Below are 57,092 nucleotides of genomic sequence, written 5' to 3'. Positions count from 1 at the left end.
GAGCGGTTGTTCCTCGCCGCCGCCGAGACCAGCAGGGCGGCCTACACCGAACTGCTCGGCGCTCTCGACGAGAAGCTGTCGCACGTTCCCGCGGGCCCGCTGCGCGCGAAGCGGGTGCGCGAGGCCGCCCGCTCCGTGCTGCCCAATGCCACCGAGACGCGCGTGGTCGTCACCGGCAACTACCGGGCGTGGCGGCACTTCATCGCGATGCGTGCCACCGAACACGCCGACGTCGAAATCCGTCGTCTCGCGGTCGAGTGCCTGCGTCGCCTGCAGGAGGTCGCACCGAACGTCTTCGGTGACTTCGCCGTCACCACACTGCCCGACGGGACCGAGGTCGCGGCCAGCCAGTTCACGACGGAGGGCTGAACAGCGCGACGGGGTGGGCGGGCGTGTGTCGCAGCGCCTTCTGCACGCGGTAGCCTTCTGACCATGACCAACGGTGATTCCGCTTCTGCTGTCGAGCTTCCGTTCGGCACCATCGCCACGGCGATGGTGACCCCGTTCACTGCCGACGGCAAGCTCGACGTCGATGCGGGAGTGCGTCTGGCGACCTACCTGGTCGACGGCGGCTGCGACGCACTGGTTCTCGCCGGTACCACCGGCGAGTCGCCCACCACGACCGAGAACGAGAAGCTCGAACTGATGCGCGCGGTCCTCGCCGCGGTCGGCGACCGGGCGAAGATCATCGCCGGTGCCGGCAGCAACGACACCGCGCACAGCGTCGAGCTCGCGCGCGACGCGGCTCGTGCGGGCGCACACGGCCTGCTCGTGGTCACCCCGTACTACTCGCGGCCCCCGCAGGCGGGCCTCTACGCGCACTTCACGGCCGTCGCCGATGCGACCGACCTGCCCGTGATGCTCTACGACATTCCGCCCCGCTCGGTGGTGCCGATCGAAACCGAGACGCTGCGCCGCCTCGCCGAGCATCCGCGGATCGTCGCGGTCAAGGACGCCAAGGGCGACCTGAACGCCGGTGCCGAGCTCATCGGAACCACCGACCTGAAGTTCTACTCGGGCGACGATCCGCTGAACCTGCCGTGGCTCGCGGTCGGCGCCGTCGGCTTCGTCAGCGTCATCGGCCACCTCGTTCCCGGCCGCCTGCGCGAGCTGCACACCGCGTTCATGAACGGCGACATCGCCCGCGCTCGCGCGATCAACCTCGAACTCGTGCCGATCCTGCGGGCCGTCGCCCGCCTCGGCGGTGTCAGCGCGTCCAAGGCCGGGCTGCGTCTGATGGGCATCGACGTCGGTGAGCCCCGCCTGCCGCAGGTCGCGCCGACCTCCGCGCAGATCGATGCGCTCGCCGCCGACCTCCACGCCGCCGGGGTGCTCTCGTGAGCGGCCCGTCCCGCGGCCGCGGGCGAGCCACCCGGAGCGCAGGCCCGCCCGCCACCCGCCCGCGCCGCACCCCGCAGACCTCTGCGGCGACCCAGCGACCCGACCTGCGTCAGCCGGTCGATCCGACTATGCGTCTGGGCGCACCGCCCAAGGCGCCCGCGAAGGGCCTGAGGGTCGTCGCGCTCGGCGGTATCGGCGAGATCGGCCGCAACATGACGGTCTTCGAGCACCAGGGCAAGATCCTGATCGTCGACTGCGGCGTGCTGTTCCCCGAGGATCAGCAGCCCGGCGTCGACCTGATCCTGCCCGACTTCCGGTACATCGAGAACCGGATGGACGACGTCGAAGCGATCGTGCTGACGCACGGTCACGAAGATCACATCGGCGCGGTGCCGTTCCTGCTGCGTCTGCGCCCCGACATTCCGGTGGTCGGCTCCAAGTTCACGTTGGCGCTGGTCGCGGCGAAATGCCGCGAGCACCGGCAGCGGCCCGTGCTCGTCGAGGTCACCGAGGGCGAGAGCACCACGCACGGCCCCTTCGAGTGCGAGTACTTCGCGGTCAACCACTCGATCCCCGACGCGATCGCCGTCGCGATCCGCACCGACGCCGGTCTCGTCCTGCACACCGGCGACATCAAGCTCGACCAGTTGCCCCTGGACAACCGGCTCACCGACCTGGCCGGGTTCTCGCGACTCGGCGACGAAGGCGTCGACCTGTTCCTCGTCGACTCCACCAATGCCGAGGTGCCGGGTTTCGTCACCCCCGAACGCGAGATCGGCGGCGTGCTCGACGGCGTCATCGGCAAGGCCACCAACCGCGTCATCGTCGCCTCGTTCGCCAGCCACGTCCATCGCATCCAGCAGGTCGTCGACGTCGCCGCCCGGTACAACCGGCGGATCGCGTTCGTCGGCCGCTCGATGGTCCGCAACATGCAGATCGCCCAGGACCTCGGGTACCTGCAGGTGCCCGACGGCCTCGTCGTCGACCTGGACACCGCGGCGAGCCTGCCGGGCAACCGCCTCGTCCTGGTCTCGACGGGATCCCAGGGCGAACCGCTCTCGGCCCTCTCGCGCATGGCCCGCGGCGAGCACCGGCAGATCAACATCCGCGCCGACGACCTCGTCGTGCTGGCGTCGTCGCTGATCCCCGGCAACGAGAACTCGGTGTTCGCGGTCGTCAACGGACTCGCCAAGCGCGGCGCGACCGTCGTCACCCAGCAGAACGCGAAGGTCCACGTCTCCGGCCACGCGTCGGCCGGTGAGCTGCTGTACCTGTACAACGCGGTGCGCCCGACCAACGCGATGCCCGTCCACGGCGAATGGCGGCACCTGCGCGCCAACGCGAAGCTCGCCGAGGCCACCGGTGTGCCGCCCGAGCGGATCGTCCTCGCGGAGGACGGTGTCGTCGTCGACATGGTCGACGGTCTCGCAGAGATCGTCGGGCAGATCCCCGTGGGCCACGTGTACGTCGACGGTCTGTCCGTCGGCGACGTCGGCGAATCGACCCTGTCGGACCGGCTCATCCTCGGCGAGGGCGGCTTCATCTCGATCTCGGTCGCCGTCGACTCGGCCACCGGCCGTGCGGTCAGTTCCCCCGAGGTGTCGGGACGCGGATTCTCCGACGACCCCACGGCCCTGTCCGAGGCCGCCCGGCTCGTCGACAAGACGCTCGACGAACTCGCCGCGGAAGGCATCAACGAGACCCACCGCATCGCGCAGGCCATCCGGCGTGTGGTCGGGCGCTGGGTGTCCGAGACCTACCGCCGCCGGCCGATGATCGTGCCGACCGTCATCGCGGTGACAGCGCCGGAGTGATCTTCGGGCGGCCCGCGTCCACCGACCGCGGGTCGCCCGCCAGGAGCGATGACGGTGTCGGGCGCGCCGTGTACCGTCGGCGCCGTGAGCCTGGCCAAACGCGAACGAGCAGCCCTGGTCCGCACGATGTCGGAGGTCGGTCCCGACGCGGCCACCCTCTGCGGGGACTGGACGACACGGGATCTCGCCGCGCACCTGCTGGTGCGCGAGCGCCGGATCGACTCGATGCCCGGCATCCTTCTGCCGCAGCTCGCGGACTACACCGAGAAGGTGCGCAAGTCGGCCACCGACCGGCCGTGGGCGTACCTGCTCGCGGACATCGAGTCCGGGCCGCCGGTGTGGTCCCCGTTGTTCCTGGTCGACGCGGTCGCGAACGCGGGGGAGATGTTCGTCCACCACGAGGACGTCCGGCGCGCCGTCGACGGCTGGGAGCCGCGGGTGCTGCCCGCCGACGATCAAGAGCACCTGTGGCGGCTGGCCCGGCAGATCGGCCGGCGCAGCTACCGCGGCAGCGATGTCAGCGTCGTCTTCGAACGCCCCGACGGCACCCGCGCCACCGTGCGGAAACGAGGCCCGCGCACCGTCATGCTGCGCGGAGAACCGGCGGAACTGCTGCTGCACGCGTTCGGTCGCGACCAGGTGCGGCTGGAGACGGACGGCGAGCCCCGCGACCTCGACGAGATCACGGCCTCGGCTCGCGGCGTGTGACGGTGAATACCCAGGTCACGGCGTGTCCTGTGACATGAACCGCGACGTGGTGCCGGTGTTGCGGATGGTTCGGATGGGGACCGAGCGGCTAACCTGACGGGTATGGCAGGAAAGTCGAGCAGTCGCGGATCGTCCACGACCTCCCGGTCGAAGGCGACAGCGCGCGGCTCGGCCGGGACCTCGAGCCGCTCCGGCAGCGCCGGTGCGAGCCGGTCCGGCGGTTCCTCGAAGAGCGGATCGTCGCGCAGCGGCGCGGCCAAGAGTGGAACCGCGAAGGCGGGCACCGCGAAGACCGGCGCCACCAAGCGCCGGTCCTCGGCGTCGTCCACCCGGACCCCGGCACGGCGTTCGGCCGCATCCACGCGTCCGGCCCGCGTCGCCGCGCCCTCTCGAACCTCGGCGTCCGGACGTCGGGGCCCCGGCGTGCTCGACTCCCTCGGGCGCGGCATCAGCGCCGGCTGGTTCATGATCGCTCGCGGCGTCGGCGCCACCATCCGCACGATGGGCAAGGCCGGCGACATCGAACACGGTCACCGCCGCGACGGCATCGCGCTCGGACTGATCGCACTCGGCCTGGTCGTGGCGGGCAGCGTGTGGTTCGGGGTCGGCGGCCCGGTCGGCGGCTGGGTCGAATCCGGGGTGCGCGCGGTCACCGGTGGTGCCAGCGCAGTGCTGCCGCTCGTCGCGATCGGTATCGCCGTGGTGCTCATGCGCACCGAGCCGCGACCCGAGATCCGCCCCCGCCTGATCCTCGGCGGGCTGCTGGTCGGGCTCCCCGCACTCGGGCTGTGGCACATCGCATCCGGATCGCCGACCACTCCCGAAGGCCGATCGCAGGGCGCCGGGTTCGTCGGCGGCGCGGTCGGCGGGCCGCTCACCTCGGGCCTGACCGTCTGGCTCTCGGTGCCGCTGATGGTGCTGGCCGCCGGGTTCGGGATCCTGCTCATCACCGGCACCACCGTGCGTGAACTGCCTGGTCTCTTCCGCGACTACTTCGGGTTGTCCTATCGCGCCGACGACGAATACGGCGACTACGACGAGTACGACCCCCACGACGACTTCGGCCGTGACGAACCGCCGTACGACGACCACGACCCGACGCTGTTCGACGCCGACGGCTATCCCACCGAACGCCGCCCGCGACGGCGCCGCACCCCGGCCGAGAACTACCCGACCGACGAATTCGACGGCAACGCCCGCACCGAGGTGCTGCCGCTGTGGGACGCGCCCGCGACGAAGCCGTTCGAGGCGCCGCCCGCTCCCGAACCCGAACCGGAACCGGAACCGACGCCGGAACCGCCCAAACAGCGGACCAGGCCCAAGCCGACCCCGAAGCCCACCCCGCCGCCGACGCCGGCCGTCGACGAGGCCGACGAACTCGACGCGATGGTGCCGGAGCGGGTCGTCGAAGGCGACTACACGCTGCCGTCGATCGGGCTGCTCATCCAGGGCGACCCGCCGAAGACGCGCTCGTCCGCGAACGACCAGATGATCGACTCGATCACCGAGGTCCTCGAACAGTTCAAGATCGACGCGGCGGTCACCGGGTTCACCCGCGGTCCGACCGTCACCCGCTACGAGGTCGAACTGGGTCCCGGCGTCAAGGTCGAGAAGATCACCGCGCTGGCGCGCAACATCGCGTACGCCGTCGCGACCGACAACGTGCGGTTGCTCGCCCCGATCCCGGGCAAGTCCGCGGTGGGCATCGAGGTGCCCAACTCGGACCGCGAACTGGTCCGGCTGGCCGACGTGCTCGCCGCCCCGAGCACCCGCAAGGATCGGCATCCGCTGGTGATCGGCCTCGGCAAGGACATCGAGGGCGACTTCGTGCACGCCAACCTGGCGAAGATGCCGCACCTGCTGGTGGCCGGTTCCACCGGTTCCGGTAAGTCCAGCTTCGTCAACTCGATGCTGGTGTCGCTGTTGATCCGGGCGACCCCGGAGGACGTGCGGATGATCCTCATCGACCCCAAGATGGTCGAGTTGACGCCGTACGAGGGCATCCCGCACCTCATCACGCCCATCATCACGCAGCCGAAGAAGGCGGCGGCCGCGCTGGCGTGGCTCGTCGAGGAGATGGAGCAGCGCTACCAGGACATGCAGGCCAACCGGGTGCGGCACATCGACGACTTCAACGCCAAGGTGCGCTCCGGGGAGATCACCGCGCCGCTCGGCAGTGAACGCGTGTACCGCCCGTATCCGTACATCCTGGCGATCGTCGACGAGCTCGCCGACCTGATGATGACCGCGCCGCGTGAGGTCGAGGAGTCGATCGTGCGGATCACGCAGAAGGCCCGCGCCGCCGGTATCCACCTCGTGCTGGCCACGCAGCGACCGTCCGTGGACGTCGTCACGGGCCTGATCAAGACGAACGTGCCGTCCCGGCTGGCGTTCGCGACCTCGTCGCTCACGGACTCGCGCGTCATCCTCGACCAGCCCGGCGCCGAGAAGCTCATCGGTATGGGCGACGGTCTGTTCCTGCCGATGGGGGCGGGCAAACCGCAACGCCTGCAGGGTGCGTTCATCACCGACGAAGAGATCGCCGCGGTCGTCGACTTCACCAAGAACCAGGCCGAACCCGAGTACACCGAGGGCGTCACCACGCAGAAGGCGGGGGAGAAGAAGGACGTCGACCCCGACATCGGCGACGACCTCGACGTGTTCCTCCAGGCCGTGGAACTGGTGGTGTCCAGCCAGTTCGGCTCGACGTCGATGCTGCAGCGCAAGCTGCGCGTCGGTTTCGCGAAGGCCGGCCGGCTCATGGACCTGATGGAGACCCGCGGTGTGGTCGGCCCGAGCGAAGGGTCGAAGGCCCGCGAGGTGCTGGTCAAGCCGGACGAACTCGAGGGCCTGCTGTACTCCATCCGTGGGGGCGGTGGAGACGGGGAGAACGGCTCCGACCAGGACTGATACGGCCCCGGGCTGCGAGTGTGGTTGAATGGACCACGTTGTGGAGGGGAGTATCCCCGTGATCCGCGACAGTTCCGTCAACACGTACGGCAGCGTTGCCGCTCCGGGACTGTCGGTCTGCACCTGTGCAGGCGGGAGAGACCTCCGGTGCCCTTCCAGGTCTACCGGAGGAATTCAGCCCCATGCATGTGACACCCCTGGTGTGGCTCGTCACGATCGCGGTCATCGCCGCGCTCTTCGTGTTCGACTTCGTCTCCCACGTCCGTACCCCGCACGCCCCCTCGCTGCGTGAATCCGGATTCTGGTCCGCCGTCTTCATCGGCATCGCGATCCTGTTCGGCGTCGTGGTCTTCGCGCTGTGGGGACCGCAGTACGGCGGCGAGTACTTCGCCGGCTACGTCACCGAGAAGGCGCTGTCGGTCGACAACCTGTTCGTGTTCGTGGTGATCATGGCGACCTTCGCGATCCCCCGCGAATATCAGCAGAAGGTGCTCACCATCGGCATCGTCCTGGCCCTGGCGATGCGCGGCGCGTTCATCGCGGTCGGTGCCGCGGCGATCAACGCCTACAGCTGGGTGTTCTACCTGTTCGGCGTCTTCCTGCTGTACACCGCGGTCAAGCTGATCATCGACCACAACAAGGACGAGGACACCAAGCCCGACGAGGGCCGCATCGTGAAGCTGGTGCGCAAGGTCGTTCCCACCACCGAGCACTACGACGGCGACCGTCTGGTCACCCGGATCGACGGCAAGCGCATGGTCACGCCGCTCATGCTCGCGCTGCTCGCCATCGGCTTCGCCGACGTGCTGTTCGCCCTCGACTCCATCCCGGCGATCTACGGCCTCACCCAGGAGCCGTACCTGGTGTTCACGGCGAACGCGTTCGCCCTGATGGGCCTGCGTCAGCTGTTCTTCCTCATCGGCGGCCTGCTGGACCGCCTCGTGTACCTGTCGTACGGCCTGTCGATCATCTTGGCGTTCATCGGCCTCAAGCTTGTGCTGCACGCGCTGCACGAGAACACGCTGCCGTTCGTCAACGGCGGGGAGCACGTCGCGGTCCCGGAGATCTCCACGAGCCTGTCGTTGGCGGTGATCATCGGGGTGCTCGTCGTGACGACCGTCCTGAGCCTGCTCAAGAACCGCAGCGACGCCCGGAAGGCCGAGGCCGTGGAGAGCTCCGAAACCGAGAACGTGCGGTGACCGTCAGGCGTTGAACACGCCCATCACCGGCTGCCAACCGGTGATGCGGACGGCGTCGACGAGGTTGCGCTGCGCGAACGGGTCCTGTGCCATCAGTTCGTGCGCGGCAGCCTCGTCGGCGACGTCGATGAGGATCAGGGCGCCCGAACCGTCCACCCACGGGCCCGTCGCCACGACCGTGCCCGCGTCGACGAGGTCGCTCAGCCAGCTGCGGTGCGTCGGGCGGTGCTCGTCGCGTGCGGCGACGGTGGCGTCGGAGTAGGTGTATTCGACGGCGAACAGGGGCATGGGTTCCTCGCTTCGGGTTCGGGGTGTGCTCCGGAGCCGCTCAGAGCGTGAGCAGCATCCGCGTGTTGCCGAGTGTGTTGGGTTTGACGTAGCTCAGATCCAGGAACTCGGCGACGCCGGTATCGTACGACCGGCACATTTCGGCGTAGACCTCGGCGGTGACGGGGGTGCCCTCGATCTCGGCGAATCCGTGCCGGCCGAAGAACTCCACCTCGAACGTGAGCACGAAGAGCCGGTCGAGCTCGAGTTCCCGCGCGACCTCGATGAGTTTGGCCACCACGAGATGTCCGGCGCCGCGCCCCTTGACCCGCGGATCCACCGCGACCGTGCGCACCTCGCCGAGATCCGCCCACAGCACGTGCAGCGCGCCGCAGCCGATGACCTCGCCACCCGATTCGGCCACCCAGAACTCCTGCACCGACTCGTACAGGGTCACGAGGTTCTTCTCGAGCAGGATGCGACCTGCATAGATGTCGATGAGACGCTTGATCTCCGGAACGTCCGACGTTCGAGCACGGCGCACGATGATCCGGTCGGCGTGTTCGTGATCGGGCGTCGGAGAAGTCATGCGGTGAACAGTAGCGGGTGCTCGGAACGATATTGTGGGTCACGTGCCGGTCGGATCGTCGAGTTCATCCCAGATTCCGGGGGAACTACGTCCACCGGCCCGACCTGTGCCGACTTCCGGTACTTCACGACGTTGCACCCGGAGGTCCGCATGAGCACGCCCCGTCCCCATGTCGCCGGGGCCGGTAGCGGCGCCGCGCCGGGACCGCACGCCGGCACCGCCCACGAGCCGGTGCCGCTGTGGAACATCGCGAACATCCTCACCATGCTGCGGATCGCGCTGGTGCCGGTGTTCCTCGTGCTGCTGTTCGTCGGCGACGGTCACGAGACCCGTTGGCGCATCGCGGCCACGGCGGTGTTCGCGATCGCCGCGATCACCGATCGCGTCGACGGTCAGCTCGCCCGTCGTCGAGGTCTGGTCACGGATTTCGGCAAGCTCGCCGACCCGATCGCGGACAAGGCGCTGATCGGTGCCGCACTCGTCGGCCTGTCGGTCCTCGGCGACCTGTCCTGGTGGGTGACCGGAATCATCGCCGCCCGCGAACTCGGTATCACGGCACTGCGATTCGCGGTGCTCCGGCACGCGGTGATCCCCGCCAGCCGCGGCGGCAAGGCCAAGACTCTCGTGCAGACCCTCGCGATCGGGGTGTACCTGCTGCCTTTGCCGGACGCCGTGATGCCGTTCGCGGTCGCGCTGATGGCGCTGGCAGTGCTGTTGACCGTCGGTACCGGCATCGACTATGTGGTCCAGGCGGCACGGTTGCGCGCGGGCGTCCGCACGGAGGCCCAGCATCACCGCGACGACCAGCATCACCGCGACGACCTGGGCGGAGCCGAAGCGTAGATGGCCGCCGCGCCGGATCCTCTCGTCGCCGCCACCCGGGCCGCAGACCTCGTTGCCGCCCTCGTCGAGCGAGGGCAGACCGTCGCGACCGCCGAATCGCTCACTGCGGGCCTGCTCTCGGCCACGATCGCCGGTGTGCCCGGAGCCAGCGCGGTGTTGCGCGGTGGTCTCGTCGTGTACGCGACCGATCTGAAGTCATCGCTTGCCGGCGTCGACACCGAGCGCCTCGGGCGGGACGGTCCGGTCGCCGAGTCGACCGCTGCAGCACTCGCCGAGGGCGCTGCGGAACGCTGCGGTGCGACGTGGGGTGTCGGACTGACCGGGGTCGCCGGCCCCGACGATCAGGACGGGCACCCGCCGGGCACCCTTTTTCTGGGGATCTGCGGCCCCGACGGCACCACCGTGACATGCCCTGCGGTGCACGGCGACCGATGGTCCATCCGGCTCGGTGCGGTGGACGCCGCCGTGTCGGGGCTACTCGGGCGCCTGACATCGGACTCGGCGTTGTAGTGTCTGCTCACCGCGGTTTCGGTGCACGGTGTCGCGACCGCGGGAACCCGGCGGCGCGGTTACGCGTTGTCCGGGATAAGGCACGACGGACGAGGAGGACGCGATGGCTCTGTTGTTGCGTGAGGCAATCGGTGACAGCCTTCGGCGCACCCGTGTGTCGCAGAGTCGCACTCTGCGCGAGGTGTCGAGCAGTGCGCGGGTCAGCCTCGGCTACCTCTCGGAGATCGAACGCGGACGCAAGGAAGCGTCGAGCGAACTCCTCGCGGCAATCTGCGACGCGCTCGAGGTGCCGCTGTCCGACGTGCTGTTCGACGTCAGCGAGTCGCTGGCGGATGCGGCACCGCATCGCGATCGGAAGGATGCCGCTGCGGCGGCACCCCTCGATTCCGGGGTGGCCGTCCACGGTCCTGCCGGGGATCCGGCCGCGCGAATTGCGCAGGACACCCGCGTGGTGATTCCGCCACCTGCGACGCGGGCGCTGGCTGCCGCCTAACATGGATCACGACCGCGCCGGCTTGCCGGATGCGGACGAAAGCGACAGACTTTTTCGGGTCACCACCGGGGGGTGGCCCGGGACACGACAGGTGGGACCGCCCGATGAACGGTGAAGGTGCGGCGGTCCGAATCGGTGCGCGAGGGCCGCGCACCGGGTCGCGTTCGGCGCGGCGTACCAGATGGAGGCAGGATCACACCCATGGCTAATCCGTTCGTCAAGGGTTGGAAGTACCTCATGGCGCTTTTCAACTCCAAGATCGATGAGAAGGCCGATCCGAAGGTCCAGATTCAGCAGGCGATCGAGGATGCCCAGCGTCAGCACCAGGCCCTGTCCCAGCAGGCTGCGTCCGTCATCGGCAACCAGCGGCAGCTCGAGATGAAGCTCAACCGTCAGCTGGACGAGGTCGAGAAGCTCAACGCCAGTGCCCGTCAGGCCGTGCTCATGGCCGACCAGGCCACCGCCGCCGGCGACACCGAGAAGGCCATCCAGTACACGAACGCCGCCGAGGCGTTTGCGGCCCAGCTCGTGACCGCCGAGCAGTCCGTCGAGGACCTCAAGGTGCTGCACGACCAGTCGCTGCAGGCCGCGGCGCAGGCGAAGAAGGCCGTCGAGCAGAACGCGATGGCCCTGCAGCAGAAGGTCGCCGAGCGCACCAAGCTGCTCAGCCAGCTCGAGCAGGCGAAGATGCAGGAACGGGTCAGCGAGTCGCTGCGCTCGATGGACTCGACCCTGTCGGCTCCCGGCACCACCCCGAGCCTCGACGCCGTGCGCGAGAAGATCGAGCGGCGTTACGCCGACGCCTTGGGCTCGGCCGAGCTCGCCCAGAATTCGGTGCAGGGCCGCATGCTCGAGGTCCAGCAGGCGACGATCCAGATGGCCGGGCACAGCCGGCTCGAGCAGATCCGCGCATCGATGAAGGGCGAGGCGCTCCCCGGTGGTGCCGCCGGTACCTCCACGCCGGCCGTGAACACCGCGAAGGAACCGCCGGCCGCCGGTGCAGCGGGAACGCAGTAGTCGACAGTCGGATGTGATCCAGACATGAGCACTCCGGGCAACGGCCGGGTCGGGAACGTTCCCGCCCCGGCCGTTGCCGCGCTCAGGGAAGCCGCCGACGGTGTCGTCGAAGCGGCGCGCCGCTGGCGTGATCCGTCCGCCCGGCTGCGGCGGAAGAAGCGGCGGGCCCGCCGCAGAGCCCGAATCTTCGGGGCCGCCACCGGCATGTGGGGCGTCGGCACCGCCACGCTGGTCGCCGCGTCCGCCCCGGACTGGACGATCGTCGCGACCGGCGGCACCACCGCGGCGCTCGCGGTTCCCGCGGTTCTGGCGGTACGGAAGGTGCGACGCCTCGATGCGGTGCCCATCCCGCCGGCTCCTCCGCGTCGGCGCGCGTTGCCGCCGGACGGTTCCGTCGCACGCGCACCCATGGCGCGACTGGCCAGCAACGAGCGGAGCCTGGCGCATCTGCTCGGGGTCCTCGCCCGGTCCCAGGCGGTCGTCGCCGAGGATCTCGACGAGATCGGCGAGGCCGCTCGGGCCGCGTCGTCCGCGCTCGAGGCCGTCGCGGTCGACGTCGTCGCGCTCGAATCCGCAGCACGTGGGAGCGCCGCGGCCGCGGCGCAGCTCGGACCGGCGCTCGCCGCGGCCGGTCACCGTCTCGAGACCGGTGTCGATCAGTTCGAGGAACTCGTGGCGGCCGCCGCGCGGCTCGCCGGGGCGCCCGAGGGCAGCCGGCCCATGGCCGTGCTCGAGCAGCAGCGCGCCGAATTGATCTCCGCGTCCGATCGCCTCGAGGGCTGGGCCCAGTCGTGGCAGGACGTCGACCGGATCCAGCAGCGGTTCCGGCCCTAGGAACTACGCCTAGTCGTCCACGCCCCGCGCGGAGAGTGCTTCGCCCATCGCATCCGCGGACCGCAGGGCGCCCACGACGACCGGAACCACCAGGGCGCGCAACGAGAAGCCCAGGCCGCGGGCCTTGCGCGCGTCGCTCACCTGTGTCACCAGCTCACCGAGCAGGGGGATGCAGCGGATGGTCATGACCAGCACGAGGCCGATCCGCTCCGGATTCACACCGACCCGGCGCAACGGCCCCAGGCCCGCAACGATCGCGTCCAGCATGTCCGTCACGCGGGTCGTGAGCGTCACCAGCGCCGCGAGCGCGACCGCGAGCAGCAGCGAACCGCACACCACCACCGCGCGTTCCCAGCCCGCGACCACGACCTGGAACACACCGATGAACGCGAGCATCCACAGCAACGGACGCAACTGGACGACGGCGAGCCGGACCGGAATCCGCGCCATGGCGTAGAGCCCGGCCACGGCGGCGGCGACGGGCAGCACCTGCCACGGCCGGTCGATCCACAACGTCAGCGCGACGATGGCCGCCGCGGTGACGACGAGCTTCGGTCCGGCCGGGAGGCGGTGCAGCGGCGTGGTCGCCGGGTGGTAGAGGCCCAGCGTCGTCATGATGCGACCAGGGTCCGGTAGAAGTCGACGGCCGGGCCGGGCGCGTCGTCGGCGACGATCCGGCCGCCGTCGACGACGAGCACCCGATCGAAGTCGGCGAGCAGGTCCAGTTGGTGGGTCACGACGATCAACTGCTGTTCGAGGTTCGCGAACGTCTGCGAGATCAGCCTCGTATTGCGGAGATCGAGCAGGGTGGTCGGCTCGTCCGCGACGAGGACCTGCGGGTCGGTGACCATGATCGCGGCCAGCGCCAGCATCTGCTTCTGGCCTCCCGACAGCAGGTGGCTGGGGTGGTCGTGGTGCCCGCCGAGGCCGAAGTCGCCGAGGACCCGCCGGACCCGTTCGGCGCGTTCGGCTTTGCCGAGTCCGCTGCGCCGCAACGAGAAGTCCACGTCCTCGGCGACGGTCGGCATGACGATCTGGTGGTCGGGATCGGTGAACACGAATCCGACGCGTCGCCGCACCTCGCGGCCCTTGCGTGCGGTGTCCAGACCGTCGACGGTGACCGTGCCGGAGGTGGGAACGACGAGACCGTTGATCATGCGGGCCAGCGTCGATTTGCCGCTGCCGTTGGCCCCGACGATCCCGATCCGCCTTTCGGTGAGGATCACGTCGATGCCGTCGAGCACGACCCGTTCGCCGTAGGCGTGCCGGACCGAATCGAAGCGGATCTCGCTCATCGACGGACGGTCAGTGGGCGAGGTCGCCGGCGGGCTTCGCCGCCACACGCGACGCGATCAGGCCGGGGTAGGCGCGGTGCACCTGCGCCGCAACGGCGGCTGCGACGACGGCCTTGAGCAGGTCGCCGGGCAGGAACGTCACGTTGGCGCTCAGCGCGGCCCAGAAGGTCAGGTCGGTGCGCAGCAGCATCCCGGCGATGCCGAAGGCGTACAGCACCACGATCCCGCCCAGCACGTTGATCGCGACACCGGGCACCACCCGGTAGCGCGGCAGCATCCGCGCGGACAGCCAGCCGATGACCGCGACGGCGGGAATCCAGCCGATCAGGAAGCCGGCGGTGGGGGAGGCCAGGGACGTGAGGGTCGTGCGACCGCCGGCGAGCACGGGAAGCGCAAGACCCAACACGATGACCGTCGCGACGGACAGCACACCCTTGCGGGCACCGAGCAGTGCGCCGGCGAGCATCACTCCGAGGGTCTGCAGCGTGATCGGCACGCCCGACGATCCGATGGTGATCTGCCCGGGAAGCCCGAGCGCGATGATCAGAGCAGCGAACACGGCGATCTGCGCCAGGTCGCGGGCGGGAATGCGACGGGTCGACGACACGATTTCTCAGCCTTCTTCACATGGGTGGGAACGCGTCGAGCCTATGTGCCTTGTGCGTGCTGTGCGTCACCACCCCGCTCCGGGAGCGACCCCGACGTGGCGGCCGGCGGCTCGGGGATTCCCCCCATCTTTCCCTGATTTGTGGTCTGACCTGGTGTTTTTCCGGTCCGGGACTGTCAGGATCGTGGTGTACGGCAGTGAGATATGCCAATCGAGTCAGGAGAAGGCGATGTTCTGGAAGATCGTGGGTGTGGTGGCGCTGGTGTGGATCGGCCTGGCGTTGTTCGGCGCCCTGTTCGAGCACTTGTTCGGGATTCTCGTGGTGAGCGCGATCATCTTCGGCGGATATCTGATCTACAAGGCGATCGCGGGTGACAAGCACGACGACATCATGAAGGTCTGATCCACGGCGCTCCGCGCCTGTCGTCCACGGCGCTCCGCGCCTGTCGTCCACGGCGCTCCGCGCCTGTCGTCCACGGCGCTCCGCGCCTGTCGTCCACAGCGGTCCGCGCCTGTCACCTGCGCAGCAACCGGGTGAGCAGGCGCCGCCCTTGCCCGAGTGAGACGTCGGGAAGGTAGGCGCGTCCGACCGCGACGCCGATCGCGGGCAGCGCGGCGGGATCCGGGAAGACCATGTACAGGGGCCGGTACTCGGGCCGGAACTTGGACTTGAACGCGAGCAGCGACCGGAACCCGTAGACCGGTTCGAGGGTGCGCCCGAGCATCTCGAGCAGCGCGTCGAGTGCCGTGCGGTCCACCGCGTCGGTCCGCCCGGCCGCGGCCAGGGGCGCACCGGACAGGCTCAGGTACTCGAGTCCCTCCTCCTGGGCGGACAACGCGGCCGACGCGATGAGGAACTCCATCGACGGGCGGAAACCGTCGGAGCGACGCCGCATGAAGTCGAGGGTCAGCGCGACGGCGGTGCCGTCGCGGTAGACCGGCATCCACGAGGTGATGGCGTGGACGTGCCGGTCGCCGTCGATCGCGAGCAGCAGCCGGACCTCGGGGTCGCGGAGTTCCTCGAGACCGCCGAGCGTGAACCCCATCTCCGGCAGGCCCTTGTCGGCGACCCATTCCTCGGAGATCGCCACGATCTGCTCGACGACGGCCAGCGGCGCGTCGTGCAGGCTCGTCCATTCGGCGGTGACGCCGTCCTTGCGGGCTCGGTTGAGGGCGGTGCGCACGTCCTGGAACTTCTTGCCGGAGAAGGCCAGCCCTTCGAGCCGGATCACGGTTTCCTCGGCGACCTGCAGGCACGTCCAGCCGTGCTCGCGGGCGATGGCCGCGGTGGGCTCGCCGACCGAGTACAGGCACGGGGTCCAGCCGTTCTCGGCGCAGTACGAGGCGAACTCGTCGACGGCGGCGACGAGGGTGTCGCGGTCGCCGATCGGGTCGCCGGTGGTGAGCGCGACACCGGAGTGCACCCGGTAGGCGACGGCGTGCCTGCCGTCGGAGGAGAACCAGTAGTGGTTGCCGCCCCAGGTGGTCATCCACGACAGGGACGATCCGCCGGGCGAGTGCAGCAGTTCGCGGACGCGTCGCTGCGCGTCGGCGTCGTAGCCGAGCGCCGGCACCTGGAAACTGCGCAGCATCAGTCCGCAGAACACCGCCCACACCAGGACGCCGACCCACTCGAACAGCAGGGTCGCGGCGGACGTGAGCGGCAGCACGGGCGGTTCGAACAGCTGGAGATAGACCGGCGGGATCAGCCGCCGCGGCATGTCCCGCAGCAGGGTCCATGCTCCCGGATCGCGATCGAAGCCGTCGGCGAGCAGCGATCCGGCGCCGACGTAGACGAGTGCGGCGACCACGACGGCGCCGAGTGTGCCCAACCACACGGGGGCATAGGTGCCGCGTGGGGCACGGACCTGGAACAGTCGTCGGCTCCCCAGCAGCAGCACGAGGATCGCGACCAGCGCCAGCAGCGGGGCCAGTTCCATGTACACCGAGCTGTGCCGATGCTGCCCGTACAGCAACGACCGGGTCGCGTCCTGCTCGGTGGTCTCGGCGACGAAGCTCGCGGCGGCCACCGCGATCAGTGCGACGTGCGCCCACACCGACAGCAGCCACCCGGCGCGTCGTCCCCGGCGCAGCCCCTCCGCGGAGACGAGCAGCACGATCGACGGCATCAGATTCAGCACGAGCGGTCCGAGTCCGGACAGCCGCAGCGCCTGCTGTCCCTTGCGGCATTCGGCGTGCAGCGCCGGGTCGGCACACACGTCCACCAGTTCGCGGGCCGAATAGGGAACCTGGTCGAACAGCATCCGCAGCGCCGAGAGCGGCCCGATCGCGTGCGGCGAGAACGCGGCCAGCACGGGACCGAGCACGCTCGCGGCCACGACCAGCGCGACCAGCGTGCGCTGCTCGCGGACGGTGCCGCCGAGTGCCGGGCCCCGCGCGGAGCGTCCGCACAGCCACGGCCCCAGCAGCACGCCCGCCACCGCCGCGCACAGCCGCGTCACGTCCTGCAGGTGCCCGGCGAACAGCGCGGCCGTCACCAGGAACACCAGCACGAGCGTCCGGATCCGTCGCCGCCACAGGGTGTTCATCACCGCGGTCGACGCGAGCAACGTACCCAGGACCCAGGGGAGTGGATCCTCGATCACATGACCGTGCAGTTCGAGGCCCCACGTGTTGGGGACGGTCGACGCCGCCCACGCGATCAGCAGCGCCAGCGCCGAACCGATGCCCTGCGTCACGACCGCGGCACCTGCGAACGGCACGCTGCCGATGCGATTCTCCGTCGGCACCGCCACCGCCAGGATCACGACGGTCACCAGCAGGTACTCGACGATGCCGGACGCGAACAGGCCCGAGGTCCACAGCACCCACACGTGTCCGCTTTCGAAGCTCGCCACCCCCGACGACACCCATCGCGCGAGATCGGGGGACGGTCCGTGCCGGAGGGAGCCGGTCAGGATTCCGAGCGCCCACAACGCGGCCAGCAGGACGAGGGAAACCGGCGCGCGGCGCAGCGCAGTCGCCGCGCGCCCTGCGGGCCCGTCGAGCACCCCCCGCGCGGTCACGAGGTGAGACCCAGTCGCCGGCTCAGCCACGGCAGCTCCTCCTCCAGTGCGGCGGACCACAGCGAAAAGGTGTGTCCCCCTGGTAGTTCCGTCAAGTGCACGTCCATACCGGCCGCGCGCGCCGCGGCGGTGAGCTGCTCGACACCCGCACGGTACTCGCGGTCGTCGAGACCCACCACGAACGCGCCCGCGCTGTCCGGATAGCGGTTGTGCGCAAGCAGATCCGCCGGGTTGTTGCGGGCGAAGGCCGCGTCGTCGCCGCCGAACGCCTCCTGCACGGTGCGGGCGCGATCACCGAGGGTGGGCTCGGCCTGTCCGGAGATGTCGAGGAAGGTCGGATACACGTCCGGCCGGACGGTCGCGAGCTGCAGCGCGCAGGTACCGCCGTAGGACAACCCGCCGATCGCCCACGCCCGTGGATCCTCGTCGATCTGCAGGTTCTGCTTCACCCAGGCGGGCACGTCCACGGTCAGGTACGACGCGGCGTTGCCCAGCCGCGAATCCATGCACAGCGGATTGGCGAACTGCCCGCCGGTGCCGTCCGCGACCACGACCACGGGTGCGAGCCCGTCGTGTTGCGCGGCGAACGCGTCCATCGTCTGTGTCAGCCTGCCGCCGACCAGCCAGTCGTCCGGGCTGCCGGGTTGTCCCGCCAGCAGGACCAGAACCGGAAGTTCGGGCCGGGGATCGGTGAAATAGGCCGGGGGCAGGTAGATCCGCGCTTCACGTGCGGGGAACCCGGACGTTGCGGCGGGGATCGGTGCAGACACCACGGCACCGGTGGAAGGCATGTCGGGCGGTGGTGACCACTGCGCCGAGAGTGGCGTGCCCGTGACGGTCGTCGCGGTGCGGGCCTGCGCTTCGGTGAGCGGAACGGTGCGGAACACGGACAGGCCCAGTGCGGATCGCACGGTCGGATAGGCGTCGAAGACGAGGTTGATCTGGCCGGCCGCCGCGGTGGCGACCAGTGCCGCCGCGACGACGAGGCCCACCGCAACCGGGATGTGACGGCGCTCCCGGCGCCGGAACAGCCATCGGCCGATCAGCAGCGCGACGGCCAGGACGGCGGTCGCGGACCATGCGTACACGGCGTGGGGCAAGGGGTCCGGGAACGGTCGCCACACCTTCTCGATCAGCAGCGCCGCGAGTCCGACCAGAACCAGTGTCGCCGCGATCGCGCCGGGGATGCCGACGACGGTCCAGCGTCGACTCCTGCGCGCCACGAGTACCGCGATCCCGACCACGGTCAGACACCAGAACGTCACGGCCGCCGCGGTGGTGATCAGCTGTACGTCGAGCATCGCATCGGCGATACCGGACCAGGACATGATCATCAGTATGCGCGAGTGCCCCCGCACCGAACCGTCATCGCAGATAGTGGTCGTATGGAATCGGTACCGGAGGACTGGGAACGCGGACTGGTGATCGCGGCGCATCCCGACGACATCGAATACGGCGCGGCCGCGGCGGTCGCGCGATGGACCCGGCAGGGCAAGGACATTCGCTACGTGCTGGCCACCAGCGGCGAAGCGGGCATCGCCGGCCTGCCTCCGGAGGAGTGCGGGCCGCTGCGCGAAGCGGAGGAACGGGAATCGGCGCGGATCGTCGGTGTCGAGCAGGTCGAGTTCCTCGGTCACCGCGACGGCACACTCGTCGCCGGACCGGATCTGCGCCGCGACCTCGCCGCCGCGATCCGGCGGCACCGCCCGCACATGGTGGTCACCGGCAATTTTGGGCTCACCTGGTTCCCGGGGGTTCTCAACAGCGCCGACCATCGTGCGCTGGGGCTCAGCGTGCTCGACGCGGTCTCCGACGCCGCCAACGAGTGGATCTTCCCGGAGCTGACCGAACAGGGACTCGAACCGTGGACCGGGGTGCGATGGGTCGCCGTCAACACCACGATGCCGACGCACGCGGTGGACGTCACCGACACGGTCGAGGTCGCGGTGGCCTCGCTTGCCGCGCACCGGCGTTACCTCGAGGCATTGAGCGATGTGCCCGTCGAGGAACAGGCGCAGGCTCAGGTGACGATGGCGTCGGGGCCGCTGCCCGGGTTCGACGCCACCCACGCCGCCGGATTCGAGCTGTACACGTTCGGCTAGGGAACGAATACGCAGCCGGCGTCGGGCACGGCCTCGATGTCGACGGGCAGGGGTCCGACGCGCTCGCCGTCGGCGTAGGCGGTGATGCCGGGGCAGTCGAGCCGCACCGACCGCGCCCGGTACACCGTCACCTCGTCGAGGTCGACGTGGGTGCCGCGGTAGACCGTCGGGAACAGGCGCAGCAGCCGCGACCGGCTCGCGGAGGTCACCACGACCACGTCGAACAGTCCGTCGTCGAGCCGCGCGTTCGGTGCGATCCGCATCCCGCCGCCGTAACTCGACGCGTTGCCCACCGACACCATCGTGGCTTCGGTGTCGAAGGTGTTGCCGTCCAAGGTGATTCGATAGGGAAGCAGGCGCAGGTTCGCGAGTTCGGCCACGGTCGCCGCGTTGTAGCGCAGGTGCCCGCGTGGCCACCGCATCCGATTCGCGCGATCGGTGACCAGAGAATCGAATCCGCTGGCGAGCACCGTGCCGAACCACAGCGGCCGGAGCCCGACGGGCGTCGCACGCCCGAGGTCGATCGTCCGGGTACGGCCGCCGACGATCACGTCGGCGGCCGCGACGGGATCGGTGGGGATGCCGAGCGCCCGCGCGTGGTCGTTGCCGGTGCCCGCCGGTACGATGCCGAGCGGAATTCCGGTGCCGGCCACCGCTTGCCACGCCAGGAACACCAGGCCATCGCCGCCGATCACCACCAGCGCGTCGGTGCCGTCCGCGACGGCCCGCGCGGCCAGTTCCGAGGATTCGGCGGGGGATTCGCCGGCGATCTCGGTGACGACGAACCCGCGCTCGCGCAGCCGGTGCACGGCTGCGGCGCGGACGTGTGCGGACCGCCGGTCGCGGGCGGCCGGATTCGTGAGTGCGGTGACGGTGCCGGTCACCCGATCAGCTTCCCAGGATTGAGGATTCCGCGAGGGTCGATCGCGTTCTTCACCGCGGCGAGTACGTCGAGTCCCAGATCGCCGACTTCCGCTTCCAGCCACGGCAGGTGGTCGCGACCGACCGCGTGGTGATGGGTGATGGTGCCGCCCGCCGCGACGATCGCGTCGCCCGCGGCGTGCTTGGCCCGCGACCACTGCGCGATCGGGTCGTCGGACTGGGCGCACACCACCGTGAAATACAGCGAAGCGCCGGTCGGATAGGTGTGGGAGATGTGGCACATCACCAGCGGCGGTGTGCCCTGCGCGGTCAGGTCCGCGGTGAGCGCCTCGGTGACGGCGGCGCGCAGGGACAGCAGGTTGGACCAGGTCGTCGCGGTCTCGAGGGTTTCGGCGAGCGCCCCGACCCGCAGCAGGGCGTCGCGCAGATACGGTGCGTCGAACCGGCCGTGCTGCCAGGCGCGGGCCGGACCGTCGCCCAGATCGGTTCCGCCGGACGCCGCGAGCAGCGCCGCGACCTCGGCGGCACGGGCCCGCACGTGCGCTTCGCTGCCCTCGACGGTGGTCACGGCGAGGCAGCCGCCGGGAGCGTCACCGCCGATGTGCTCGTGCAGTGCGAGATTCATGCCGGTTTCGGCCTCGTCCGACAGTCGGAGCACCGTCGGCAGGGCGCCGGTCCGGGCGAGTGTGCGCAATGCCGCCGCGCCGGTCGCGAAATCGGGAAACGACCACGCCCGGAACGCGGTGGTCGCGGGCACGGGGTGAATGCGCACCCCCACCTCGGTGACGATGCCGAGCGTGCCCTCCGAGCCGAGGAACAACCGGCGCAGGTCGGGACCGGCCGCGGACGCCGGCGCCCGTCCGGCGCGCAGTGTGCCGCGCGGGGTGGCGACGACGAGATGGTCGACCATGTCCTCGAACCGCCCGTAGCCGGCCGACGCCTGGCCCGCCGAGCGGGTGACCGCGAAGCCGCCGAGAGTCGCGTGCCGGTAACTCTGGGGGAAGTGGCCGAGCGAGAAGCCGTGCGCGGCCAGCAACTGTTCGGTCTGCGGTCCGGTCGCGCCGGCCTGCAGGGTCGCCAGACCGGACACCGGATCGAGGCTCGTCAGCGCGGTCAGGCGGCGCAGATCGACCGTGACCACCGCTTCGAACCGCCCCCGCACCGGATCGACGCCGCCGACGACGCTGGTGCCGCCGCCGAACGGGACCACCGCGATCGCCTCCGTCGAGCAGTAGGAGAGCACGGCGACGACCTCCTCGTGGCTGCCCGGGAACAGCACCGCATCCGGCGCGTCCTGCTCGGCGCGGCTGTGTCGGCGCAGAAGGTCGAGGGTGCTCTTGCCGCCCGCGTGCCGCAGCCGCGTCCGGTCGTCGTCGGCGAAGTGGTCTCGGCCGACGATCCGGGCGAGTTCGTCGCGGTGTTCGGGGCGCAGCCGGCCCGGACTCAGTCGCACGTCGGCTTCGGGGAGAACGCGGTCGCGTCCGGTGTCGACGCCGAGTGCCTGTTCGAGCAGGTCGAGGACCCGCGCGGAGAGCTCGATGCGGCGGTCCTCGGTTCCCCACGCGTCCCACGCCATCGTCGGCGCTTCGTCGGGATGTTGCGGGGTGAAAGGCGCGTTCATGGGTTACAGTTTTACATACGATGTCGATCCGTAACGATGATTCGAGAACTGCAGGTCCGCGCGAGCCCGCCAGGATCGAGGACCAGATCCTCGACGCCGCCTACTCCTGCATGCTCGACTTCGGGTTGCGGCGGACGACGCTCGCCGAGGTCGCCCGCCGTGCCGGGGTCAGCCGCCCGACCGTCTACCGCCGCTGGCCCGACACCCGCGCGATCGTCGCGGACCTGCTCACCCGCGAGATCCGGCGCGTCGTCCCCGACGCGGCCGGCGGTGGCCCGGCGCGGACCCGGCTCGTTCGGGCGGTCGTGACCACCGCCGACGCGATCGGCGCCCATCCGCTGTTCCGGAAGATCGTGAACACCGACCCGGACGTGCTCACCACCTACATCGTCGACCGGCTCGGCACCAGCCAGCGCATGCTGCTCGACACCCTGACCGCCGGCATCGTCGAGGGGCAACGCGACGGATCGATCCGCGAGGGCGAACCGCGGCGGATCGCCGTGATGGTGCTGCTCACCGCGCAGTCGGTGGTCCAGTCGGCGCGCGCGGTCGCCGACACGACACCCCGCGAACAGTTGCTGGCCGAACTCGGCCACGCGGTCGACGCTTATCTGACCCCCACCCAGGGAGGACCATCGTGACCGGACTCGGACCCGGCGCGCTCTCCGCGGTGCGCCGCCGCCGCGACCTGGACCGGCTCGCCGACAACCCCACCGTCGACGTGCTGGTGATCGGCGGCGGGGTGACCGGCGCCGGGGTCGCACTCGACGCCGCCGCCCGCGGGCTGAGCGTCGTCCTCGTCGAACGTCACGACCTCGCGTTCGGAACCAGCCGGTGGAGTTCGAAACTCGTCCACGGCGGACTGCGCTATCTCGCGACCGGCAACGTCGGGATCGCACACGAGAGCGCGGTCGAACGCGGCATCCTCATGACCGTCACCGCCCCGCACCTGATCCGGTCGATGCCGCAACTGGTCCCGCTGCTGCCGTCCCTCGGCCGCGCCGAGTCCGCGCTGGTCCGGGCCGGTTTCCTCGCCGGGGACGCGCTGCGCGCGGCGGCCCGCACTCCCGGGACGCTGCTGCCGCGGTCGCGCCGGGTCGGAGCGGCCCGTGCCGCCGCCCTCGTCCCCGCGGTGCGTCGCGACGGACTCCGCGGCGGGCTGCTCGCCCACGACGGGCAACTCGTCGACGACGCCCGGCTCGTCGTCGCGCTCGCCCGCACCGCCGCGACCTTCGGTGCGCGCATCCTCACCCGCGTCTCCGCGTACGCCGCCACCGCCGAGACGGCGGTCCTGCACGACGAGATCACCGGCGGAGACCTGACGGTGCGGGCCCGCGCGGTGATCAACGCGGCGGGGGTGTGGGCCGGCCACGTCGATCCCTCGATCGCGCTGCGCCCCAGCCGCGGCACCCACCTGGTCCTCGACGCGGCCGCCCTCGGGCACCCTTCCGCGGCGCTCACCGTTCCCGTTCCGGGCGCGACCAACCGGTTCGTGTTCGCCCTGCCCGCCCAGCTCGGGCGGATCTACCTCGGCCTCACCGACGAGGACGCCCCCGGCGACATCCCCGACGTCCCGCACGCGACCGACGGCGAGATCGACTTCCTGCTCGACACCGTCAACTCGGCGCTCACCACCGCGCTGACCCGCGACGACGTGCTCGCCACCTATTCCGGGCTGCGTCCGCTCCTGCGCACGGCCGACGGGGACGGTGCCACGGCGGACCTGTCCCGCAAGCACGCGGTCGTCCGCGGCGAAGGCCGTCCGATCGGCATCGTCGGCGGCAAGCTGACCACCTACCGGAAGATGGCGCAGGACGCGGTGGACGCCGCCGTCGCCGCCACCGGATTGCCGGCCGGGCCCTGCAACACCCACCGGATAGCGCTGGTCGGGGCGGCGGACCGGACGGCGCTGTCCCGGCTGTCGGCGCCGGTGTCCCTGGTGAGTCGTTACGGGACCGAGGCGGCGTTCCTCGCCGCCGATCCCGCGGGACTCGCGCCCGTCGCTCCCGGCCTGGACGTGTGCCGCGCCGAACTCGAGTTCGCGGTCACCCACGAGGGGGCACTCGACGCCGACGACATCCTCGACCGGCGTACCCGCATCGGCCTCGTCCCCGCGGACCGGGCCGCGGCGCACGACGCGGCACTGTCCGTGCTCGCCGAACACGGCCTCGCCTGACCGGTCGTGGTGGAGCGGCCCGCGCGATGTGACAGGCTGGTGCGATGCGAGTTGCGGTGGTGGCCGGACCTGATGCCGGACATGCGATCCCGGCGATCGAACTGTGCCGGCGCCTGGCGGAGGCGGGGGACGATCCGATCCTGTTCACCGGCGAGCGCTGGCTGGGTACCGACCTGCCCGGCGTCACGTTCGCGCTGCTCAAAGGCCTGGATCCGCGGCCGGGCGACGACGACGCCGACGCCGGCGCCAAGCTCCACGCCCGCGCCGCGCACATCGCGACCGAGATCCTGCCCGACCTGAGCGCGCTGCTGCCGGACCTGGTCGTCTCCGACGTCATCACCGCCGGAGGCGGCATGGCCGCCGAACGGCTCGGCATCCCCTGGATCGAGCTGTCCCCGCATCCGCTGTACCTGCCCTCACGCGGCCTGCCGCCTATCGGCAGCGGTCTCGCGCCCGGTCGCGGGATCCGCGGCCGGGTCCGGGACGCCCTGCTGCGTCGCATGACCGCCCGCTCCGTGCGGCAGGGCGAACGCGAACGCGGCACCGCGCGGATGGGCATCGGCCTGCCCGAAAAGGACCCGGGACCCGCCGCGCGCCTGATCGCGACCCTGCCGGCGCTCGAGGTGCCGCGACCCGATTGGCCCGCGAACACGCACCTCGTGGGTCCGCTGCTGTGGGAACCGACCGAGACCGTGCTGACTCCACCCCCCGGCACCGGCCCGCTGGTGATGGTGGCTCCGTCCACGGCGACCACCGGTGTCGTGGGCATGCTCGACGCCGTGTGCACCGCTCTGGACGGAACCGGGATGCGTGTCGCGGCGACCATGCTCGACGGAGCCGACGGGGAACTGCCGGACTGGGCGGTCGCGGGGCGGGGCCGCCAGGACCTGCTGCTCGGGCAGGCCGACGTGGTGGTGTGCGGCGGCGGTCACGGGATGCTCGCGAAGGCGCTGAGTGCCGGAGTACCCGCGGTGATCGTGCCCGGGGGTGGCGACCAGTGGGAACTGGCCAACCGGGCCGCCCGGCAGGGCAGCGCGCTGGTGGTGCGGCCGCTCGATCCCGTGGCTGTACTCACCGCGGTCGAGACGATCCTGAGCGAGAAGCGTTTCGCTGCGGCGGCCCGCAGTGCCGCAGCGACCGCGAGCCGGGTCGAGGATCCGGTGCAGGTCTGCCGGACCGTGGCAACTGCCTGAGCAACCCACCTGCCTGAACAACCCACCGCTTCGACGCGACCGGCCGGCGCCCACTACCGTGGGCGGGATGCGATTGACGGAATTCCACGAGCTCGTCCGGATCGAATTCGGGCAGCTCCACGGCGACGCGTTGCTCCGCGACCACGTGATTCTCTCGCTCGGCGGTCTCACCCCCGCCGAGGCGATCGAAGCAGGTCAGGAGCCTCGAGAGGTGTGGCGTGCCATGTGTGAGGAGTTCGACGTGCCGCCCTCGCGCCGGTGACGCGACGAGCCGGAACGCACCGTTCGAACAATTGTTCGCCTATGCTGGTGTCGTGCACGGTGGCGTAGTTGTCCACAGGCGTCGGATCCATCCACAGATCCGGCGGCTCACCGGTCGCCACGACGAACTTGTCGGTACCGGGCTCTAACGTCGTCGACAACAAGACGAGATTCGATGAAGGGGACCACGATGGCAGCACAGGCACACGACCGCGAGAAGGCGCTCGAGCTCGCCCTCGCGCAGATCGACAAGAGCTTCGGCAAGGGCTCCGTGATGCGACTGGGGGAGGAGGCCCACCAGCCGATCGCGGTGATTCCGACGGGATCGATCGCGCTCGACGTCGCACTCGGTATCGGCGGTCTGCCGCGCGGCCGCGTGGTCGAGATCTACGGTCCGGAATCCTCGGGTAAGACGACGGTCGCGCTGCATGCGGTGGCCAACGCGCAGGCCAACGGCGGCATTGCGGCGTTCATCGACGCCGAGCACGCGCTCGACCCGGAGTACGCCCGCAAGCTCGGTGTCGACACCGACGCACTGCTGGTGTCCCAGCCGGACACCGGTGAGCAGGCGCTCGAGATCGCGGACATGCTGATCCGCTCCGGCGCGCTCGACATCATCGTGGTCGACTCGGTCGCGGCGCTCGTGCCGCGCGCCGAGATCGAGGGCGAGATGGGCGACAGCCACGTCGGTCTGCAGGCCCGCCTCATGAGCCAGGCGTTGCGCAAGATGACCGGTGCCCTCAACAACTCCGGCACCACCGCGATCTTCATCAACCAGCTGCGCGAGAAGATCGGCGTCATGTTCGGCTCGCCCGAAACCACCACGGGCGGTAAGGCTCTGAAGTTCTACGCCTCCGTCCGACTGGACGTGCGGCGGATCGAGACGCTCAAGGACGGCGGCGACGCCGTCGGTAACCGCACCCGCGTCAAGGTCGTCAAGAACAAGGTTTCGCCGCCGTTCAAGCAGGCCGAGTTCGACATCCTCTACGGTCAGGGCATCTCGAAGGAGGGCTCGCTCATCGACATGGGTGTCGAGCAGGGCATCGTCCGCAAGTCCGGATCCTGGTACACCTACGAGGGCGACCAGCTCGGCCAGGGCAAGGAGAACGCGCGCAAGTTCCTGCTCGAGAACACCGACATCCGCGACGAGATCGAGAAGAAGATCAAGGAGAAGCTCGGTATCGGCGCCGTGGTCACCGACGAGGCCGAGGAAGCCGCCGACTTCTGACGCACGCCTGCGGCGGGTGGCGGGCACGGTCGACGACCGGGCCCGCCACCCTGGCATCATGGCCGCCATGACCGTGCGGCCGATTCGATTGTGTTTCTTCGGTGATTCGTTCGTCGCGGGAGTTGGTGATCCCGCGCATCGCGGCTGGACAGGTCTGCTCGCCGAGTGCGCTCGGCCGGCGCTCGGCGACGTCGATGTCACCCGGCCGGCGCTCGGCGACGTCGATGTCACCCGGCCGGCGCTCGGCGACGTCGATGTCACCGTCTACAACCTCGGGGTCCGCCGCGACACGACCGCCGATGTCCGGGCCCGCTGGCTCGACGAGGCCCGCCGTCGCTTCCCGGACGGGTGCGACAATCGCCTCGTCCTCTCGTTCGGTGTCAACGACACGACGTTGCTGGACGACTCGGCGCAGCAAGAGGATTCGACGCGGGTGCCGCCCGCGGATTCGGTGACCAACCTCACCGCGATCCTCGACGACGCCCGCGCGTGTGGCTGGCCGGTGTTCGTCGTCGGTCCGCCACCGGTTGCCGACGAGCAGCAGAATGCACGCACCCGGCGCCTCGACGGGCTGTTCGCCGAGGTGTGTGCCGAGCGGAACGTGACGTACTGCCCGGTCTTCGAGCACCTTCACGGCGACACCGCGTGGATACGGGAAGCGGCTGCGGGGGACGGGGCGCACCCGTCCGCGCAGGGATACCGCGACCTCGCCGACGTCGTACAGGGGGCGTGGATCACGTGGATCCGCTCGGCGGCCGCTGTCGGTGGGGCCCGCTAACGTGCCGGACATGGACGATCCCACGACTCCGGACCCGCACTCGGCCCCCTCGTCCGGGCAGGGCCGTCGACGTCCGCGCCCGGAACCCGGAGGAGGCACGGAGGCGCAGGCCAAGGACGTGTGCCTGCGCCTGCTGACGGACCGGGCACGCAGCCGTGCCGAACTGGCCACGAAGCTCGCGGAGAAGGGGTTCACGGCGGAGATCACCGAGCGCACCCTGGACCGGCTCGCCGCGGTGGGCCTGGTCGACGACGCGGACTTCGCGCAGCAGTGGGTCCGGTCCCGGCACCTGTACGCCGGCAAGGGCAAACGCGCGATCGCACTCGAACTGCGCCGCAAAGGAATCGGGCAGCAGGATGCCGCGGAGGCGCTGGACCAGATCGACAGCGACGACGAACGCGAGCGCGCCGTCGAGCTCGTACGCAAGAAGCTGCGCACCCAGCCGCCGCTGCCGACCGAGGGTGATCGACGCGAGATCGCCGCCGAGCGGGACAAACTCGTGCGCCGGCTGGTCGGCATGCTGGCGCGACGAGGCTATTCCCAGGGTATGGCGTTCGACGTGGTGCGCAGTGAACTCGCCGAGTTCGGCTCCGGCACCGACGGTCTCGCGGACGTCTGACGCGGTCCGGTCACCGCCGCGCGGGTCGCGTCACGGTTTCTGCTCGCCGGTGATGTCCATGCCGGGAACCGCCATCACCGGGATGGTTTGCGGCTCTTCGGGTGTCACGGCGCCCTTCTTGCGGCGACCGGCCCGCAGCTGCTTCTCGACCCGGGTGGCCAGTACCGTCAGCGAACTGTTCAGCGCGATCATGATCGCGGCGACCACCAGCAGCGACGGCAGATAGTTGCCGAAGGCCGCGCCGAGCTGCTGACCGGACCGCACCACTTCGACGTAACCGATCAGATAGCCGAGCGCCGAATCCTTCAGTGCCACCACCATCTGCGAGATGATCGCCGGCAGCATCACCGTGACGGCCTGCGGCAGCAGGATCAGGCGCATGACCTGGTTCTTTCGCATACCCAGGGCGCTCGCCGCCTCGGTCTGCCCGCGTGGCAGGGACCGGATGCCGGCGCGCACCAGCTCCGCGATCACCGAGCCGTTGTACAGGGTCAGGCCCGTGACCACCGCGGCGAGCGCGAGATAGGACGATTTGAACACCCGGTATTCGGCGAAGATCTGGTACAGGAAGATCATCAGGATCAGCACCGGCACCGCCCGGAACAGTTCGACGATGGTGCCGCTCACGAGGCGCACCGAGCGATGATCGGACAACCGGCCGATGCCGAGCACGAACCCGAGAATCAGCGCGAACACGATGGAGAGCGCGGCGGCGATCAGGGTGCCGCGGATACCGGGCAGCAGATAGGTCGTCCACGACGTCGACTCGAGGAACGGATCCCATTTGGCCGCGGTCAGCTGCCCCTTGCTGTCCAGGGCGCGGTACACCACGTACCCGGCAGCGACGAGCAGGACGACGACGAGCGCGGAGATCGCGTGGTAGGTCGCGCGGGCCCGCGGGCCGGGCGCGTCGTAGAGGACGGTTGCGCGGGCGCTCATCGGGCCACCTCGTAACGCTTTCCGAGCCAGCCGAACAGCAGGCCCATGGGAAGGGTGAGAATCACGAAGCCGAGCGCGAAGATCCCACCGACGAGGAAGATCGCGGCTTCGGTCTCGATCATCGACTTCATCAGGAGCGAGGCCTCGGCCACACCGATCACGGAGGCGATCGTCGAGTTCTTCGTCAGGGCGATCAGCACACTGCCGAGCGGAGCGATGACGGCGCGGAACGCCTGGGGCAGGACGATCAGCCGCAGATTCTGCGCGAACGTCAGGCCCAGCGAGCGGCCCGCCTCCGACTGCCCGACGTGGACGGTGTTGATGCCGGACCGCAGTGATTCACAGACGAATGCCGCCGTGTAGACGCTGAGGCCGAGAACTGCGAGCCGGAAGTTGTTGTCCACCAAGAAGGTCGGTGAATCGGTCGGTGCGAGCGCGACACCCAGGGTCTGCGAGAGGCCGAACAGGCAGAACAGGATGATCAGCGTCAGCGGCGTGTTGCGGAAGATCGTCACGTACGCGGCTCCGACCGCCCGCGCGACCGGGATGGGGGAGACCCGCATCGCGGCGAGAATCGTGCCGAGAATCAGGGCGGCGATCGCGGACAGAACGGTGAGCTGGATCGTGGTCCAGAACGCCTCGAGCAGTTGACTGCCGTACTTGTTCAACAGATCCACTGGTGGACTCCAGGATTCGATGGACGAGACTGTGCGACGAGCTCGCACCCGAGCTGCGACGCGGGCCGGACGATCCGCCCCGAACGGGCTGTGGATCGTCCGGCCGCGACCGGATCAGTAACGATGGATGGTCGGCTGCTCCGGAACCGGAAGGCCGGAGGCGCCGACCGTGGACTGGAACGCAGCCTCCCACGCTCCGGAATCGAGCATCGACTGGATCGCGTCGTTGATGCGGGCCCGCGACTCCTCGTCGCCCTTGGCGAGACCGATCCCGTAGTTCTCGGTGGTGAACGGTTCACCGACCACCTTGAACTCACCCGGGGACTGCGCCGCGTAGCCGGCGAGGATGATCGCATCGGTGGTCAGCGCATCGACCGCGCCGTTGCGCAGCGCCTCGACGCAGGCCGAGTACGTGTCGAATTCCTGCAGCTGCACGTCCTGCGCGTACTTGTCCTTCACGTTCTGCGCCGGGGTCGAGCCCGCAACCGAGCACAGCTTCTTGCCGCCGTTGAGCGATTCGGGTCCGGTGATGTCCGTGTTGTCCGCCCGCACGAGCAGCGACTGTCCTGTGACCATGTACGGCCCGGCGAAGTCGACCTTCTCCTTGCGAGCATCGGTGATCGAGTACGTCGCGACGATGTAGTCGACCTCACCGTTCTGGATGAGCGTCTCGCGCTGCGCGGACGGTGCCTCCTTGAACGTGATGTTCTCCTCCGAGACACCGAGCTGACCGGCGACGTACTTGGCGACCTCCACGTCGAAACCGCTGAAGGTGCCGTCCGGGTTGCGCAGTCCGAGCCCCGGCTGGTCGAACTTGATGCCGATCGTGAGATTCCCGGCCTGGGCGGACTCGAGGGCGCTGCGCTGCTCCTCGCCACCACACGCGGTGGCGGCGAGCGCAACGGCGAGCGCGCCGAGGCCCAGGCGGACGGTGCGGGACAGTTTCATTCGGACTACCTCCAGTGATCGGGGCTGACGGGTCAGTGGCTGAGGATCTTGCCGAGGAAGTCCTTCGCGCGATCGGACTTCGGGGCGGTGAAGAAGGTGTTCGGGTCGGTGTCCTCGACGATCTGCCCGTCCGCCATGAACAGCACGCGGTCGCCGGCCTTGCGGGCGAAACCCATCTCGTGGGTGACGACGAGCATCGTCATGCCCTCCTTCGCGAGGGAGGTCATCACGTCGAGCACCTCCTGGACCATCTCGGGGTCCAGCGCGGAGGTGGGCTCGTCGAACAGCATCACCTTGGGGTTCATCGCCAGGGCGCGGGCGATGGCGACGCGCTGCTGCTGGCCGCCGGACAGCTGGGCCGGATACTTCTCGGCCTGATTGGCGATACCGACCCGCTCGAGCAGCGCGAGCGCATCCTTCTTCGCCTCGTCCTTCTTCTTCTTGCGGACCTTCAGCGGCGCGAGCATGACGTTGTCGAGGATCGTCTTGTGGGCGAACAGGTTGAACGACTGGAACACCATGCCCACGTCGGCACGCAGGGCGGCGAGTGCCTTGCCCTCCGCGGGCAGGACCTTGCCGTCGACCTCGATCCGCCCGGAATCGATCGGTTCGAGCCGGTTGATGGTGCGGCACAGGGTGGACTTGCCGGAACCCGACGGCCCCAGCACGATCACCACCTGGCCGCGCGGGATCTCCAGATCGATGTTCTGCAGCACGTGCAGGGACCCGAAATATTTGTTCACGTTCGCCATCGAGATCATCGACGGCGTGGAGGTCTTCTCCATATCGACAGCCTCTGGTGCCATGTCCAGGACCCTATGCGGTGGCAGGCACGCAGGACCGGATTTTGAGGCACGACGCGCGGCAGGAAACGGAACTTTTGCGACACGGGTGCGGGCTGCGGCCCGACCAGGGCAGATACGGCGCGGTTCTGGGCCTGAGCTACCCTGAGACGTGTCATTGATCGACGATGAAACCATCTCCGACTCCCCGGCCGGCGCCCGAACGTACGAAGTTCGCACGTACGGCTGCCAGATGAACGTGCACGATTCGGAGCGACTGTCCGGTCTGCTGGAGGAGGCGGGCTTCGCGAAGGTCGCCCCGGGCGGCTCGCCCGACCTGGTCGTCTTCAACACCTGTGCGGTGCGGGAGAACGCCGACAACAAGCTGTACGGCAACCTGAGCCATCTGCGTCCGGTCAAGGACGAGAACCCGAACATGCAGATCGCGGTCGGCGGCTGCCTCGCCCAGAAGGACCGCGACATCGTCGTGAAGAAGGCGCCCTGGGTCGATGTGGTGTTCGGCACCCACAACATCGGCAACCTGCCGGCGCTGCTCGACCGCGCGCGGCACAACCGCAAGGCCGAGGTGGAGATCCTCGAGTCGCTCGATGCGTTCCCGTCGACCCTGCCGGCCAAGCGCGAGTCCGCCTACGCCGGGTGGGTATCGATCTCCGTCGGCTGCAACAACACGTGCACCTTCTGCATCGTGCCGTCGCTGCGCGGCAAGGAGGTCGACCGGCGGCCCGGCGACATCCTGGCCGAGGTCCAGGCACTCGTCGACGAGGGCGTGCTCGAGGTGACGCTGCTCGGCCAGAACGTGAACTCGTACGGCCGCTCCTTCGCCGATCCGGACCAGCCCCGCGACCGCGGCGCCTTCGCTTCGCTGCTGCGCGCGTGCGGGCAGATCGAGGGTCTCGAGCGCGTCCGGTTCACGTCGCCCCATCCGGCGGAGTTCACCGACGACGTGATCGACGCCATGGCGCAGACTCCCAACGTGTGCCCCCAGCTGCACATGCCGCTGCAGTCCGGCAGCGACCGCATCCTGCGCGCGATGCGGCGCTCGTACCGCAAGGAGAAGTTCCTCGGGATCATCGAACGGGTGCGCGCCGCGATGCCGCACGCGGCGATCACCACCGACATCATCGTCGGATTTCCGGGCGAAACCGAAGAGGACTTCCAGGAAACCCTCGACGTGGTGGAAAAGGCCCGTTTCACCAGTGCCTTCACCTTCCAGTACTCGAAGCGTCCGGGTACCCCGGCCGCGGAGATGGACGGCCAGCTTCCCAAGGCGGTCGTGCAGGAACGCTACGAACGGCTGATCGCGCTGCAGGAACGGATCACCCTCGAGGAGAACCGCAAGCTCGTCGGCACCGAGGTCGAGTTGCTGGTGGCCGCCGGGGAAGGCCGCAAGGACGCCGAGACCGCCCGCATGAGCGGCCGCGCCCGCGACGGCCGGTTGGTGCACTTCCGCCCCGAGGGGAACATCGACGGTGCGGTGCGTCCCGGCGACATCGTCACGATCGTCGTCAGCGATGCGGCCCCGCACCACCTGGTCGCCGACACCCCGATCCTGACGCACCGCCGCACCCGGGCGGGTGACCACTTCGAACAAGGACGTATGCCCAAGACCCCGCCGATCGGCGTGGGACTGGGACTGCCGAAGATCGGGGTTCCCGAACCCCTTCCGACACAGATGGGATGTGACGCATGAGCGCCGCACACGACGACGGCGCGGACGACCCGATGGACGAGGTCCTCGGGGACCTCGAACAGGCCGAACGCAAGATCGCGAGCGAGATCGATCCCGGCGCGCGGGCGGTCGTCGTCGCCGTCGGCGTTCTGCTCCTGCTCGGCTCCTTCAGCCTGCCGCACGCCGGAGCCGCCAACGGCTGGGAGATCCTGTCGTTCGGGCAGGACGCCGTCGCCGAGGACATCGCGCTGCCGTCACGCATCTTCGTGTGGCTGGCATTGGTCTTCGGCGGGGTGTGCTCGATCCTGGCGTTGCTCACCCGCAAGTGGGTGCTCGCGTGGCTGGCCCTGGCCGGATCCGCCGTCTCCATCGTCTTCGGCATGCTGTCGATCTGGACCCGGCAGACGCTGCCCGTCGAGTCGACGGCCTCCGGGCCGGGCATCGGCCTCGTCCTCGGATGGTTCGCGGTCATGCTGCTGACCTTCCACTGGACGCGGGTCGTGTGGGCGCGCACCTCGCTGCAGCTCGCGGCGGAAGCGGAGCTTCGCCGGGCCGCCGCCGAGGAGGAGCGCAGGGCCGAGGAGGAACGCAAGGGACTGTTCGGCACCGACGACAACCCGTAACGACCCCGCCCTTCGGCCTCCGGCTCACAGCCTCCGGCATCAGGACAGAAAACCCCGCGTCACCGTCTCCGGTGATGCGGGGTTTCTCTGTCTGTGACTGCGGTCAGCGTTCGCCGATGGCACCCTCGGCCGCGTCGGCCCATTCGCGCCACTGCTGCGCCTGCGCGAGTGCCTTCTCCGCGTCCTTCGCGCGTCCGGCCGCGGTCGCCTTCGCGGCCTGCTCCTCGAACTGACGCACCCGCTCCCGGAACTGCGCGGCGCGAGCCAGGGCTTCGGGGTCGGTGCGGCGCCATTCGGACTCGGCGGCCTCGTGCACCCGCTTCTCGATCGCCCGCAGGCGGGACTCGAGATCGTGCATCCGCTCGCGCGGAACCTTGCCGATCTGCTCCCACTTGTCCTGCAGTTCCCGCAGCTGCGCGCGGGCGACGTCGATGTCGCCGGACGGATCGATCGAGGCGGCGGCGAGCAGAGCTTCCTTCGCCCGCGCGTTCTCCTCGAACTCCGCGTCCCGCTCGGCGCTCGCGGCGTTGCGGGCGGCGAAGAACACGTCCTGCGCACCCTTGAAACGCTTCCACAGCTGGTCGTCCGCCTCGCGGGGCGCCCGCCCGGCCGCCTTCCACTCGGTGAGCAGATCCCGGAACGCCGCGGCGGTCGCACCCCAGTCGGTGGAATCCTGCAGCGCTTCGGCGCGCGCGACGAGTTCCTCCTTGCGGGCCTTCGCGGCGGCACGTTCACGGTCGAGTTCGGCGAAGTGCGCACCGCGGCGGCGGTTGAACGCCTCGCGGGCCTTCGAGTAGCGCCGCCACAGCGCGTCGTCGACCTTGCGGTCCACGCCCCGGATGGTCTTCCACTCCTCGAGGATCTCCCGCAACCGGTCGCCGGCGGCCTTCCACTGGGTGGACTCGGCGCCGATCTTCTCCGCTTCCGCAGCGAGCGCCTCCTTGCGGGCCGTGTTCTCCGCCCGCTGGTGCTCCTTCTCGTGCCTGGCGGCCGTCGCGGCCTTCTCCGAGTCCGCGACGATCGTCGCAAGGCGCGCGGCCAGCCCGTCGAGGTCGCCGATCACCGCGGCGGTCGGCAGCGACTCCGCCAGCGCTTCCGCGGCGGCTCGCGTCTTCTTCGCGTCACCGGAACCCGACGCGAGCCGGGACTCGAGGATCGCGACCTCGGTCGCGAGATCGTCGAAGCGGCGCCCGAAGTGCGCGAGACCCTCGGCCGCGTCACCGGCCTGCCACGAACCGATGCACCGCTCGCCTTCGGAGGTCACCACCCATGCGGTGCCGTCCTCGTCCACCCGGCCGAACAGACTCGGGTCGCTCGCGGGCACCGCCGGGGCTGCCGCATGCACGTGCGAGGGCACCGGATGCGGTTTCGGGGTGTGCTCCGCGCCGGGACGCGGCGCACCGGGCGTGGGCGCCGGCTTCGGGGCCGCGGGTGCCGGCACGGCACCGGATTCTCGAGTTGCGCTCGTGTCCTGTGCGTTGGGGTCGGTCATCGGGTCCTCATCTCTGCCGCGCGGCACGGCTGCCTGGTCGCATGGCTCATCCGTAGGTCCGCCGCGGGGTCACCCGCGACGACGTCCGCCCACTATTGAAACAGGTCGCGCCCTCGCGGGGCGCCCGGTCCGGTCGACTACCGTGGCTCGTGTGCTGACCGCTGCGGTATTCGTGCCGTCCCCGCCCCTCCTCGTGCCCGAGCTGAACGGCCTTGCCGCGAGCGAGACCGACGAGCTGCGCAGCGCCGCGCTCGCCGCTGTCTCCGAGATCGGCGACTGCACCGACTGGGTCGTCGTCGGGACCGGCCGGGCCGTCGAACGGATCGCGGCGACGGCGTCCGGCACGTTCCGCGGCTACGGCGCCGACGTCCGTGTGGGCCTCGGCCCCGACGCGACGGGTGAGGCCGATCCGGAGCTGGCGTTGCCCGCGCTGATCGCCGGATGGCTGCGCGGCCGGGCGGCCCCCGGTGTGCGCGCGGAGGTCCACGTCGTGCCCGTCGACGCGGGCCGGGACGAGTGCAGCGGGCTCGGGCAGCGGCTGCGGGCCGAGCTGGACGAGGGTGACAAACGCCGTGGGCTGCTGGTGATCGCCGACGGGGCCGCGACCCTGACCGCCAAGGCACCGGGTGCGTTCGATGCGCGTGCCGAGGCCGTCGAAACCGACCTCGCTGCCGCACTCGCCGCCGGGGATCCGTCGGCGCTGGCCGCGCTCGACCCGGACCTGTGCGCCGGGATCGTCCTCGACGGACGCGCCGCCTGGCAGGTTCTCGCCGGTGCGTTCACCACGGCACCGAGTGCGGTGAAGGTCGTCTACCGCGGCGCGCCGTACGGGGTCGGCTATCACGTCGGGACGTGGCGACCGTGAGCGCGACCGTTCCCGTCGCCGTCGTCGGCCCGACCGCCACCGGCAAATCCGACCTGGGCCTGGACCTGGCGTGCGCGCTCGGCGGCGAGATCGTCAACATCGATGCCATGCAGCAGTACCGGGGCATGGACATCGGTACCGCGAAGCTGACCGTCGCCGAACGCCGGAGCATTCCGCACCACCAGCTCGACGTGCTCGACGTGGTCGACACCGCCACCGTCGCCCGCTACCAGGAGGCCGCCACCGCGGACATCGAGGCGATCCGTGCGCGCGGAGCGGTCCCCATCATCGTGGGCGGCTCGATGATGTACGTGCAGGCCCTGCTCGACGACTGGGCGTTCCCGGCGACGGACCCGCAGGTCCGCGCGAAGTGGGAGGCGGTGCTCGCCGAGGGCGGTCTCGCCGCCGTGCACGCCGCGCTGCAGCAGGCCGACCCGGTCGCGGCCGCGACGATCCTGCCGACCGACGGGCGCCGCATGGTGCGGGCGCTCGAGGTGGTCGAGCTGACCGGCCGGCCGTTCGCGGCATCGCAACCGCAGCGGGGGGAGCCCCGCTGGGGCACGGTGATCCTCGGGGTGGACCGCGAGACCACCGAACTCGACGAGCGCATCGCGCGGCGCACCGACCTGATGTTCGAGCGCGGACTCGTCGACGAGATACGCGGACTGCTCGACCACGGGCTGCGCGACGGGGTGACCGCGAAACATGCCATCGGCTACGCCCAGGTGCTCGAGTACCTCGACGGCGACTGCGACCTCGAGCATGCCCGCGAGCGCACTTTCATCGGCACTCGCCGGTACGTCCGCCGGCAGCGATCCTGGTTCCGCCGCGATCCACGGGTCCACTGGCTCGACGGCGCCGACCCGGACCTGACGGCCGCGGCCCTGCGCGTCGTGGGCGCGACGAGCGGCTCGATAAGCTGACCGGCATGGAGTTCAGCAAAGGGCACGGCACCGAGAACGATTTCGTGATTCTTCCCGACCCGGACGCCCGGCTGGACCTCGCGCCGGAGCGGGTCGCCGCCCTGTGCGACCGTCGCCGCGGTCTCGGCGCCGACGGCATTCTGCGGGTCGCTCGGGCCGGGGCGCTCGTCGAGCGCGGCGTGCTCGCGGAACTGCCCGACGGTACCGGCGCCGACGACTGGTTCATGGACTACCGCAACGGCGACGGTTCGATCGCCGAGATGTGCGGCAACGGCGTCCGGGTCTTCGCGCACTACCTGTGCGCCCAGGGTCTGGAGAGCCGCACCGACTTCGTGGTCGGCAGCAGGGCCGGGGGCAAGCCCGTGCAGGTGCATGCGGCCGGCCCGGTCGACGGCGAGGTCACCGTCGACATGGGTGTCGTCCGCGAGCTGGGAGAGTCCGCCGCGACCGTCGAGGGCCGCGTGTACAAGGGTCTGGGCATCGACGTCGGCAATCCGCACCTGGCATGCGTCGACCCGCAGTTGGCGGGCACCGGCCTGGCCGCGCTCGACCTGTCCGCGCCCGGTTACGATCCGGGCTTCTTCCCGCACGGCGTCAACATCGAGTTCCTCACCCCCATCACCTCGGGCGCGGTCGAGATGCGCGTCCACGAGCGGGGCGTGGGGGAGACCCGGTCGTGCGGCACCGGGACCGTCGCCGCGGCGATGGCCGCGCTGCGCTTCGACGGCGCCGACTCCGGCCGCGTCCAGGTGCGGATCCCCGGCGGCACTGTGGAGGTGCGGATCGAGGACTCGCGCGCGTCCCTGCGCGGCCCGTCCGTGCTGGTCGCGACCGGAACCATCGCCGATTCCTGGTGGGCGGCCCTGTCCTGAGATCCGGCGGGTCCGCCCCGGATCCCGGCGTGTCCGCGATGCCGGGAAAAACTCGAATGCACGGACTCCGGTGGCGTGGGACCATGGATCTTGTATGACGAACACACAGCGTATGACGAAGACACCGCGCAACGGGGAGTCCGTGACCGAGGACCGCACCGAATACGACGGATGGACCACCGACGACCCGTCGGTCGGCGAGATGCAGCTCGAGGATCGCAGTGCACTGCGCCGCGTCGCCGGTCTGTCCACCGAACTCGAAGACATCACCGAAGTCGAGTACCGCCAGCTCCGCCTGGAGCGAGTGGTGCTCGTCGGCGTGTGGACCGGCGGAACCGCCGCCCAGGCCGAGGCGAGTCTCGCCGAGCTCGCCGCACTCGCGGAAACCGCGGGTTCCGAGGTTCTCGAGGGCCTCATCCAGCGTCGCGACAAGCCCGACGCCGCGACCTACATCGGCTCCGGCAAGGCCGACGAGCTGCGGCAGGTCGTCCTCGCGACCGGCGCCGACACCGTCATCTGCGACGGTGAACTCACCCCGGCCCAGCTCACCGCACTGGAGAAGGTCGTCAAGGTCAAGGTCATCGACCGGACCGCCCTGATCCTCGACATCTTCGCCCAGCACGCCACCTCCCGGGAAGGCAAGGCGCAGGTCTCGCTCGCCCAGATGGAGTACATGCTGCCGCGACTGCGCGGCTGGGGTGAATCGATGTCCCGGCAGGCCGGTGGCCGTGCCGGCAGCAACGGCGGCGTCGGTCTGCGCGGCCCCGGTGAGACGAAGATCGAAACCGATCGCCGTCGCATCCGCGAACGCATGGCGAAGCTGCGCCGCGAGATCAAGGCGATGAAGGCGGCCCGCGACACCAAGCGGACCCGCCGGCTGCGCAACCGCATTCCGTCGGTGGCGATCGTCGGATACACCAACGCCGGCAAGTCGAGCCTGCTCAATGCGCTGACCGGCTCCGGGGTTCTGGTGCAGAACGCCTTGTTCGCGACCCTCGATCCGACCACCCGGCGCGCAGCGCTGCCGGACGGGCGCGAGTTCGTGCTGACCGACACCGTCGGATTCGTGCGGCACCTGCCGACCCAGCTCGTCGAGGCGTTCCGTTCCACCCTCGAGGAAGTCGCGGACGCGGATCTGCTGATGCACGTCGTCGACGGATCCGACCCGATGCCTACCGAGCAGATCAAGGCGGTCCGCGAGGTCGTCACCGAGGTGCTGCGCGAATCCGATGCGCCCGCGCCGCCGGAACTGATCGTCGTCAACAAGATCGACGCCGCCGATCCGGTGATGCTGATGCAGCTGCGCGGGCTGCTTCCGGACGCGATCTTCGTGTCGGCACGCACCGGCGAAGGTCTCGACGAGCTGCGCGACCGGGTCGCCGGACTGCTCGAGGATCCGGACGTCGAGGTCCAGGTGATGCTGCCGTACACGCGCGGAGACCTGCTGGCCCGCATCCACACGGACGGGCAGATCCTCGAATCCGCGCACGGCGAGGACGGCACGCGCGTCCACGCCCGCGTACCGAAGGCGCTGGCCTCGGCCTTGGTCGAGTACGCCGCCTAGTGCGGACGGGGGTGGGGGCCGCGCCGGGCACTGTGCCGAACGTGTTCGCTGCGCTCGTAGGGACGGTTCTGCTCGCGGCGCTCACGGGGACGATCGTGCTCGCGGCGCTCGCCGCACCGGCACCGGCGAGCGCCCAGGCGCAGGACGTGCCGATCGCGGACGTGCAGGAGGGGGTGTTGTGCACCCCGTCGGACGCCGGACTCGCGGAACTGTCCGGACTCGCGATGCTCGACGGCCGCCTGTTCGCAGTACCCGATGCGGGGGCGGACGAGTCGGTCGTCGAACTCGGTGACGACTGCTCGGTCGTGCGCCGCATCCCTGCACCGGTCGACCCCTACGACGTGGAAGACCTTGCGGCCGGACCGGATCGGCGGCTCTGGCTGTCCGACACCGGCGACAACACCGCACGCCGGGAGACCGTCGCGCTGATCTCCCTCGACCCCGCCACCGGTGCCGGTGACCTGTACCGGATGACCTACCCGAGCGGCGCCCGCGACGGTGAGACCCTGCTCATCGGTCGCGACGGCGTGCCCTTGTTCGTGTCGAAGGCCTTGTTCGGTGCGAGCACCGTCTACCGGCCGGCGGACGGGAAGACCCTCACGGATCTCGCGTCGCCCGGACCGCATCCGCTCGAGCAGGTCGGAGTGCTCCGGCTCGGACCCACCGACACCCCGGGGGGACCGCTCGCCGGGGGATCGTCGACCCTGATCACCGGTGGGGCGGTCAGCGCCGACGGCACGGTCGCGGCCGTGCGCACCTACACCGACGTGTATCTCTTCCATGCCCCGGACGGCGACCTGGCGGCGGCACTCGCCGCGGGCCCGCAACTGCGCATCCCGGTCGCCGGTGAGCCGCAGGGGGAAGCGGTCGCGTTCACCCCGGACGGTGATCTGCTCACGGCGTCCGAGTCGAACGGCGGTCCGCTGCCGCAGATCCGGGTGTGGCGCGGGGTGACCGGCCTGTTCGCACCCCCGGAAACCACGGTGTCCGACACGAGCGGTGTCGCGGTCGCGGAAGGTGCGGCGGCAGCCGGCGTGGCGGTGGTCCTGGCTGCCGCGGCGGGCTGGTGGTGGCGCCGGCGACGCCGACCGGCTCGTGGCCGGCCGGCGTCGCGCCGCTGACATCCGGTCAGGCGTCGAGGTCGGCGACCACGAGTTCCGCGATCTTCGCCAGTACGGCGTCGTCGTCGCAGCTGACGGTGACGGCCGTTCCCTGGGTGGCGCCGAGTGTCATGATCATCAGCGCGGAGCCCGCGTCGACGGGTTCGCCGCCGTCCACCGCGAGGGTGACGGGAACACCGGCCGCGACGACGGCCTCCGCGATGATCCCGGCGGGACGGGCATGCAGGCCGATGGACGAGCCGACGGTGACGGTGGTGCTGGACATGGGATCTCCTTCGATCGGTCGAATCGGGGGTTCGATGGGTCAGGCGGCGACCGGCTGCGGTGCCGGGGCCGTGGTGGTCAGGTGGGCGGGGCGTTTGACTTCCTTGGCGAGCGTGACGCACAGGGCGCCGACGGCCGTGCCGGCGGCAAGGGCGATGAAGAACCACAGGACCCGGTCCATCGCGAAGATCACGAACACGCCGCCGTGCGGGGCGGTGAGCGTGACGTCGGTCGCCATCACGATCGCGCCGGTCACGGCGCCGCCGACCATCATCGACGGGATCACGCGGAACGGATCGGCCGCGGCGAACGGGATCGCCCCCTCGGAGATGAACGACGCACCGAGCAGCCACGCGGCCTTGCCGTTCTCGCGTTCCGCGGGGCTGTAGAGCTTCGGCCGCAGCGTCGAGGACAGCGCCATCGCCAGCGGCGGCACCATCCCGGCGGCCATCACCGCGGCCATGATCTGCAGCGATGCGTGGTTGTCGACGGACAGGCCAGCGACCGCGAACGCGTACGCGGCCTTGTTGACCGGGCCGCCGAGGTCGAAGCACATCATCAGGCCGAGGATCACACCGAGGATCACGGCGGAGCCGCCGGACAGGCCGTTGAGCCAGTCGGTGAGCCCGGTCGTGATCGCGGCCAGCGGCCGGCCCAGCACCAGGAACATCAGCGCCCCGACGATGAGCGTGGCGAGCAGCGGGATGATCACGACGGGCTTGAGCCCGCGCGCCCACACCGGTAGCGGGATCCGTCCCACCCACAGGGCCGCGAAACCGGCGATGATGCCGCCGACGAGACCGCCGATGAACCCGGCGCCGACGAAGACCGCGACCGCGCCGGCGGTGAATCCGGGTGCCAGGCCGGGGCGGTCGGCGATCGCGAAGGCGATGTACCCGGCGAGGGCGGGCACCAGGAACGAGAACGCCAGCGACCCCAGCTGGAACAGCACCGCGCCGAGATAGGTGGCGACTCCGCCGGCCGGCAGGTCCCACAGGGTGTTGTTCACTACGATATCGGCGGCCGAATCGGAGATGTCGTACCCGCCGAGCAGGAATCCCAGCGCGATGAGCAGACCACCCGCCGCGACGAACGGGATCATGTAGCTCACGCCGGTGAGCAGGATCTGCCGGATGCGGGTGCCCCAGCCGAGTTCGCCGCCCCGGGTCTCCTCCGCATCCGCGGGAGCGGAACCGGCCTCGACGGTCGCGGTGGACGGGTCGGCTGCGGCACGGACCGCTTCGGCGATCATCGCGTCGGGCTCGTTGATCGCACGCTTGACGCCGGACGCGACCACGGGCTTACCGGCGAAGCGCTCGCGGCCCTTGACGCCGACGTCGGTCGCGAAGATGACCGCGTCCGCGGCGGCGATCGCCGCGGCCGGCAGGGGAGTGCTGCCGGCCGAGCCCTGGGTCTCGACGCGGACGGTGACGCCCGCGCGCTGCCCGGCTGCGGTGAGGGCGTCGGCGGCCATGTAGGTGTGGGCGATGCCGGTGGGGCACGCGGTGATCGCGACGATCGTGCGTTCGGTGGGGGCCGCGTCGGAGGACACCGCCTCCGCTTCGGGTTCCGGCCGGGGTTCCGACACAGGTTCCGGCGCCGGCTGGGGTGGTGGCGGCAACACGCCCTCGACGAGGGCGATGACGTCCGCCTCGGTGGCGGCGCCGCGCAGCGACGCGACGAACTCGGGGCGGACCAGCGCGCGGGCCAGCGACGACAGCAGTTTCATGTGTTCGGCGCCGGCCCCTTCGGGTGCGGCGATCAGGAACACGAGATCGGCGGGGCCGTCGGGGGCACCGAAGTCGACCTTCGGGGCCAGCCGCGCGAATCCGAGCGACGCCGCGGTGACCGCCTCGGACCGGCAGTGCGGGATAGCCAGGCCTCCGGGAAGACCGGTCGCCGACTTGTCCTCCCGGGCCAGGGCGGCGGCCGCGAGTGCGTCGGCGTCGGAGGCGCGGCCCGCTCCGGTGAGCCGCTGGGCCAGTGCGGTGATCACCGCGGCCTTGTCGGTGCCGAGGTCGGCGTCGAGCGTGATGAGATCCGCGGCGATGATCGCGGGTGCGGTATCTGGCATGACAGGTCCTTACGAGTGGTGGGGGAGTACCGCGGAGCGGGGATCGAGGTCGGTGACGGTCACCGCGGCCGGATCGACCGAGTCCGGGCCGGGCAGTGCGGTGCCCGGCAGGGCGACGGCGGCGCATCCGTACGCCACGGCGTGCCGGAGCCGGTCGGCCGGGCCGAGACCGTTGCGTTCGGCGACGAGGTAGCCGGCGAGCGACGAATCGCCGGCGCCGACCGTGCTGCGGGCGGTGACAGCCGGTGCCACGGCCCGCCACGCACCCTCGGCGGTGACCAGCACCGCACCGGCGGCGCCCAGCGTGGCCAGCACCGCCCCGACCCCGCGGGCGACGAGGCTGCGCCCGGCCGCGACCACCGGAGCGGTGTCGCCGGCGGCCGCGGCGGCTTCGAGCGCCGCGGAATCGGCACCGGTGAGCTGGGCGAGTTCGTCGGAGTTCGGTTTCACGAGGTCCGGTGCGGCCTCCGGGAACCGTGCCGAGAGTGCCAGCAGCGGCGCCTCGGACGTGTCCACCGCGATCCGGGTTCCGGTGGCGCGCAGTGCACACACCAGGTCGGCGTACCAGTCGTCCGGAACGCTCGGGGGCAGCGATCCGGAGAGCACCGTCCAGTCCGCCCCGGCGGCCCGGGCGACCACGGCGGCCCGGAGTTCCGCGCGTGTCCGGGGGCCGTATGCACTGCCGGGTTCGTTGAGTTTCGTAGTGGTGCCGTCGGGTTCGGCGACGGTGGTGTTGGTTCGTGCGAGCGATGCGGTTTCTATTGCCAGGCAGTCGATTCCGTGTGTTTCGAGGGCGGCGAGGAGTGGGTCTCCCGGGTTGCCCGGCAGGATCGCGAGAACCGGGTGGCCGGCGGCGTGCAGGACCCGTGCGACGTTGATGCCCTTGCCTCCGGGGTCGACGAGCACCTCGGCGGTGCGGTGCACGGCGCCTCGGACGAGCGGGCCGGACAGCGCGATCGTGCGGTCCAGGCTCGGATTGGCGGTCAGTGTGACGATCACGCCGTCACCACCTCGATTCCCTGTTCCATGAGCTGGATTCGGTCGGTCTCGTCGATCTCGCTGTCGGTGACGAGGACGTCGACGGCAGCGAGGGGAGCGAAACTCAGCAGGTGCCGCCGGCCGATCTTGGAGGAGTCGGCGACCACGACGACGCGGTCCGCGGCCTCGACCATCCGGCGCTTCACCGCGGCCTCGTCCGCGTCGGGCGTCGACAGGCCGTGATCGGCGGACAGTGCGTTGGTGCCGATGAAGGCGACGTCGACGTGCAGCATGCCGAGGTAGCGCAACGCGTCCTCGCCGACGGTGGCCTGCGTGACGCCGCGGACGCGACCGCCGAGCAGATGCAGCCGGACGGAGCCGAGCCCGGCGAGCCGTGCCGCGATGGGCACCGAGTTCGTCACGACGGTGAGGTCGACATCGGTGGGCAGGGCCGCGACCAGGCGACCGGTCGTGGTTCCCGCGTCGATGACGACGCTCCCGCCGGATTCCGGCAGGAACCGGGTGGCGGCCGCGGCGATGCGGTCCTTGAATCCGGCGCGGGTCTGGTCGCGTTCGGCCAGGCCGGGTTCGGTGACGGTGAGGGATGCGGCCGGGATGGCGCCGCCGTGGACGCGCCGCACGTGGCCGAGGCGTTCGAGCATGGCCAGATCGCGGCGGACGGTTTCGGTCGTGACGCCGTAGCGACCGGCGAGTTCGGCGACGGACATGCGACCGCGCCGCTCGATCAGCTCGCCGATCGCCTGCTGCCGTTCCTCTGCGTACACCGGGTCTCCTCGTCGCCTGCGGAAAATGTTGCTTTATGTTGTTTTACGCCCGTATGTGTTGACATGTCAATGCTCCGGAGTAATCTCGATCACATCGATCTCCGCCAGTGGCGAGGAGGAAGCATGAAGAACGTGATGCCGGTGGCAGACGGTTCGCCGGTGCGTGAAGTCCACGGAACCCCCGTCGTGCCCGGTGTGGCCTACGGTCCGGCGATCCGCCCCGCGCCGCGCCCCGAACTACCCACCGCGCACGCGAGCGTTCCCGACACCGCCCGGGCAGCCGAAGCGGAACGGTTCACGGCCGCCGCGAGCGTCGTCGCCGACAGGTTGCGGGCCCGCGCCGCCCACGCCTCCGGCGCCGCCGCCGAGGTGCTGCTGGCCAACGCCGGCCTCGCCGCGGACCGCGGCTGGATCGGCGCCGCTACCGGCCGGATCCGCAACGGATCGGACGCCGTGGCCGCCGCGATCGACACCACCGAGCAGTTCGCGACGATGTTCGCGCAGTTGGGTGGGCTCATGGCCGAGCGGGTCACCGACCTGCGCGACATCCGCGACCGCGTCGTCGCGGAACTGAGCGGGCATCCGGAACCCGGGATCCAACTGCCCGACGAGCCGTCGGTGCTGCTCGCCGAGGACCTCGCCCCCGCCGATACCGCCGGCCTGGACCCCACCCGCATCATCGGACTGGCCACCACCCTGGGCGGACCCACGAGCCACACCGCGATCATCGCGCGCCAGTTGGGCATTCCGTGCGTGGTCGCCGCGGCGGGACTCGACGCGATCCCGGCGGGCGCGGCCGTCCTGCTCGACGGTTCCACCGGCGAGATCCGCATGGATGCGGACCCGGAGGTCGCACGTGCGGCGGTCGAGGTGGACCGGCAGGAACGTGCCCGCGTGGCCTCCTGGACCGGCCCCGGTGCCACCGCCGACGGCCACCCGGTCGCGATCCTCGCGAACGTGCAGGACGGTGCCGGCGCGCGTGCAGCCCGGCAGACCCCCGCCGAGGGAGTCGGCCTGTTCCGCACCGAGCTGTGCTTCCTGGACCGGGACGTCGAACCGTCGGTGGCCGAGCAGGCCGACATCTACGCGGAGGTGCTCACCGCCTATGCCGGGCGCAAGGTCGTCGTGCGCACCCTCGACGCCGGGTCCGACAAGCCGCTGCGGTTCGTGACCCATCCCGACGAACACAACCCGGCGCTCGGTGTGCGGGGCATCCGGATCGAGGCGACCGCACCCGGCATCGTCGAGCGGCAACTCGACGCGGTGGCCGAGGCGGCCGCGCGGACCGGCCAGTCGCCGTGGGTCATGGCCCCGATGATCGCGACCGTCGCCGAGGCCGCCCGGTTCGCCGCGCTGGTGCGGGCCCGGGAGATGGTGCCGGGCGTCATGATCGAGGTGCCCGCCGCGGCACTGCTCGCCGACCGGCTGCTCGAGCACGTCGACTTCCTGTCCGTCGGCACCAACGATCTCGGCCAGTACACGATGGCCGCCGACCGCATGTCCCCGCAGCTCGCGGCGCTGACCGACCCGTGGCAGCCGGCCGTGCTCGCGCTCGTCGCCCGGACCGCGGAGGCCGGCCGGACGGCCGGAAAACCGGTCGGAGTGTGCGGGGAGGCCGCCGCCGATCCGCTGCTCGGCTGCGTACTGGCCGGGCTCGGCGTCACCTCGCTGTCGTGCGCGGCGGCCGCGGTCGGCGCGGTCGGCGCCCGGCTCGCGACGGTCACTCTCGACCGGTGCCGGGAGGCCGCCGAAGCGGCCGTCGCCGCCGCGGATCCGGCGTCCGCCCGTGCGGCGGTCACCCGCATCCTGGGCTGAGCACTGCGCGGCGCGCCTTCCTGGCCTTACGATTCCGTTTCGTGAGCGAACCGGTGAAGACCACGAAGAGGGCACGTGCGGGCGTCGGCTGGACACTGCACGGTGACGGCCGCCGCATCACCCACGGCGGGGTCGTGGCTCCGGACGAACGGTTGTCGTGGCCGCGCACCGTCGGCATCGGTATGCAGCACGTCATCGCCATGTTCGGAGCCACCCTGCTGGTGCCGACGATCACCGGTTTCCCGGTCACCACGACGCTGCTGTTCTCCGGGATCGGCACCGCGCTGTTCCTGCTGATCACGCGGGGCCGGGTGCCCAGCTACCTCGGTTCGTCCTTCGCCTTCATCGCCCCGCTCACCGCGTCGGCGGCCGATGGACCCGCCGCGCAACTGGGCGGCCTCGTCGCCGTCGGCGTGCTGCTCGCCGTCGTCGGACTCGTGGTCAAGGCGCTCGGCGCCCGCGTCATCGACGCCGTGATGCCGCCGGTGGTGACCGGCGCGATCGTCGCGCTCATCGGCCTGAACCTGGCCCCCACCGCCGTCGGCTCGTTCGAGGCGCAGCCGCTGATCGCGGCGATCACCCTGGTCTCGATCCTGCTGGTCACCGTGCTCGGTCCCGGCCTGCTCGGCCGGCTCGGCATCCTCGTCGGTGTCGTGATCGGCTGGGTGTTCGCCGCGGTCACCGGCGGTCTGGCCGACGACCGGCTCACGGCGCTGCGCGACGCCGCCTGGTTCGGGATTCCGGAACTACGCGGCCCCACGTTCCAGCTGTCGGTCGTGCTGGTCGCGCTGCCCGTGGTGATCGTCCTGATCGCCGAGAACGTCGGCCACGTCAAGGCCGTGTCCGCGATGACCGGACGCAATCTCGACGACGTCGCCGGCGATGCCCTGTTCGCCGACGGCCTGGCTACGACCCTCGCCGGCTTCGGGGGCGGCTCGGGCACGACGACCTACGCCGAGAACATCGGGGTCATGGCCGCCACCCGCGTCTACTCGACCGCCGCGTACTGGGTTGCCGCGGCCACCGCCGTCGTCCTGGCGTTCTCCCCGAAGTTCGGCGCACTCGTCTTCACCGTCCCGGACGGCGTGCTCGGCGGTGCGACGCTGGTCCTCTACGGCCTGATCGGCATCCTCGGCGTCCGCATCTGGATGGACGCCAAGGTCGACTTCACCGACCCGGTGAACCTCACCGTCGTGGCGGCCGCCCTCGTCGCGGGCATCGGCGACCTGACGCTGTCGATCGGATCGGTCGAACTCGGCGGCATCGCATGGGGATCGATCGGCATCCTCGTCGCCTACCCGATCCTCCGGAAGTTGGCGAACCTCCGAGGGTGACCCTGCCGCCGTTCCACACCGGCGACAACTGTCACAAAACGTGCTCGCTCCTGTCAGCGTCACAACAGGTGGTGCTTGCCTACCGTAAGGGCGAAGTACGCCGTGACCTACAGGAGCGCACATGGAACGCACCCTCTTCGAACCCGAACACGAACTCTTCCGCGAGTCGTACCGGAAGTTCCTCGAGCAGGAGGTGGCACCCTTCCACGAGCAGTGGGAGAAGGACAAGATCGTCGACCGTGAGGTCTGGAAGAAGGCCGGGGCGCAGGGCTTTCTGGGCATGGCCGTTCCCGACGAGTACGGCGGAGGCGGTGTCGACGACTTCCGGTACAACGTCGTGCTCACCGAGGAGACCACCCGCGGCGGCTACAGCGGTGTCGGCTTCATGCTGCACAACGACGTCGTGGCTCCCTACCTGCTGAACCTCGCGAACGAGGAGCAGAAGCAGCGGTGGCTGCCCGGCTTCTGTTCCGGCGAGGTCATCACCGCCATCGCGATGACCGAACCCGGCACCGGTAGCGACCTGCAGGGCATCAAGACCCGTGCGGTGCGCGACGGCGACGACTGGATCCTCAACGGCTCCAAGACGTTCATCACCAACGGCATCAACGCCGACCTGGTGATCGTCGTTGCCTGCACCGACCCCGAGAAGGGCGCCCAGGGCTTCTCGCTCCTCGTCGTCGAGCGCGGCATGCCCGGTTTCGAGCGCGGCCGCAATCTCGACAAGATCGGTCTCGACGCGCAGGACACCGCGGAGCTGAGCTTCGACAACGTGCGCGTGCCCGGCGCGAATCTGCTCGGTGAAGAGGGCCTCGGCTTCATCTACCTGATGCAGAACCTCCCGCAGGAGCGCCTGTCGATCGCGGTGGTCGCCGCGGCCGCCATGGAGCAGGTCCTCGAGGACACCCTGCAGTACTGCCGCGACCGCAAGGCGTTCGGCAAGTCCATCGGCAAGTTCCAGAACACCCGGTTCGAGCTGGCCGAACTCGCCACCGAGACGCAGATCGCGCGCGTGTTCGTCGACAAGTGCATCGAGTCGCTCAACGCCGGCACGCTCACCGTGCCGGAGGCGGCGATGGCGAAGTACTGGACCACCGACAAGCAGGTCGAGCTCATCGACCGGTGCCTCCAGTTGCACGGCGGCTACGGCTACATGCGTGAGTACCCGGTCGCGAAGGCGTACCTGGATGCTCGCGTGCAGAAGATCTACGGCGGCACAAACGAGATCATGAAGGAGGTCATCGGCCGTTCGCTGAACGTCTGAGCGACCTTCCGGAAAACCACATCGGGGCGGTACCGCAATCGCGGTACCGCCCCGATGTCGTTGTGGGAGATCTCAGATCTTCCGGATCACGGTGACGACCTTGCCGAGGATGACGGCGTCGTTGCCGGGGATCGGTTCGAACATCGGATTGTGCGGCATGAGCCACACGTCCTTCTTCACTCGCTTGAAGGTCTTCACGGTGGCTTCCCCGTCGAGCATCGCAGCGACGATGTCGCCGTTCTCGGCGACGTTCTGCTGGCGCACGACCACCCAGTCGCCGTCGCAGATCGCGGCGTCGATCATCGATTCGCCGACGACCTTGAGCAGGAACAGCGATCCCTGGCCGACGAGTTCGCGGGGGAGAGGGAAGACGTCCTCGACGGCCTCCTCGGCGAGGATCGGGCCACCGGCCGCGATCCTGCCCACGACCGGCACCATCGCCGCGGACGGTACCGCCGACGTTGCGGGAGCGGTGGTCTCGGTGCTGTCGTCGGGGGTGACCGCGCTGTCCTCGAGGCCGCGGACATCGACGGCGCGCGGCCGGTTGGCGTCGCGCCGCAGGAAGCCCTTGCGTTCGAGGGTGCGCAGCTGATGGGCCACGGACGACGTGGAGTTGAGCCCGACAGCGTCGCCGATCTCCCGGATGCTCGGCGGGTACCCTCGCTCGGCCACCGAATCGCGGATCACTTCGAGAACGCGCCGCTGGCGCTCGGTGAGCCCGGCCGTCGAATCGGCGACGACCGTCCTGGCGGGGCCGCTCGCGGAGTTGGCGTCCGTCATGGTCGTGACCTCCGTGCGTCGAGTGTCGGATGTGCTGGTTGTGATGTATCGAATCTATCCGCATTCGCGCGCGTTATCAAACACCTGTTCGAGATTTCCGGCTCGAAAAGCTGACAAGTCGATCATGGCGTGGTAGAAATTCGAACAGATGTTCTTCGAACCTTTGATCGAACGAAGGATCGACATAGATCGAACACTTGAGCGATCGAGCGAGAAATGCGCAGTTCGCGCAGCCGATCGAGTACCGCGACCGGTCGAGCACGGAGGATCCGATGGGTGCAGCAGCAGTTCGCCGAACCGAGTGGAACGAGTTCACGACCGGCCCGATACGGGTCGACCCCGCCCACGAGCGGGACGCCCGGATCTATCGCTTCCCGGTCCGGCCGCCGTTTCCCCGCCCGAATGCGGGACACATCGAATACCGCCGTCCGGCAGCGGCTCCCGTCACGTGCACCGACCGCACACGCCCGGCGGCGCTGTCGTTCCCCCGGGCCGTGCGGCAGACGGTGGTGACGGTGCTCCTCACTGCGATCGCGCTCGTCGCGATCCTCGCGGTGGGGTACCTGCGGACGAGCGAGGTCGCGGCGCATGTTCCGCGCACCGAGGTCGCGGTCGTCAGAATCGGCGAATCGCTCGCCGACGTCGCCGCCCGGATCGCCCCGGACGCCGCCACGGTCCAGGTAGTGGAGCAGATCTCCGAGCTCAACATGCTGTCCGGCACCACGGTGCGTCCCGGTCAGCAGCTCATCGTTCCGGTCGTCGGCCGCGGGTGAGCTGCCGTGCTCGACCGGGGACCGGACCGGGACGAATCCGGCCGGCAGGTATTGTCGATTCCTGTAAGCCACACCACCCCGTGTGGTCGCGTCGGGGCAGCTCCACCTCAGGGCGGGGACGACCTCGGGAAGACGGTTCGACGCCGACGTCGCGGCCCGCACGGCAGCGACGAAGGAACCGACATGTATTGCCCGTACTGCCGGCACCCGGATTCCCGGGTCGTCGATTCGCGCGAGGCCGATGAGGGCGCCGCGATCCGCCGGCGCCGGGCATGTCCCGAATGCGGCCGCCGATTCACCACCGTCGAAACCGCGGTGCTGTCCGTCGTCAAGCGCAGCGGCGTGACCGAGCCGTTCAGCCGCGAGAAGGTCGTGCGCGGCGTCGCCCGCGCGTGCCAGGGTCGCGCGGTCGACAACGACGCGCTCAACCTGCTGGCGCAGCAGGTCGAGGACGCGGTGCGGGCCAAGGGTTCTCCCGAGGTGCCCAGCCACGAAGTTGGTCTGGCCATCCTCGGCCCGCTCCGGGACCTCGACGAGGTCGCCTATCTGCGATTTGCGTCCGTGTACCGGGGCTTCAGCTCGGCGGAGGACTTCGAACGCGAGATCAAGGAACTGCGCGAGCATCAGGCGCGGCGCAGCACCGACCCCGGCGAGGACTGACCCCGCGGGTGTCGGCGCGGCGCCCGGCTGGGCGCCGGCGCCCGACCGTTCAGCGAATCGCGCTGATGGCCTTCATGATTCGCTTCTCCGACACCGGGATCCGAGTTCCCAGGCCCTGCGCGAACAGGCTCACCCGCAGCTCCTCGATCAACCAGTACACCTCGTTCACGTCCGCGGCGGCCCGGCGTTCCTCGGGCAGCCGGGCGAGCAGCCGATCGTATTCGGCGTACACCCGGTCGAGTACGTCCATGCCCTGGGCGTCGCGGTGGGCGCTCGCCGGCAGTGCCTCGAGGCGCTGCGCTGCGGCAGCGAGATATCTCGGCAGGTCCGCGAGACGGCGACTGCCGAGGTCGGTCACGAAGCCCGCGAACAGCAGCGAGGCCAGTTGCTCCCGCACATCGTCGGCGGCCTCGCCGCGCACCCGGTCCAGCAGCACCCCGACCTCGTGGGCCCGGGACAGCGCCGGCACCACCAGCTTCAGCAGCGCCGACACCCGGCCGGGCAGCTGCGCCCGGACCGTCTTGACCATCGCCTCGAATTCCTCGGGGGTCCGGATCGGCGCGCCGTGCGCCGCGACCAGTTCGTCGACGGCGCAGGCCCGGCAGTCCTCGAGCAGCGCGTCGAACGAACCGTCCGGATTGCGGCCGAGCGCGAGACGTTCCGCGTTGGTCAGCCCCGACGTGGCGGCGCGCGCCTGCGTCGGAACCGCCGCCAGCAGCAGCGCCCGCAGGCCGGTGCGGGTCGCGGCGCGTTGTGCCTGCGGGGTGCTCAGGACTCGGACCGCGACACCGGACCCCTCGCTCACCAGGGCCGGATAGCCGGTCACCTGCTGGTTCCCGACCGTGCGCGTCACGGTCTCCGGCAGCGTGCCGAGCGTCTCTGCCGTCCACACCAGCGCCGGCGCGCGTTCGGTGCTCGACGCAGCGCGCGCCACCTCCGCGTCGACGCGCACCGCCAGCTTCTTGCGCAGGTCCGCCAGGCTCTTGCTGTGCCCCAGGACCTTCCCGCGCTCGTCGACCGCCGCGAACGTCAGCCGCAGATGTTCGGGCAGGGCCGCGACGTCGAAATCGCTCGGTTCGATGCGGCAGTTCCCGAGCCGCGACAACTCGCGGGCCATCGCGTTGACGAGCGGCTCGCTGCGCGGGGTGACCGACGCGAGCGCGGCCGCCGCGAAGTCCGGTGCCGGAACAACTTGGCGCCGAAGCTGTTTCGGCAAGGTCTTGATCAATGCCGTCACGAGTTCGTGACGCATGCCCGGCACGAGCCAGTCGAACCCGACCGGGCGGATCCCGGCCAGCAACGCCACGGGGATGCGGGCGGTCACGCCGTCCTGTTCGGTGCCCGGCTCGAACTGGTAGGTGAGCGGGAACTGCACATCGCCCTGCCGCCACGCGTCGGGATAGTCCCCCTCGAGCACTGCGGCGGCGTCCTGATTGACGACCGTTTCCGGGGTGAACGTCAGCAGTTCGGGATCCTGCTGGCGCGCCTTCTTCCACCACGTGTCGAAATGCCTGGCCGACACGGCATTCGGTCCGACCCGTTCGTCGTAGAAGGCGAACAGCGTTTCGTCGTCGACGAGGATGTCCCGTCGCCGCGCACGATGCTCGAGTTCCTCGACGTCCTCGAGCAACGCCCGGTTGGCGTGGAAGAACTTGTGCCGCGTGCGCCATTCGCCCTGCACCAGCGCGTGCCGGATGAACAGGTCGCGCGAGACCTCCCGATCGATCGTGCCGTACTGCACCGGGCGTTGCGCCACGAGAGGGATGCCGTAGAGCGTGACGCGCTCGTAGGCCATCGCCGCCTCGCGTTTGATCGACCAGTGCGGCTCCGAATACGTGCGTTTGACCAGATGCGGGGCCAATTTCTCGACCCATTCCGGCTCGATGCGCGCCGCCATGCGCGCCCACAATCGTGACGTTTCGACGAGTTCGGCGGCCATCACCCAACGCGGTGGCTTCTTGAACAGCGACGACCCGGGGAAGATCGCGAAACGCGAACCGCGCGCCCCGAGATAGTCCCGCTTGTCGCCCTCGCGCAGCCCGACGTGGGAGAGCAGACCGGCGAGCAGCGACTGGTGGATCGAGTCCTCGGAGACGTCCTGGTGGCGGGTCTCCCAGCCGAGGTTCAGGGTGATCTGACGCAGCTGCCCCTGCAGGTCCTGCCATTCGCGGATCCGCAGCCAGTGCAGGAACTCGTTGCGGCACATCTTCCGGAACTGGTTGGACGACAGTGCTTTCCGTTGTTCCTTCAGATAGTCCCACAGGCGCAGGAAGGCCAGGAAATCGGAGCCCTCGACCGCGAAGCGGGCGTGCTTCTCGTCGGCTGCCTGCTGGAACTCGGCGGGACGTTCACGCACGTCCTGGATCGACAACGCCGCCACGATGATCAGCACCTCGCGCAGACAGCCGTTGCGGTGGCCCTCGACGATCATCCGCGCCATCCGCGGGTCGACGGGCAGCCGCGCGAGTTCGCGGCCGGTCGCGGTGAGCTTGGGCAGCTCGTCGCGCTTGGCCGGCTCGAGGGCACCGAGCTCTTCGAGCAGCGCGATGCCGTCGCGGATCGCGCGCGGGTCCGGTGGTTCGACGAACGGGAACGACGCGATGTCGCCGAGACCGAGCGCGGTCATCTGCAGCACCACCGACGCCAGGTTGGTGCGCAGGATCTCCGGTTCGGTGAACTCCGGGCGGGCTTCGAAGTCCTCCTCGGAGTACAGCCGGATGCAGATACCGTCGGCGACGCGGCCACAGCGACCGGACCGCTGCCGCGCCGACGCCTGCGAGATCTCCTCGATCGGCAGCCGCTGCACCTTGGTCCGCACCGAATAGCGCGAAATGCGCGCGGTACCGGGGTCGACGACGTAGCGGATACCGGGGACGGTCAGCGACGTCTCGGCGACGTTGGTGGACAACACCACCCGGCGGCCGGTGTGCGGGGTGAAGACCTTGTGCTGCTCGGCCGCCGACAACCGCGCATACAGCGGCAGGATCTCGGTGTTGCGCAGCTTGCGGTCGCGCAGGGCGTCGGCGGTATCGCGGATCTCGCGTTCACCGGAGAGGAACACCAGGATGTCGCCGTCACCGGCGGCCTGCAGTTCCTCGACCGCCTCGCACACCGCATCGACGGGATCCCGGTCGATCAGCTGATCGCCGACCTCGACCGTGAGCGGCCGGTACCGGATCTCGACCGGGAACGTCCGCCCCGACACCTCGACGATCGGTGCCGGGGTCCCGTCGGGGGCGGCGAAGTGTCGTGCGAACCGTTCCGGATCGATCGTCGCCGAGGTGATGATCACCTTCAGATCGGGCCGTCGGGGCAGCAGCTGCTGCAGGTAGCCGAGGATGAAGTCGATGTTGAGGCTGCGCTCGTGGGCCTCGTCGATGATCAGGGTGTCGTAGCGGCGCAGCAGCGGGTCGCGCTGGATCTCGGCGAGCAGAATGCCGTCGGTCATGAGCTTGACCAGTGTCGAGTCCGACACCTGGTCGGTGAAGCGCACCGTGTAGCCGACGGTCTCGCCCAGTTCGGTGTCGAGTTCCTCGGCGAGACGTTCGGCGACCGCCCGCGCGGCGATGCGCCGCGGCTGGGTGTGCCCGATCAGCCCGCGCACACCGCGACCGAGTTCGAGGCAGATCTTCGGGATCTGCGTGGTCTTGCCCGAACCGGTCTCGCCGGCCACGACGACCACCTGCCGGTCGCGGATCGCGGCCGCGATGTCGTCCTTGCGCTGCGACACCGGCAGCGTCTCGGGATAGGTGATCGCGGGGACGGCGGCGGCCCGCTCGGCGAGGCGGATGCGGGCCCGTTCGATCTCGGCGGCGATCGCGGTGAGCGCGTCGGCGCCGCGAGCGCGATCGAGCTTGCGGCGGAGTCGTTGTTCGTCGCGGAGCGACACCTCGGCGAGGGCCGACTTCAGGTCGCGGCGGTTCGGGGCGGGAGAGATGGACATGCTGAAGAGACAGCCTAGCGAAACACGATCGTCGGGCCCCGTCACAGGCACGCTTCGGGAACGGCGAGCGGTCAGTCGGCCGGGGCGGGTGGGCGCTCGGTCTCCCGGACCCGCGCGATCACCCGCGCGAAGACGTCCCGGAACGGGGCGTGCACCGTGAAGTGGGTGAAGCCGTAACGGTCGCGCGCGTTCAGGATCTGCGCGGCCATCTCCTCGACCGTGCCGATCAGCAGGAACGGGGTGTCGAGCAGGTCGCCCACCGGCAATCCGAGCCTGTCCGCGACGGAAGCCGCCGCCGCTTCCCGGTCGTCGGTTTCGAGCACCAGCTGGAGCAGGGTGTGCCACTCGATGTGGTCGGCGCGCGGCCCGGCGCAGGCCCGCACGAACCGGACGCGGTCGTCGGCTTCGGTGGCCGACCCGATCCGGAAGGTGCCCGGGGGACGGCCTCGCACCTGGTACGCGCCGGCGACACCGACGATGTCCGCGTGCGCCGCCGCGATCGCGAGGATCCGGTCCCCGGTGCCACCGACGATCAGCGGCGGACCCTCACCGCCGAATCCGTGCCGCTGGACCGGTCGCAGGATCGGCATGCCGAAGGCGTCGCGCATCGCGGCCTGGGGCTCGTAGCCGGGATGCGCGAACAGCCGCCGTAGTTCGGCAATGGTCGCTTCGAGGTGGTCGGCGCGGGCACCGAAGGGTTCCCACGCGATGCCGGCGGATTCGAACTCCCACCTCATGTGCCCGGCGCCGAGGCCGACCTCGAGCCGGCCACCGGTGAGCGCGTCGGTCGTGGCAATCTCGCGGGCGAGCAGCGCCGGATTCCAGAACGCGGCGTTGAGCACCAGGGTCCCCACCCGCAGCCGCTCGGTGGCGTGCGCGGCGGCCACCAACGTCGGGAACGGTGCGGGCACGCCGAGGTGATCCGCAGCGAAGAGCGCGTCGTATCCGGCCTCTTCGACGGCCCGGCAGGACCGCGCGAAGGCTCACAACAGTCGACGAGAAATCCGATACTCGGTCATACTCTCCGATTCTTCCTGTTGCCTGCTGCGTGTCTCGGAAAGAGCGGGATCGGCACGCATCGCAAGGGCCGGTCACCGCGCCGGCACACACCCCGACCCGGTCGGGACGCGGACCGAACCGAATCTGTCGGTGCCCGACGATACGGTCGACGCCGCGGTCGAGCACGACGAGATGGTCCCGGCGGGAACCGATCGACGACGACACGGGGCGGGGGGTGAACGGATGAGCAACACCGCACCGATCGACCGACGCCCGTTCGCGTTCACCACCCGCCCCCATCGTGCGGTCGACGACACCACCGGCGAGCCGATCGGACTCGACGACCTCGATATTCGCGTCCGGTGGCTGCTCGACCTGATCGCCGGCGCCGAAACCGAACTGCTCACCCGACTGTGGCACCCGGACACGTTCGACACCCTGGCCGCCGGCCGTGACCGCGACGGCCGGGCACTGCCCCAGCACGGGCACGTCGCGGCGGCGCGTCTGGGCTGGACCCCGATCTATCCCGGCGGGGTGTACGTGCCGTCGCGGGTGACGCGGGTGGTCACCGCCCAGGCCACCGCGACCCTGCGGACCCTGGCGTATCGGGATGC

General features: G+C 70.2%; 52 protein-coding genes and 2 pseudogenes (1 of these 54 running past the window's edge). 33 read left to right on the top strand and 21 right to left on the bottom strand.

Going from position 1 to position 57,092, the window contains the following annotated elements; genetic code table 11:
- The 6 genes from thyX to ACWDUD_RS18695 all read left to right on the top strand — a co-directional run.
- Positions 1 to 369, top strand: partial view of an FAD-dependent thymidylate synthase gene (gene thyX / locus ACWDUD_RS18720; protein ID WP_248676316.1) — the 3' end only. It extends 387 nt beyond the left edge of the window; 369 of the gene's 756 nt are visible here — the last part of the coding sequence; the start codon falls outside the window, past its left edge; it ends in the stop codon at positions 367 to 369.
- 63 nt (positions 370 to 432) lie between these two features.
- A complete protein-coding gene (gene dapA, locus ACWDUD_RS18715; protein ID WP_248676315.1) occupies positions 433 to 1,341 on the top strand; it encodes a 4-hydroxy-tetrahydrodipicolinate synthase in 909 nt (302 codons plus the stop codon).
- On the top strand, positions 1,338 to 3,155 hold the full coding sequence (locus ACWDUD_RS18710) for a ribonuclease J (protein WP_450110246.1): 1,818 nt from the start codon (positions 1,338 to 1,340) through the stop codon (positions 3,153 to 3,155). The genes dapA and ACWDUD_RS18710 overlap by 4 nt, the downstream gene beginning before the upstream one ends.
- 84 nt (positions 3,156 to 3,239) lie before the next feature.
- Positions 3,240 to 3,863 carry a TIGR03085 family metal-binding protein gene (locus ACWDUD_RS18705; RefSeq protein WP_450110245.1) on the top strand — a complete coding sequence of 208 codons (624 nt, stop codon included), beginning with the start codon at positions 3,240 to 3,242 and terminating at the stop codon, positions 3,861 to 3,863.
- Between the two features lie 102 nt (positions 3,864 to 3,965).
- Positions 3,966 to 6,773: a DNA translocase FtsK gene (locus ACWDUD_RS18700; RefSeq protein ID WP_197255298.1), complete on the top strand. Its 2,808-nt coding sequence runs from the start codon at positions 3,966 to 3,968 to the stop codon at positions 6,771 to 6,773.
- Positions 6,774 to 6,955: 182 nt separating this feature from the next.
- The gene (locus ACWDUD_RS18695; RefSeq protein WP_197255296.1) at positions 6,956 to 7,972 is read left to right on the top strand and encodes a TerC family protein; all 1,017 of its coding nucleotides are present in this window, start codon (positions 6,956 to 6,958) and stop codon (positions 7,970 to 7,972) included.
- Positions 7,973 to 7,975: 3 nt separating this feature from the next.
- Here the strand turns inward: ACWDUD_RS18695 and ACWDUD_RS18690 are convergent, their stop codons facing one another.
- Positions 7,976 to 8,260 (bottom strand): YciI family protein, encoded by a 285-nt coding sequence (locus ACWDUD_RS18690; RefSeq protein WP_197255294.1) that lies wholly within the window; start codon positions 8,258 to 8,260, stop codon positions 7,976 to 7,978.
- A 40-nt stretch (positions 8,261 to 8,300) separates the two neighbouring features.
- The gene (locus ACWDUD_RS18685) at positions 8,301 to 8,828 is read right to left on the bottom strand and encodes an amino-acid N-acetyltransferase (protein ID WP_197255292.1); all 528 of its coding nucleotides are present in this window, start codon (positions 8,826 to 8,828) and stop codon (positions 8,301 to 8,303) included.
- A 150-nt stretch (positions 8,829 to 8,978) separates the two neighbouring features.
- Between ACWDUD_RS18685 and pgsA the strand changes: the two genes are divergently transcribed.
- The 5 genes from pgsA to pspM all read left to right on the top strand — a co-directional run bounded on the left by pgsA (position 8,979) and on the right by pspM (position 12,525).
- Entirely contained in the window at positions 8,979 to 9,671 is a 693-nt protein-coding gene (gene pgsA, locus ACWDUD_RS18680) for a CDP-diacylglycerol--glycerol-3-phosphate 3-phosphatidyltransferase (RefSeq protein ID WP_197255290.1), read from the top strand.
- Complete coding sequence (locus tag ACWDUD_RS18675) at positions 9,672 to 10,181, top strand: CinA family protein (protein WP_450110244.1); 510 nt, start codon at positions 9,672 to 9,674, stop codon at positions 10,179 to 10,181.
- A 103-nt stretch (positions 10,182 to 10,284) separates the two neighbouring features.
- Positions 10,285 to 10,674: a helix-turn-helix domain-containing protein gene (locus tag ACWDUD_RS18670; protein WP_197255288.1), complete on the top strand. Its 390-nt coding sequence runs from the start codon at positions 10,285 to 10,287 to the stop codon at positions 10,672 to 10,674.
- 201 nt (positions 10,675 to 10,875) lie between these two features.
- A complete protein-coding gene (locus ACWDUD_RS18665; RefSeq protein WP_197255285.1) occupies positions 10,876 to 11,691 on the top strand; it encodes a PspA/IM30 family protein in 816 nt (271 codons plus the stop codon).
- A 24-nt stretch (positions 11,692 to 11,715) separates the two neighbouring features.
- Positions 11,716 to 12,525, top strand: a complete 810-nt coding sequence (gene pspM / locus ACWDUD_RS18660; protein ID WP_450110243.1) for a phage shock envelope stress response protein PspM — start codon at positions 11,716 to 11,718, stop codon at positions 12,523 to 12,525.
- Positions 12,526 to 12,534: 9 nt separating this feature from the next.
- Here the strand turns inward: pspM and ACWDUD_RS18655 are convergent, their stop codons facing one another.
- Genes ACWDUD_RS18655 through ACWDUD_RS18645 form a run of 3 tightly spaced genes read right to left on the bottom strand, consistent with a single transcriptional unit; the run spans position 12,535 to position 14,427 of the window.
- Entirely contained in the window at positions 12,535 to 13,140 is a 606-nt protein-coding gene (locus tag ACWDUD_RS18655) for an energy-coupling factor transporter transmembrane component T family protein (RefSeq protein ID WP_248674734.1), read from the bottom strand.
- Entirely contained in the window at positions 13,137 to 13,820 is a 684-nt protein-coding gene (locus tag ACWDUD_RS18650; RefSeq protein WP_450110242.1) for an energy-coupling factor ABC transporter ATP-binding protein, read from the bottom strand. Before ACWDUD_RS18650 ends, ACWDUD_RS18655 begins: the two co-directional genes overlap by 4 nt.
- Before the next feature lie 10 nt (positions 13,821 to 13,830).
- Complete coding sequence (locus tag ACWDUD_RS18645) at positions 13,831 to 14,427, bottom strand: biotin transporter BioY (RefSeq protein ID WP_197252581.1); 597 nt, start codon at positions 14,425 to 14,427, stop codon at positions 13,831 to 13,833.
- A gap of 229 nt (positions 14,428 to 14,656) precedes the next feature.
- On the opposite strand from ACWDUD_RS18645, the gene ACWDUD_RS18640 reads away from it, so the two are divergent.
- Entirely contained in the window at positions 14,657 to 14,830 is a 174-nt protein-coding gene (locus ACWDUD_RS18640) for a hypothetical protein (RefSeq protein ID WP_197252582.1), read from the top strand.
- A 112-nt stretch (positions 14,831 to 14,942) separates the two neighbouring features.
- Here ACWDUD_RS18640 and ACWDUD_RS18635 read toward each other — a convergent pair whose 3' ends face one another.
- Both ACWDUD_RS18635 and ACWDUD_RS18630 read right to left on the bottom strand, forming a co-directional pair.
- Positions 14,943 to 17,453, bottom strand: a complete 2,511-nt coding sequence (locus ACWDUD_RS18635; RefSeq protein WP_450110241.1) for a bifunctional lysylphosphatidylglycerol flippase/synthetase MprF — start codon at positions 17,451 to 17,453, stop codon at positions 14,943 to 14,945.
- The gene (locus tag ACWDUD_RS18630) at positions 17,450 to 18,781 is read right to left on the bottom strand and encodes an alpha/beta hydrolase (protein WP_450110240.1); all 1,332 of its coding nucleotides are present in this window, start codon (positions 18,779 to 18,781) and stop codon (positions 17,450 to 17,452) included. Before ACWDUD_RS18630 ends, ACWDUD_RS18635 begins: the two co-directional genes overlap by 4 nt.
- A 57-nt stretch (positions 18,782 to 18,838) precedes the next feature.
- Between ACWDUD_RS18630 and ACWDUD_RS18625 the strand changes: the two genes are divergently transcribed.
- Positions 18,839 to 19,555 (top strand): PIG-L deacetylase family protein, encoded by a 717-nt coding sequence (locus tag ACWDUD_RS18625; RefSeq protein ID WP_450110239.1) that lies wholly within the window; start codon positions 18,839 to 18,841, stop codon positions 19,553 to 19,555.
- On the opposite strand, the gene ACWDUD_RS18620 is transcribed toward ACWDUD_RS18625, so the two are convergent.
- Positions 19,552 to 20,439, bottom strand: coding sequence for a diacylglycerol kinase (locus tag ACWDUD_RS18620; protein ID WP_450110238.1), 888 nt, complete (start codon positions 20,437 to 20,439; stop codon positions 19,552 to 19,554). The genes ACWDUD_RS18625 and ACWDUD_RS18620 overlap by 4 nt on opposite strands.
- Positions 20,436 to 22,058: an FAD-binding oxidoreductase gene (locus ACWDUD_RS18615; RefSeq protein WP_450110237.1), complete on the bottom strand. Its 1,623-nt coding sequence runs from the start codon at positions 22,056 to 22,058 to the stop codon at positions 20,436 to 20,438. Before ACWDUD_RS18615 ends, ACWDUD_RS18620 begins: the two co-directional genes overlap by 4 nt.
- A gap of 20 nt (positions 22,059 to 22,078) precedes the next feature.
- Between ACWDUD_RS18615 and ACWDUD_RS18610 the strand changes: the two genes are divergently transcribed.
- The 7 genes from ACWDUD_RS18610 (at position 22,079) to recX (ending at position 28,313) form a co-directional block, all read left to right on the top strand.
- Entirely contained in the window at positions 22,079 to 22,699 is a 621-nt protein-coding gene (locus ACWDUD_RS18610) for a TetR/AcrR family transcriptional regulator (protein WP_450110236.1), read from the top strand.
- Entirely contained in the window at positions 22,696 to 24,234 is a 1,539-nt protein-coding gene (locus tag ACWDUD_RS18605; protein WP_450110235.1) for a glycerol-3-phosphate dehydrogenase/oxidase, read from the top strand. The genes ACWDUD_RS18610 and ACWDUD_RS18605 overlap by 4 nt, the downstream gene beginning before the upstream one ends.
- A 44-nt stretch (positions 24,235 to 24,278) precedes the next feature.
- Entirely contained in the window at positions 24,279 to 25,427 is a 1,149-nt protein-coding gene (locus tag ACWDUD_RS18600; RefSeq protein WP_450110234.1) for a glycosyltransferase, read from the top strand.
- Between the two features lie 67 nt (positions 25,428 to 25,494).
- A complete protein-coding gene (locus ACWDUD_RS18595) occupies positions 25,495 to 25,689 on the top strand; it encodes a DUF3046 domain-containing protein (RefSeq protein WP_197252590.1) in 195 nt (64 codons plus the stop codon).
- A gap of 189 nt (positions 25,690 to 25,878) precedes the next feature.
- On the top strand, positions 25,879 to 26,916 hold the full coding sequence (gene recA, locus ACWDUD_RS18590) for a recombinase RecA (protein ID WP_197252591.1): 1,038 nt from the start codon (positions 25,879 to 25,881) through the stop codon (positions 26,914 to 26,916).
- Between the two features lie 58 nt (positions 26,917 to 26,974).
- Positions 26,975 to 27,694, top strand: coding sequence for a DUF459 domain-containing protein (locus tag ACWDUD_RS18585; RefSeq protein WP_450110233.1), 720 nt, complete (start codon positions 26,975 to 26,977; stop codon positions 27,692 to 27,694).
- Between the two features lie 10 nt (positions 27,695 to 27,704).
- A complete protein-coding gene (gene recX / locus ACWDUD_RS18580) occupies positions 27,705 to 28,313 on the top strand; it encodes a recombination regulator RecX (RefSeq protein ID WP_450110232.1) in 609 nt (202 codons plus the stop codon).
- Positions 28,314 to 28,343: 30 nt separating this feature from the next.
- On the opposite strand, the gene ACWDUD_RS18575 is transcribed toward recX, so the two are convergent.
- The 4 genes from ACWDUD_RS18575 to gluA form a co-directional block, all read right to left on the bottom strand.
- On the bottom strand, positions 28,344 to 29,252 hold the full coding sequence (locus ACWDUD_RS18575; protein WP_450110231.1) for an amino acid ABC transporter permease: 909 nt from the start codon (positions 29,250 to 29,252) through the stop codon (positions 28,344 to 28,346).
- Positions 29,249 to 29,929: an amino acid ABC transporter permease gene (locus tag ACWDUD_RS18570; protein ID WP_197254697.1), complete on the bottom strand. Its 681-nt coding sequence runs from the start codon at positions 29,927 to 29,929 to the stop codon at positions 29,249 to 29,251. The genes ACWDUD_RS18575 and ACWDUD_RS18570 overlap by 4 nt, the downstream gene beginning before the upstream one ends.
- 114 nt (positions 29,930 to 30,043) lie before the next feature.
- A complete protein-coding gene (locus ACWDUD_RS18565; protein WP_450110230.1) occupies positions 30,044 to 30,877 on the bottom strand; it encodes a glutamate ABC transporter substrate-binding protein in 834 nt (277 codons plus the stop codon).
- Positions 30,878 to 30,909: 32 nt separating this feature from the next.
- Positions 30,910 to 31,638, bottom strand: a complete 729-nt coding sequence (gene gluA / locus ACWDUD_RS18560; protein ID WP_197254722.1) for a glutamate ABC transporter ATP-binding protein GluA — start codon at positions 31,636 to 31,638, stop codon at positions 30,910 to 30,912.
- Positions 31,639 to 31,831: 193 nt separating this feature from the next.
- Between gluA and miaB the strand changes: the two genes are divergently transcribed.
- Positions 31,832 to 33,370 carry a tRNA (N6-isopentenyl adenosine(37)-C2)-methylthiotransferase MiaB gene (gene miaB, locus ACWDUD_RS18555; protein ID WP_248674745.1) on the top strand — a complete coding sequence of 513 codons (1,539 nt, stop codon included), beginning with the start codon at positions 31,832 to 31,834 and terminating at the stop codon, positions 33,368 to 33,370.
- Entirely contained in the window at positions 33,367 to 33,972 is a 606-nt protein-coding gene (locus ACWDUD_RS18550; RefSeq protein ID WP_197254693.1) for an Rv2732c family membrane protein, read from the top strand. The genes miaB and ACWDUD_RS18550 overlap by 4 nt, the downstream gene beginning before the upstream one ends.
- 103 nt (positions 33,973 to 34,075) lie before the next feature.
- Here the strand turns inward: ACWDUD_RS18550 and ACWDUD_RS18545 are convergent, their stop codons facing one another.
- The gene (locus tag ACWDUD_RS18545; RefSeq protein ID WP_450110229.1) at positions 34,076 to 35,464 is read right to left on the bottom strand and encodes a DUF349 domain-containing protein; all 1,389 of its coding nucleotides are present in this window, start codon (positions 35,462 to 35,464) and stop codon (positions 34,076 to 34,078) included.
- A gap of 151 nt (positions 35,465 to 35,615) precedes the next feature.
- Between ACWDUD_RS18545 and ACWDUD_RS18540 the strand changes: the two genes are divergently transcribed.
- The 5 genes from ACWDUD_RS18540 to ACWDUD_RS18520 all read left to right on the top strand — a co-directional run bounded on the left by ACWDUD_RS18540 (position 35,616) and on the right by ACWDUD_RS18520 (position 40,809).
- A complete protein-coding gene (locus tag ACWDUD_RS18540; protein WP_450110228.1) occupies positions 35,616 to 36,329 on the top strand; it encodes a hypothetical protein in 714 nt (237 codons plus the stop codon).
- Positions 36,317 to 37,252, top strand: coding sequence for a tRNA (adenosine(37)-N6)-dimethylallyltransferase MiaA (gene miaA / locus ACWDUD_RS18535; protein ID WP_450110227.1), 936 nt, complete (start codon positions 36,317 to 36,319; stop codon positions 37,250 to 37,252). The genes ACWDUD_RS18540 and miaA overlap by 13 nt, the downstream gene beginning before the upstream one ends.
- 5 nt (positions 37,253 to 37,257) lie before the next feature.
- A complete protein-coding gene (gene dapF, locus ACWDUD_RS18530; protein WP_197254679.1) occupies positions 37,258 to 38,124 on the top strand; it encodes a diaminopimelate epimerase in 867 nt (288 codons plus the stop codon).
- A gap of 112 nt (positions 38,125 to 38,236) precedes the next feature.
- A complete protein-coding gene (hflX, locus tag ACWDUD_RS18525; protein ID WP_197254721.1) occupies positions 38,237 to 39,688 on the top strand; it encodes a GTPase HflX in 1,452 nt (483 codons plus the stop codon).
- Positions 39,689 to 39,729: 41 nt separating this feature from the next.
- On the top strand, positions 39,730 to 40,809 hold the full coding sequence (locus ACWDUD_RS18520) for a hypothetical protein (protein ID WP_450110226.1): 1,080 nt from the start codon (positions 39,730 to 39,732) through the stop codon (positions 40,807 to 40,809).
- 7 nt (positions 40,810 to 40,816) lie between these two features.
- Here the strand turns inward: ACWDUD_RS18520 and ACWDUD_RS18515 are convergent, their stop codons facing one another.
- Genes ACWDUD_RS18515 through ACWDUD_RS18500 form a run of 4 tightly spaced genes read right to left on the bottom strand, consistent with a single transcriptional unit; the run spans position 40,817 to position 44,910 of the window.
- Positions 40,817 to 41,074, bottom strand: a complete 258-nt coding sequence (locus ACWDUD_RS18515) for an HPr family phosphocarrier protein (protein ID WP_197254677.1) — start codon at positions 41,072 to 41,074, stop codon at positions 40,817 to 40,819.
- 39 nt (positions 41,075 to 41,113) lie between these two features.
- On the bottom strand, positions 41,114 to 43,147 hold the full coding sequence (locus ACWDUD_RS18510; RefSeq protein WP_450110225.1) for a PTS fructose transporter subunit IIABC: 2,034 nt from the start codon (positions 43,145 to 43,147) through the stop codon (positions 41,114 to 41,116).
- A 9-nt stretch (positions 43,148 to 43,156) separates the two neighbouring features.
- Positions 43,157 to 44,146, bottom strand: coding sequence for a 1-phosphofructokinase family hexose kinase (locus ACWDUD_RS18505; RefSeq protein WP_450110224.1), 990 nt, complete (start codon positions 44,144 to 44,146; stop codon positions 43,157 to 43,159).
- Positions 44,143 to 44,910 (bottom strand): DeoR/GlpR family DNA-binding transcription regulator, encoded by a 768-nt coding sequence (locus ACWDUD_RS18500; protein ID WP_248674748.1) that lies wholly within the window; start codon positions 44,908 to 44,910, stop codon positions 44,143 to 44,145. Before ACWDUD_RS18500 ends, ACWDUD_RS18505 begins: the two co-directional genes overlap by 4 nt.
- 123 nt (positions 44,911 to 45,033) lie before the next feature.
- On the opposite strand from ACWDUD_RS18500, the gene ACWDUD_RS18495 reads away from it, so the two are divergent.
- The 3 genes from ACWDUD_RS18495 to ACWDUD_RS18485 all read left to right on the top strand — a co-directional run bounded on the left by ACWDUD_RS18495 (position 45,034) and on the right by ACWDUD_RS18485 (position 49,323).
- The gene (locus ACWDUD_RS18495; protein WP_450110223.1) at positions 45,034 to 46,725 is read left to right on the top strand and encodes a phosphoenolpyruvate--protein phosphotransferase; all 1,692 of its coding nucleotides are present in this window, start codon (positions 45,034 to 45,036) and stop codon (positions 46,723 to 46,725) included.
- Between the two features lie 41 nt (positions 46,726 to 46,766).
- A complete protein-coding gene (locus ACWDUD_RS18490) occupies positions 46,767 to 48,059 on the top strand; it encodes a uracil-xanthine permease family protein (RefSeq protein WP_450110222.1) in 1,293 nt (430 codons plus the stop codon).
- A 121-nt stretch (positions 48,060 to 48,180) separates the two neighbouring features.
- On the top strand, positions 48,181 to 49,323 hold the full coding sequence (locus ACWDUD_RS18485; protein ID WP_450110221.1) for an acyl-CoA dehydrogenase family protein: 1,143 nt from the start codon (positions 48,181 to 48,183) through the stop codon (positions 49,321 to 49,323).
- Between the two features lie 72 nt (positions 49,324 to 49,395).
- Here the strand turns inward: ACWDUD_RS18485 and lexA are convergent, their stop codons facing one another.
- A complete protein-coding gene (gene lexA / locus ACWDUD_RS18480; RefSeq protein ID WP_197254663.1) occupies positions 49,396 to 50,103 on the bottom strand; it encodes a transcriptional repressor LexA in 708 nt (235 codons plus the stop codon).
- Positions 50,104 to 50,375: 272 nt separating this feature from the next.
- On the opposite strand from lexA, the gene ACWDUD_RS18475 reads away from it, so the two are divergent.
- Both ACWDUD_RS18475 and nrdR read left to right on the top strand, forming a co-directional pair.
- Entirely contained in the window at positions 50,376 to 50,876 is a 501-nt protein-coding gene (locus tag ACWDUD_RS18475) for a LysM peptidoglycan-binding domain-containing protein (protein ID WP_450110220.1), read from the top strand.
- A 183-nt stretch (positions 50,877 to 51,059) separates the two neighbouring features.
- Positions 51,060 to 51,536 (top strand): transcriptional regulator NrdR, encoded by a 477-nt coding sequence (nrdR, locus tag ACWDUD_RS18470; protein WP_197254661.1) that lies wholly within the window; start codon positions 51,060 to 51,062, stop codon positions 51,534 to 51,536.
- 49 nt (positions 51,537 to 51,585) lie between these two features.
- On the opposite strand, the gene hrpA is transcribed toward nrdR, so the two are convergent.
- Positions 51,586 to 55,479 (bottom strand): ATP-dependent RNA helicase HrpA, encoded by a 3,894-nt coding sequence (gene hrpA, locus ACWDUD_RS18465; RefSeq protein ID WP_450110219.1) that lies wholly within the window; start codon positions 55,477 to 55,479, stop codon positions 51,586 to 51,588.
- Positions 55,480 to 55,550: 71 nt separating this feature from the next.
- Positions 55,551 to 56,459, bottom strand: a pseudogene (locus ACWDUD_RS18460) (TIGR03621 family F420-dependent LLM class oxidoreductase); the annotation flags it as partial.
- Positions 56,460 to 56,721: 262 nt separating this feature from the next.
- On the opposite strand from ACWDUD_RS18460, the pseudogene ACWDUD_RS18455 reads away from it, so the two are divergent.
- Positions 56,722 to 57,092: pseudogene (locus ACWDUD_RS18455) on the top strand (transposase); the annotation flags it as partial.

It is taken from the genome of Rhodococcus sp. NPDC003382, assembly GCF_053589135.1.
This window is presented reverse-complemented; position numbering and strand designations above follow the sequence as displayed.

Coding starts and splice junctions, on each gene's coding strand:
- dapA (WP_248676315.1), top strand. CDS start 433: ATGACCAACGGTGATTCCGCTTCTGCTGTCGAGCTTCCGTTCGGCACC.
- ACWDUD_RS18700 (WP_197255298.1), top strand. CDS start 3,966: ATGGCAGGAAAGTCGAGCAGTCGCGGATCGTCCACGACCTCCCGGTCG.
- ACWDUD_RS18695 (WP_197255296.1), top strand. CDS start 6,956: ATGCATGTGACACCCCTGGTGTGGCTCGTCACGATCGCGGTCATCGCC.
- ACWDUD_RS18690 (WP_197255294.1), bottom strand. CDS start 8,260: ATGCCCCTGTTCGCCGTCGAATACACCTACTCCGACGCCACCGTCGCC.
- ACWDUD_RS18685 (WP_197255292.1), bottom strand. CDS start 8,828: ATGACTTCTCCGACGCCCGATCACGAACACGCCGACCGGATCATCGTG.
- pgsA (WP_197255290.1), top strand. CDS start 8,979: ATGAGCACGCCCCGTCCCCATGTCGCCGGGGCCGGTAGCGGCGCCGCG.
- ACWDUD_RS18675 (WP_450110244.1), top strand. CDS start 9,672: ATGGCCGCCGCGCCGGATCCTCTCGTCGCCGCCACCCGGGCCGCAGAC.
- ACWDUD_RS18670 (WP_197255288.1), top strand. CDS start 10,285: ATGGCTCTGTTGTTGCGTGAGGCAATCGGTGACAGCCTTCGGCGCACC.
- ACWDUD_RS18665 (WP_197255285.1), top strand. CDS start 10,876: ATGGCTAATCCGTTCGTCAAGGGTTGGAAGTACCTCATGGCGCTTTTC.
- pspM (WP_450110243.1), top strand. CDS start 11,716: ATGAGCACTCCGGGCAACGGCCGGGTCGGGAACGTTCCCGCCCCGGCC.
- ACWDUD_RS18655 (WP_248674734.1), bottom strand. CDS start 13,140: ATGACGACGCTGGGCCTCTACCACCCGGCGACCACGCCGCTGCACCGC.
- ACWDUD_RS18650 (WP_450110242.1), bottom strand. CDS start 13,820: ATGAGCGAGATCCGCTTCGATTCGGTCCGGCACGCCTACGGCGAACGG.
- ACWDUD_RS18640 (WP_197252582.1), top strand. CDS start 14,657: ATGTTCTGGAAGATCGTGGGTGTGGTGGCGCTGGTGTGGATCGGCCTG.
- ACWDUD_RS18630 (WP_450110240.1), bottom strand. CDS start 18,781: ATGTCCTGGTCCGGTATCGCCGATGCGATGCTCGACGTACAGCTGATC.
- ACWDUD_RS18625 (WP_450110239.1), top strand. CDS start 18,839: ATGGAATCGGTACCGGAGGACTGGGAACGCGGACTGGTGATCGCGGCG.
- ACWDUD_RS18615 (WP_450110237.1), bottom strand. CDS start 22,058: ATGAACGCGCCTTTCACCCCGCAACATCCCGACGAAGCGCCGACGATG.
- ACWDUD_RS18610 (WP_450110236.1), top strand. CDS start 22,079: ATGTCGATCCGTAACGATGATTCGAGAACTGCAGGTCCGCGCGAGCCC.
- ACWDUD_RS18600 (WP_450110234.1), top strand. CDS start 24,279: ATGCGAGTTGCGGTGGTGGCCGGACCTGATGCCGGACATGCGATCCCG.
- ACWDUD_RS18595 (WP_197252590.1), top strand. CDS start 25,495: ATGCGATTGACGGAATTCCACGAGCTCGTCCGGATCGAATTCGGGCAG.
- recA (WP_197252591.1), top strand. CDS start 25,879: ATGGCAGCACAGGCACACGACCGCGAGAAGGCGCTCGAGCTCGCCCTC.
- ACWDUD_RS18585 (WP_450110233.1), top strand. CDS start 26,975: ATGGCCGCCATGACCGTGCGGCCGATTCGATTGTGTTTCTTCGGTGAT.
- recX (WP_450110232.1), top strand. CDS start 27,705: ATGGACGATCCCACGACTCCGGACCCGCACTCGGCCCCCTCGTCCGGG.
- ACWDUD_RS18575 (WP_450110231.1), bottom strand. CDS start 29,252: ATGAGCGCCCGCGCAACCGTCCTCTACGACGCGCCCGGCCCGCGGGCC.
- ACWDUD_RS18565 (WP_450110230.1), bottom strand. CDS start 30,877: ATGAAACTGTCCCGCACCGTCCGCCTGGGCCTCGGCGCGCTCGCCGTT.
- gluA (WP_197254722.1), bottom strand. CDS start 31,638: ATGATCTCGATGGCGAACGTGAACAAATATTTCGGGTCCCTGCACGTG.
- ACWDUD_RS18550 (WP_197254693.1), top strand. CDS start 33,367: ATGAGCGCCGCACACGACGACGGCGCGGACGACCCGATGGACGAGGTC.
- ACWDUD_RS18545 (WP_450110229.1), bottom strand. CDS start 35,464: ATGACCGACCCCAACGCACAGGACACGAGCGCAACTCGAGAATCCGGT.
- dapF (WP_197254679.1), top strand. CDS start 37,258: ATGGAGTTCAGCAAAGGGCACGGCACCGAGAACGATTTCGTGATTCTT.
- hflX (WP_197254721.1), top strand. CDS start 38,237: ATGACGAAGACACCGCGCAACGGGGAGTCCGTGACCGAGGACCGCACC.
- ACWDUD_RS18515 (WP_197254677.1), bottom strand. CDS start 41,074: ATGTCCAGCACCACCGTCACCGTCGGCTCGTCCATCGGCCTGCATGCC.
- ACWDUD_RS18510 (WP_450110225.1), bottom strand. CDS start 43,147: ATGCCAGATACCGCACCCGCGATCATCGCCGCGGATCTCATCACGCTC.
- ACWDUD_RS18495 (WP_450110223.1), top strand. CDS start 45,034: ATGAAGAACGTGATGCCGGTGGCAGACGGTTCGCCGGTGCGTGAAGTC.
- ACWDUD_RS18485 (WP_450110221.1), top strand. CDS start 48,181: ATGGAACGCACCCTCTTCGAACCCGAACACGAACTCTTCCGCGAGTCG.
- lexA (WP_197254663.1), bottom strand. CDS start 50,103: ATGACGGACGCCAACTCCGCGAGCGGCCCCGCCAGGACGGTCGTCGCC.
- ACWDUD_RS18475 (WP_450110220.1), top strand. CDS start 50,376: ATGGGTGCAGCAGCAGTTCGCCGAACCGAGTGGAACGAGTTCACGACC.
- nrdR (WP_197254661.1), top strand. CDS start 51,060: ATGTATTGCCCGTACTGCCGGCACCCGGATTCCCGGGTCGTCGATTCG.
- hrpA (WP_450110219.1), bottom strand. CDS start 55,479: ATGTCCATCTCTCCCGCCCCGAACCGCCGCGACCTGAAGTCGGCCCTC.